At 60.5% G+C, this 56653-nt stretch carries 53 protein-coding genes, 1 other RNA gene and 1 pseudogene (2 of these 55 cut by a window edge); 36 read left to right on the top strand and 19 right to left on the bottom strand.

The features are described 5' to 3' along the window. The 3 genes from ACSBQS_RS22465 to ACSBQS_RS22455 all read left to right on the top strand — a co-directional run. A protein-coding gene (locus tag ACSBQS_RS22465) for an ABC transporter substrate-binding protein (protein WP_197752522.1) crosses the window boundary here: on the top strand, positions 1-497 show its end. 592 nt of this gene lie to the left of the window's left edge; 497 of the gene's 1089 nt are visible here — the last part of the coding sequence; its start codon lies beyond the left edge, outside the window; its stop codon occupies positions 495-497. Between the two features lie 78 nt (positions 498-575). Next, positions 576-2345, top strand: coding sequence for an ABC transporter permease (locus ACSBQS_RS22460; RefSeq protein ID WP_033644727.1), 1770 nt, complete (start codon positions 576-578; stop codon positions 2343-2345). After that, on the top strand, positions 2338-3408 hold the full coding sequence (locus ACSBQS_RS22455; protein ID WP_434991352.1) for an ABC transporter ATP-binding protein: 1071 nt from the start codon (positions 2338-2340) through the stop codon (positions 3406-3408). Before ACSBQS_RS22460 ends, ACSBQS_RS22455 begins: the two co-directional genes overlap by 8 nt. 30 nt (positions 3409-3438) lie before the next feature. Here ACSBQS_RS22455 and ACSBQS_RS22450 read toward each other — a convergent pair whose 3' ends face one another. The 5 genes from ACSBQS_RS22450 to ACSBQS_RS22430 all read right to left on the bottom strand — a co-directional run bounded on the left by ACSBQS_RS22450 (position 3439) and on the right by ACSBQS_RS22430 (position 10152). After that, positions 3439-4404, bottom strand: coding sequence for a PDR/VanB family oxidoreductase (locus ACSBQS_RS22450; protein WP_103101290.1), 966 nt, complete (start codon positions 4402-4404; stop codon positions 3439-3441). A gap of 41 nt (positions 4405-4445) precedes the next feature. Beyond that, positions 4446-5894 (bottom strand): NAD-dependent succinate-semialdehyde dehydrogenase, encoded by a 1449-nt coding sequence (locus ACSBQS_RS22445; protein WP_353440594.1) that lies wholly within the window; start codon positions 5892-5894, stop codon positions 4446-4448. A 46-nt stretch (positions 5895-5940) separates the two neighbouring features. Further along, positions 5941-7065, bottom strand: coding sequence for an aromatic ring-hydroxylating oxygenase subunit alpha (locus tag ACSBQS_RS22440; protein ID WP_197750050.1), 1125 nt, complete (start codon positions 7063-7065; stop codon positions 5941-5943). Positions 7066-7091: 26 nt separating this feature from the next. Then, positions 7092-8702, bottom strand: a complete 1611-nt coding sequence (locus ACSBQS_RS22435) for a BCCT family transporter (protein ID WP_033644733.1) — start codon at positions 8700-8702, stop codon at positions 7092-7094. A 364-nt stretch (positions 8703-9066) separates the two neighbouring features. Further along, positions 9067-10152, bottom strand: a complete 1086-nt coding sequence (locus ACSBQS_RS22430) for a tartrate dehydrogenase (protein WP_089192229.1) — start codon at positions 10150-10152, stop codon at positions 9067-9069. 82 nt (positions 10153-10234) lie between these two features. Between ACSBQS_RS22430 and ACSBQS_RS22425 the strand changes: the two genes are divergently transcribed. The 4 genes from ACSBQS_RS22425 to fbaA all read left to right on the top strand — a co-directional run bounded on the left by ACSBQS_RS22425 (position 10235) and on the right by fbaA (position 14953). After that, a complete protein-coding gene (locus tag ACSBQS_RS22425; RefSeq protein ID WP_172698345.1) occupies positions 10235-11194 on the top strand; it encodes a LysR substrate-binding domain-containing protein in 960 nt (319 codons plus the stop codon). A gap of 312 nt (positions 11195-11506) precedes the next feature. Then, positions 11507-12523 carry an erythrose-4-phosphate dehydrogenase gene (gene epd / locus ACSBQS_RS22420; protein ID WP_004931582.1) on the top strand — a complete coding sequence of 339 codons (1017 nt, stop codon included), beginning with the start codon at positions 11507-11509 and terminating at the stop codon, positions 12521-12523. Between the two features lie 70 nt (positions 12524-12593). Continuing rightward, the gene (gene pgk / locus ACSBQS_RS22415) at positions 12594-13757 is read left to right on the top strand and encodes a phosphoglycerate kinase (protein ID WP_025160206.1); all 1164 of its coding nucleotides are present in this window, start codon (positions 12594-12596) and stop codon (positions 13755-13757) included. A gap of 116 nt (positions 13758-13873) precedes the next feature. Further along, positions 13874-14953: a class II fructose-bisphosphate aldolase gene (gene fbaA / locus ACSBQS_RS22410; protein ID WP_025304179.1), complete on the top strand. Its 1080-nt coding sequence runs from the start codon at positions 13874-13876 to the stop codon at positions 14951-14953. Positions 14954-15171: 218 nt separating this feature from the next. On the opposite strand, the gene ACSBQS_RS22405 is transcribed toward fbaA, so the two are convergent. After that, on the bottom strand, positions 15172-15840 hold the full coding sequence (locus tag ACSBQS_RS22405; protein ID WP_149542286.1) for a DUF1345 domain-containing protein: 669 nt from the start codon (positions 15838-15840) through the stop codon (positions 15172-15174). A 204-nt stretch (positions 15841-16044) separates the two neighbouring features. Here ACSBQS_RS22405 and mscS point away from each other — a divergent pair, with 204 nt between their 5' ends. Continuing rightward, the gene (gene mscS / locus ACSBQS_RS22400; RefSeq protein ID WP_015378992.1) at positions 16045-16911 is read left to right on the top strand and encodes a small-conductance mechanosensitive channel MscS; all 867 of its coding nucleotides are present in this window, start codon (positions 16045-16047) and stop codon (positions 16909-16911) included. A gap of 256 nt (positions 16912-17167) precedes the next feature. Beyond that, a complete protein-coding gene (locus ACSBQS_RS22395; RefSeq protein ID WP_197666759.1) occupies positions 17168-18295 on the top strand; it encodes a hypothetical protein in 1128 nt (375 codons plus the stop codon). Between the two features lie 97 nt (positions 18296-18392). Here ACSBQS_RS22395 and ACSBQS_RS22390 read toward each other — a convergent pair whose 3' ends face one another. From ACSBQS_RS22390 to ACSBQS_RS22380, 3 genes are all read right to left on the bottom strand, one after another. Further along, positions 18393-19742 carry an MFS transporter gene (locus ACSBQS_RS22390; RefSeq protein WP_197666760.1) on the bottom strand — a complete coding sequence of 450 codons (1350 nt, stop codon included), beginning with the start codon at positions 19740-19742 and terminating at the stop codon, positions 18393-18395. A 187-nt stretch (positions 19743-19929) separates the two neighbouring features. Continuing rightward, complete coding sequence (locus tag ACSBQS_RS22385; RefSeq protein WP_033644741.1) at positions 19930-20961, bottom strand: methionine synthase; 1032 nt, start codon at positions 20959-20961, stop codon at positions 19930-19932. Between the two features lie 25 nt (positions 20962-20986). Next, positions 20987-21964, bottom strand: coding sequence for a DUF1852 domain-containing protein (locus tag ACSBQS_RS22380; protein ID WP_033652185.1), 978 nt, complete (start codon positions 21962-21964; stop codon positions 20987-20989). Positions 21965-22280: 316 nt separating this feature from the next. Between ACSBQS_RS22380 and ACSBQS_RS22375 the strand changes: the two are divergent. After that, positions 22281-22820: pseudogene (locus ACSBQS_RS22375) on the top strand (DUF2058 domain-containing protein). Positions 22821-22827: 7 nt separating this feature from the next. On the opposite strand, the gene ACSBQS_RS22370 reads toward ACSBQS_RS22375, so the two are convergent. Next, entirely contained in the window at positions 22828-23526 is a 699-nt protein-coding gene (locus tag ACSBQS_RS22370; RefSeq protein ID WP_434991351.1) for an RluA family pseudouridine synthase, read from the bottom strand. A 214-nt stretch (positions 23527-23740) separates the two neighbouring features. Between ACSBQS_RS22370 and argO the strand changes: the two genes are divergently transcribed. Beyond that, on the top strand, positions 23741-24358 hold the full coding sequence (gene argO, locus ACSBQS_RS22365) for an arginine exporter ArgO (RefSeq protein WP_004931603.1): 618 nt from the start codon (positions 23741-23743) through the stop codon (positions 24356-24358). Positions 24359-24479: 121 nt separating this feature from the next. Continuing rightward, positions 24480-25211 (top strand): oxidative stress defense protein, encoded by a 732-nt coding sequence (locus tag ACSBQS_RS22360; protein ID WP_031300626.1) that lies wholly within the window; start codon positions 24480-24482, stop codon positions 25209-25211. Between the two features lie 48 nt (positions 25212-25259). Here ACSBQS_RS22360 and ACSBQS_RS22355 read toward each other — a convergent pair whose 3' ends face one another. Further along, positions 25260-26153, bottom strand: coding sequence for a LysR family transcriptional regulator ArgP (locus ACSBQS_RS22355; protein WP_004931613.1), 894 nt, complete (start codon positions 26151-26153; stop codon positions 25260-25262). A 204-nt stretch (positions 26154-26357) separates the two neighbouring features. Here ACSBQS_RS22355 and rpiA point away from each other — a divergent pair, with 204 nt between their 5' ends. Both rpiA and serA read left to right on the top strand, forming a co-directional pair. Further along, positions 26358-27014: a ribose-5-phosphate isomerase RpiA gene (rpiA, locus tag ACSBQS_RS22350; protein WP_033644746.1), complete on the top strand. Its 657-nt coding sequence runs from the start codon at positions 26358-26360 to the stop codon at positions 27012-27014. Positions 27015-27306: 292 nt separating this feature from the next. Continuing rightward, entirely contained in the window at positions 27307-28545 is a 1239-nt protein-coding gene (gene serA, locus ACSBQS_RS22345) for a phosphoglycerate dehydrogenase (protein WP_025304156.1), read from the top strand. A 48-nt stretch (positions 28546-28593) separates the two neighbouring features. Here the strand turns inward: serA and ACSBQS_RS22340 are convergent, their stop codons facing one another. From ACSBQS_RS22340 to zapA, 3 genes are all read right to left on the bottom strand, one after another. Then, positions 28594-29202: a 5-formyltetrahydrofolate cyclo-ligase gene (locus tag ACSBQS_RS22340; protein ID WP_047026646.1), complete on the bottom strand. Its 609-nt coding sequence runs from the start codon at positions 29200-29202 to the stop codon at positions 28594-28596. Positions 29203-29253: 51 nt separating this feature from the next. Then, positions 29254-29436, bottom strand: a non-coding RNA gene (gene ssrS / locus ACSBQS_RS22335) — 6S RNA. Positions 29437-29477: 41 nt separating this feature from the next. Beyond that, positions 29478-29807 (bottom strand): cell division protein ZapA, encoded by a 330-nt coding sequence (gene zapA, locus ACSBQS_RS22330; RefSeq protein WP_004931621.1) that lies wholly within the window; start codon positions 29805-29807, stop codon positions 29478-29480. A gap of 319 nt (positions 29808-30126) precedes the next feature. Here zapA and ACSBQS_RS22325 point away from each other — a divergent pair, with 319 nt between their 5' ends. The 8 genes from ACSBQS_RS22325 to ACSBQS_RS22290 all read left to right on the top strand — a co-directional run bounded on the left by ACSBQS_RS22325 (position 30127) and on the right by ACSBQS_RS22290 (position 40621). Continuing rightward, entirely contained in the window at positions 30127-30705 is a 579-nt protein-coding gene (locus tag ACSBQS_RS22325) for a YecA family protein (RefSeq protein WP_004931622.1), read from the top strand. A 55-nt stretch (positions 30706-30760) separates the two neighbouring features. After that, positions 30761-32077 (top strand): Xaa-Pro aminopeptidase, encoded by a 1317-nt coding sequence (gene pepP, locus ACSBQS_RS22320; RefSeq protein WP_434991350.1) that lies wholly within the window; start codon positions 30761-30763, stop codon positions 32075-32077. Between the two features lies 1 nt (position 32078). Further along, positions 32079-33257 carry a 2-octaprenyl-6-methoxyphenyl hydroxylase gene (gene ubiH / locus ACSBQS_RS22315; protein WP_042785326.1) on the top strand — a complete coding sequence of 393 codons (1179 nt, stop codon included), beginning with the start codon at positions 32079-32081 and terminating at the stop codon, positions 33255-33257. Positions 33258-33335: 78 nt separating this feature from the next. After that, entirely contained in the window at positions 33336-34538 is a 1203-nt protein-coding gene (gene ubiI / locus ACSBQS_RS22310) for an FAD-dependent 2-octaprenylphenol hydroxylase (protein ID WP_353440591.1), read from the top strand. A gap of 506 nt (positions 34539-35044) precedes the next feature. Continuing rightward, on the top strand, positions 35045-36142 hold the full coding sequence (gene gcvT / locus ACSBQS_RS22305) for a glycine cleavage system aminomethyltransferase GcvT (RefSeq protein ID WP_004931631.1): 1098 nt from the start codon (positions 35045-35047) through the stop codon (positions 36140-36142). A gap of 46 nt (positions 36143-36188) precedes the next feature. Further along, entirely contained in the window at positions 36189-36575 is a 387-nt protein-coding gene (gene gcvH / locus ACSBQS_RS22300; RefSeq protein ID WP_025304150.1) for a glycine cleavage system protein GcvH, read from the top strand. A gap of 92 nt (positions 36576-36667) precedes the next feature. Next, entirely contained in the window at positions 36668-39547 is a 2880-nt protein-coding gene (gcvP, locus tag ACSBQS_RS22295; protein WP_015378983.1) for an aminomethyl-transferring glycine dehydrogenase, read from the top strand. 108 nt (positions 39548-39655) lie between these two features. Further along, positions 39656-40621 (top strand): quinone oxidoreductase family protein, encoded by a 966-nt coding sequence (locus tag ACSBQS_RS22290; protein WP_033652179.1) that lies wholly within the window; start codon positions 39656-39658, stop codon positions 40619-40621. Between the two features lie 9 nt (positions 40622-40630). Here the strand turns inward: ACSBQS_RS22290 and ACSBQS_RS22285 are convergent, their stop codons facing one another. Genes ACSBQS_RS22285 through ACSBQS_RS22275 form a run of 3 tightly spaced genes read right to left on the bottom strand, consistent with a single transcriptional unit; the run spans position 40631 to position 43240 of the window. Then, positions 40631-41158: a GNAT family N-acetyltransferase gene (locus tag ACSBQS_RS22285; protein WP_052752719.1), complete on the bottom strand. Its 528-nt coding sequence runs from the start codon at positions 41156-41158 to the stop codon at positions 40631-40633. Then, on the bottom strand, positions 41158-42576 hold the full coding sequence (locus ACSBQS_RS22280; RefSeq protein WP_042785321.1) for an ATP-binding protein: 1419 nt from the start codon (positions 42574-42576) through the stop codon (positions 41158-41160). The genes ACSBQS_RS22285 and ACSBQS_RS22280 overlap by 1 nt, the downstream gene beginning before the upstream one ends. A 4-nt stretch (positions 42577-42580) precedes the next feature. Then, positions 42581-43240, bottom strand: coding sequence for a response regulator (locus tag ACSBQS_RS22275; protein WP_033652176.1), 660 nt, complete (start codon positions 43238-43240; stop codon positions 42581-42583). Between the two features lie 189 nt (positions 43241-43429). Between ACSBQS_RS22275 and ACSBQS_RS22270 the strand changes: the two genes are divergently transcribed. From ACSBQS_RS22270 to rbsK, 12 genes are all read left to right on the top strand, one after another. Next, positions 43430-43663 carry a hypothetical protein gene (locus tag ACSBQS_RS22270; protein WP_033644758.1) on the top strand — a complete coding sequence of 78 codons (234 nt, stop codon included), beginning with the start codon at positions 43430-43432 and terminating at the stop codon, positions 43661-43663. A gap of 97 nt (positions 43664-43760) precedes the next feature. Further along, entirely contained in the window at positions 43761-44504 is a 744-nt protein-coding gene (locus ACSBQS_RS22265) for an SDR family oxidoreductase (RefSeq protein WP_047026660.1), read from the top strand. Between the two features lie 77 nt (positions 44505-44581). After that, positions 44582-44905, top strand: coding sequence for a BrnT family toxin (locus tag ACSBQS_RS22260; RefSeq protein WP_071845113.1), 324 nt, complete (start codon positions 44582-44584; stop codon positions 44903-44905). Next, positions 44868-45185, top strand: coding sequence for a BrnA antitoxin family protein (locus ACSBQS_RS22255; protein ID WP_016929995.1), 318 nt, complete (start codon positions 44868-44870; stop codon positions 45183-45185). Before ACSBQS_RS22260 ends, ACSBQS_RS22255 begins: the two co-directional genes overlap by 38 nt. A 381-nt stretch (positions 45186-45566) precedes the next feature. Continuing rightward, positions 45567-46385, top strand: a complete 819-nt coding sequence (locus ACSBQS_RS22250; protein ID WP_033644759.1) for a DeoR/GlpR family DNA-binding transcription regulator — start codon at positions 45567-45569, stop codon at positions 46383-46385. Between the two features lie 47 nt (positions 46386-46432). Next, positions 46433-47416: a substrate-binding domain-containing protein gene (locus ACSBQS_RS22245; protein ID WP_072627042.1), complete on the top strand. Its 984-nt coding sequence runs from the start codon at positions 46433-46435 to the stop codon at positions 47414-47416. Positions 47417-47418: 2 nt separating this feature from the next. Next, positions 47419-48936 carry a sugar ABC transporter ATP-binding protein gene (locus tag ACSBQS_RS22240; protein WP_197666765.1) on the top strand — a complete coding sequence of 506 codons (1518 nt, stop codon included), beginning with the start codon at positions 47419-47421 and terminating at the stop codon, positions 48934-48936. Further along, the gene (locus ACSBQS_RS22235; RefSeq protein WP_047026644.1) at positions 48929-49915 is read left to right on the top strand and encodes an ABC transporter permease; all 987 of its coding nucleotides are present in this window, start codon (positions 48929-48931) and stop codon (positions 49913-49915) included. The genes ACSBQS_RS22240 and ACSBQS_RS22235 overlap by 8 nt, the downstream gene beginning before the upstream one ends. Positions 49916-49925: 10 nt before the next feature. Further along, complete coding sequence (locus tag ACSBQS_RS22230; RefSeq protein ID WP_047026643.1) at positions 49926-50960, top strand: ABC transporter permease; 1035 nt, start codon at positions 49926-49928, stop codon at positions 50958-50960. 30 nt (positions 50961-50990) lie between these two features. Continuing rightward, complete coding sequence (alsE, locus tag ACSBQS_RS22225; RefSeq protein WP_047026642.1) at positions 50991-51662, top strand: D-allulose 6-phosphate 3-epimerase; 672 nt, start codon at positions 50991-50993, stop codon at positions 51660-51662. 10 nt (positions 51663-51672) lie between these two features. Next, complete coding sequence (alsK, locus tag ACSBQS_RS22220) at positions 51673-52581, top strand: allose kinase (RefSeq protein WP_047026641.1); 909 nt, start codon at positions 51673-51675, stop codon at positions 52579-52581. Next, a complete protein-coding gene (rbsK, locus tag ACSBQS_RS22215; RefSeq protein ID WP_033644768.1) occupies positions 52578-53504 on the top strand; it encodes a ribokinase in 927 nt (308 codons plus the stop codon). Before alsK ends, rbsK begins: the two co-directional genes overlap by 4 nt. Positions 53505-53544: 40 nt before the next feature. Here the strand turns inward: rbsK and ACSBQS_RS22210 are convergent, their stop codons facing one another. Beyond that, positions 53545-54153, bottom strand: coding sequence for an HD domain-containing protein (locus ACSBQS_RS22210; RefSeq protein WP_047573791.1), 609 nt, complete (start codon positions 54151-54153; stop codon positions 53545-53547). A 183-nt stretch (positions 54154-54336) separates the two neighbouring features. Here ACSBQS_RS22210 and trhA point away from each other — a divergent pair, with 183 nt between their 5' ends. Beyond that, positions 54337-55011, top strand: a complete 675-nt coding sequence (gene trhA, locus ACSBQS_RS22205) for a PAQR family membrane homeostasis protein TrhA (protein WP_033644772.1) — start codon at positions 54337-54339, stop codon at positions 55009-55011. Between the two features lie 150 nt (positions 55012-55161). Next, positions 55162-55659: a DUF2165 family protein gene (locus ACSBQS_RS22200; RefSeq protein WP_033644774.1), complete on the top strand. Its 498-nt coding sequence runs from the start codon at positions 55162-55164 to the stop codon at positions 55657-55659. A gap of 38 nt (positions 55660-55697) precedes the next feature. Here ACSBQS_RS22200 and ygfZ read toward each other — a convergent pair whose 3' ends face one another. Further along, a protein-coding gene (gene ygfZ, locus ACSBQS_RS22195) for a tRNA-modifying protein YgfZ (RefSeq protein WP_047573794.1) crosses the window boundary here: on the bottom strand, positions 55698-56653 show its 3' portion. 37 nt of this gene lie beyond the right edge of the window; the window shows 956 of its 993 coding nt (coding positions 38-993); its start codon lies off the right edge, out of view; it ends in the stop codon at positions 55698-55700.

Below are 56653 nucleotides of genomic sequence, written 5' to 3'. Positions count from 1 at the left end.
AGGACTTCAAGGCCGATCCCAACTACTTCAAAACGCTGGCCGACGTGGCCAAGGGCGGGCTGGCGGTGCAATCCTCAACCGGCACCATGATGGAACGCGTTTCCTCCGGTGAAAACCTGATCGGTTTCAATATTCTCGGCTCATACGCCGAGGCCCGCGCCAAGAGCGATCCGTCGCTCGGCATCGTCTATCCGAAAGACTATACCCTGGTGCTGTCGCGCGTGAGCTTCATCAGCAAAGAGGCCGGCAACCCTAACGCCGCCAAGCTGTGGTTCGACTACGTGCTGTCGGAGAAAGGGCAAAATATTCTCGCCAATCAGGCTGATATCCCTTCGATCCGCAACGATGTCGAAGGCAAGAACGACATCGACGGCATGACCAAGCTGCTGGGCAACGCGCTCAAGCCGATCCCGGTCGACGACAGCCTGCTGGAGTATTTGCAGCCGGCCAAGCGTCTCGACTACATCAAACAATGGCGCGCCGCCGCGGCGAAATAACAGGGACTGCATTCGGACGCGCGCCTGACGTACAGGCGCGCGCCCTTTGGTCGTCGTTTACAACCATAGGGAGCATTTATGCAAGCATGGCGCAGAAAGTGGCAGAGCCTGCCGCGCGGCCTGGTGGTGTTGATAACCGCGCTGGTTATCTATGTCCCCCTGTCGTTTATCATCATTCAAAGCTTCCTCTCGGCTCCGTTTTTCTCTCCCTCCAAGGTCTTCAGCCTGGAGGCCTTCGAGTTCATCTTTACCGACCCGGATTTCTACAAGGCGCTGAGAAGCGGCTTTATTCTGGCATTCGGCCTGGTGATCATCGCTATCCCGCTCGGCGGCATTTTGGCCTTCCTGATGGTGCGCACCGATCTGCCGGGGCGGCGGATCATCGAACCGCTGATTTTGGTGCCGATCTTCGTGTCGCCGATGGTGCTGGGCTTCGGTTACGTGGTGGCGGCGGGGCCGGTGGGCTTCTTCTCGCTGTGGGCGGAGGCGCTGCTGGGCTTCGTGCCGTGGAACATCTATTCGATGGCCAGCATCGTGGTTATCGCCGGGTTGACGCACGTGCCCCATGCCTACCTGTACATCTCCTCGGCGCTGCGCAGCGTGGGCTCCGACGTTGAAGAAGCGGCGCGCACCGCCGGCGCTACGCCGCTGCAGGTGATGACCGCCGTCAGCCTGCCGATGGTGCGGCCGTCTATCTTGTACGCCGGGGTGCTGCTGTTCTTCCTCGGGCTGGAGGTGTTCGGCCTGATGCTGGTGTTGGGCGATCCGGAGGGCAACCTGGTGCTGGCGACCTACCTGTATCAGTTGACCAACAAGCTGGGCACGCCGTCTTACCACCTGATGGCGGCGGTAGCAGTGGTGCTGATTTGCATCACCATTCCGTTGGTGATGCTGCAGCGCAGGCTGATGCGTACCGCCAACCGTTTCGTCACCGTCAAGGGCAAAGCCTCGCAGGCCCGCGCGTTGCCGCTGGGCAAATGGCGCTGGGTGGCCGGCGCGGTGGTGATGTTCTGGCTGACCGTGACCATCGGCGTGCCGCTGATCGGCGTGGTGCTGCGCGCCTTTATCTCCAACTGGGGCGTGGGCGTGTCTGTCTGGGACGAACTGTCGATCAACACCTTCCGCACCATCTGGGCGCAGCCCAACCTGCTGCGCGCCATCGTCAACTCGATGGCGATCGGGGTGATCGGCGGGGCGCTGGCGGTCGCGTGCTATCTGTTTATCGGCATCGCGATGCACCGCAAGCCGGACGGCGCCACGCGCTTCCTCGACTACAGCGTGCTGGTGCCGCGCGCGGTGCCGGGGCTGCTGGCCGGTTTGGCGTTCCTGTGGGTGTTCCTGTTCCTGCCGATGTGGCTGGATAAATCGCTCAAGGAAGGCTGGCTGTCCGTGCTGCCGATGGCCGAATGGCTGCGCGAGAACGTGATCGTCTGGCTGCGTTCGCTGCGCAGCACCATCTTCAGCGTCTGGCTGGCCTACACAGTGGTGTGGATGGCCTATGGCCTGCGGCTGATCTCTTCCACGCTGCTGCAGGTGGGGCCAGAACTGGAGGAAGCCGCGCGCAGCGCCGGCGCCAGCCGCGGCCAGATCACCCGACACGTTACCATTCCGCTGTCGCGCTACGGCCTGATCGGCTCCTGGCTGCTGATGTTCCTGATCTTTGAACGCGAATATTCCACCGGGGTTTATCTGCTGTCTCCGGGCACGGAAACCATCGGCTCGATGCTGGTTTCCCTGTGGGCCGCGGGCGCCATCGATATCGTCGCCGCGCTGTCGTTCATCAATATCCTGCTGGTGGTGCTGGGGCTGGGGATCGCCTTGCGCTTTGGAGTGAAATTACATGATTGAACTTTCGGTAGAGAACCTGCATTTGACCTATGGCGACAACCCGGTGCTGAAAGGGGTGTCGATGGATCTGAAACGGGGCGAAGTGGTCTCGCTGCTGGGCCCGTCGGGCAGCGGCAAAACCACGTTGCTGCGGGCGGTGGCCGGGCTGGAGAAGCCGAGCCAGGGGCGAATCGTCATCGGCGACAGCGCGGTTTACAACGGCAGCGCGCGCAGCGAAATTCCCGCCGAAGAGCGCAACCTGGGGCTGGTGTTTCAGTCCTACGCCCTGTGGCCGCACAAAACGGTGTTTGAGAACGTCGCTTATCCGCTGAAGCTGCGTAAGACCGGCTCGGCGGAAATCGCCCAGCGAGTGCAGGCGGTGCTGGATCAGCTCGGGCTGGGGCATTTGGCCAAGCGTCATCCGCACCAGCTCTCCGGCGGCCAGCAGCAGCGGGTGGCGATCGGCCGTGCGCTGGTCTACAACCCGCCGGTGATCCTGCTGGATGAGCCGCTGTCCAACCTCGACGCCAAGCTGCGCGAAGAAGCGCGGGTATTTCTGCGCGAGCTGATCATCAAGCTCGGTCTGTCGGCGCTGATGGTGACTCACGATCAGAACGAGGCGATGGCCATTTCCGATCGCATCCTGCTGCTCAATAACGGCAAAATCGAACAGCAGGGCACGCCGCAGGAGATGTACGGTTCGCCCGCCACGCTGTTCACCGCCGAGTTCATGGGCAGCAACAACCGGTTGCCGGGCAAGGTCGTCGCGCTGGAAGGTGATCGGGCGCGCATCGAAGGTAAGGATTGGGCGCTGTGGGGCAAAGCGGGCGAAGGCGTGCAGGTCGGGCAGGAGGGCACGGCGGTGATCCGCGTGGAGCGCGTGCGGTTGGGTGAAGATCCGCAGGGTAATCAGCTTGAGCTGCCGTTGCTGACCAGCATGTATCTCGGCGATCGCTGGGAATACCTGTTCCGCACCGTGGCCGAAGATTTCGTGGTGCGCGCCTATGGCCACGAGGCGCGCGATCGGGCGCTGTGCCGGCTCTCCCTGCCGGCCGAGCATCTGTGGATATTCCCGAAAGCTTAACCAGGACGCCCGCCGTTGCGGGCGCTCCCTTTACAAATCCAGCACCAGCCGGCTGCCTTTGGCGCGCGAGCAGCAGATCAACAGGGTCTGCTGCGCCGCGCGTTCTTCCTCGCTGAGATATTGATCGCGGTGATCGGCTTCCCCTTCGACGATGCGGGTTTCGCAGGTGCCGCAAATGCCTTCGCGGCACAGGCACTCGACCTTGGCCGCCTTGCTGTTTTCCAGCGCCTGCAGGATGGTCATGTCTTGCGCCACTTCAAGCTCAATACCCGATCGAGCCAGCACCAGTGTAAAGGCGCCGCCCGCCGTGTCTTCGGCGGCAAAGGCTTCGCTGTGCAAGCGACCGGCATCGATACCCCGTTCGGCGGCGATCCGGTAGACCGCTTCGTTCAGCGCCGCCGGGCCGCAGACGTAGATATGGGCGCCGGGTTCCACATCGGCCAGCGTGCGCGCCAGATCCAACCGGCCGCCAAGGCTGGAGACATGGCAACTGACGTTGTCTGCGAACGGCGCTTGCATCAGCTGCTGCTGGAAGGCGTTGTGCTCTTCACTGTGGAAGCAGTAGTGCAGATGGTAGCGTTGGCCGCTGCGTTGCAGCTCATGCAGATGGGCCATAAACGGCGTGATGCCGATGCCGCCGGCGATCAGCACGTGATGTTGCGCTTCCGGCGCCAGCGCGAACAGGTTATTCGGGGTGCTGATGGTCAGCGTATCGCCGACCGCCAGCCGGTCATGCATGAAGTCGGAACCGCCTTTGGAAGGAGACTCGCGCCGAACGGCGATCTGGTAATGCTCGAGTTCGAACGGTGAGCTGAGCAGCGAATAGGCGTTGCTGTAGCGCTGCTCGCCGTCCTGCATTTGCACGATGATGTGGCTGCCGCCGCTGAAGGCGGGCAGCGGCCGGCCTTGCGGATCCGCCAGGGTAAAGCGCTTGACCCGTGCGGTGACGGTTTCGATGTCGACGACGCGGACATCAAGCATCTGATAGCTGGTCATTCATTGGCTCCAAAGCGCGGGCGTCCCCGCGCATGAAAAAGTTATACCGCCTGGCACAGGTATTTGAGCTCCAGATAGTCTTCGATGCCGTATTCGGAGCCTTCACGCCCCAGCCCCGACTGTTTCACCCCGCCGAACGGCGCCACCTCGTTGGAGATAAGCCCGGTATTGATGCCGACCATGCCGTACTCCAGCCGTTCCGAAACACGCCAGATGCGCGCCGCATCGCGGGTGTAGAAGTAAGCGGCCAAGCCGTAAATGGTGTCGTTGGCCTGGCGGATCGCCTCGGCTTCGTCATCGAATATCACCAGCGGCGCGACCGGGCCGAAGATCTCTTCTTCCAGCAGCAGCGAGCCGGGCTGCACGTTGCCCAGCACCGTCGGGGTGAAGAAATTGCCGCCCAGCGCGTGCGGCGTGGCGCCGGTCAGCACCTGAGCGCCTTTGCTCAGCGCGTCATCGAGCAGCTCCAACACCTTATCGCGCGCCTTGCGATTGATCAGCGGGCCAATCTGTACGCCGGCTTCGAAGCCGTTGCCGACCTGCAGTGCCGCCACGCGGGCGACAAACTTCTCGGCGAACTGCGGGTAAACGCCGCGCTGCACGTAGAACCGGTTGACGCAGACGCAGGTCTGCCCGGCGTTGCGATACTTGGCGATCAGCGCGCCTTCCACTGCGGCATCGATGTCCGCATCGTCAAATACGATGAACGGCGCATTGCCGCCCAGCTCCAGCGACACTTTCTTGATGGTGTCCGCGCTCTGGCGCATCAGCAGCCTGCCCACCGGTGTGGAGCCGGTAAAGCTGAGTTTGCGCACCTGCGGGTGGCGAGTCAGCTCGGCGCCGATCGCCTGCGAATTGCCGGTCACCACGTTGAATACCCCGGCGGGAATGCCGGCGCGTTCGGCCAGCTCGGCCATCGCCAGCGCCGAATAAGGGGTTTCGTTGGCGGGTTTGACCACCAGCGTACAGCCGGCCGCCAGCGCCGGCGCGGCCTTGCGGGTGATCATCGCCGCCGGGAAGTTCCAGGGCGTGATCGCCGCGCACACGCCGATGCCCTGTTTCAGCACCATCAGGCGTTTATCGCTGCTCGGCGAAGGAATGATGTCGCCGTTGGCGCGCTTGGCCTGTTCGGCGAACCATTCGATAAAGGAGGCGGCGTAGCGGATCTCACCCAGCGATTCCGCCAGCGGTTTGCCTTGCTCCAGCGTCATCAAGCTGGCCAGATCCTGCTGGTGTTCCAGCATCAGTTCGAACCAGCGCCGCAGCAGCTGCGCGCGCTGTTGCGCCGGCAGCGCGCGCCAGCCTTCCAGCGCCTGCTGGGCGGCGTCGATCGCCCGTTGGGTTTCGGCCGTCGCCATGTTGGGCACGCTGCCGATTGGCCGGCCGGTGGCGGGATCGCTCACCGGCAGGGTTTCCTGGTTATCGGCGTCGCGCCATTGGCCGTTGATATATGCCTGTTGGCGGAATAGCGCCCGATCGGAAATATTCACGAGAACCTCACAAGTCAGGGGAAAGGGGCACGCGGGCCCCGTCGCATCAAGGTTGATAAACCTGCGCCAGCAGGTTGTGGAAGTGGGCGATGCCGTGTTCGCTGACGCCGCTGCCGGCGCCGTCGGCCATGATGCGCCCCTGGCCGCGATAGCCGCGCGACTTCAGGCCTTTTTGCACGCTTTCCACCAGCCGCAAATCTTCCGGGCGGAACACGTCGCGGTACCAGTCGATCAGTTTGAGCTGTTCGTCGCTCAAATCGGTGTTGGTGAAGTAGATGTCGTAGTGCTGCAGGGTGGTTTCCGCATCGACCGGGAACTCATAGATCACCGTCATCATGCCTTCCAGCGGCGGCATGTTGAACATGGTGCACGGCCACAGCCAGATGCCGTGGAAGCTGGATTCTTTGCCCTCTTCAAACTTGAACGACTGCTCGGAGGGACGGGCGTAGCCGAACTGCAGCGTCCAGTTGCCGTGCAGGGTGTGCCAGTAGCGATCGACCTGCACCGAGTCGGCGAAACCGGGATGCGCCGGGCCGCAGTGGTAGCACTCGAGGTAGTTGTCGACGATGTTCTTCCAGTTGGCCGGGGTGCGGGTGACGAAACGCGCCGCCAGCTTGAGATCGTCGACCTGCGGGCAGGCTTCGCGCACTTTGGCGTCGAGGCCCGGCAGTTGGTCTTCCACCGTGCCGGCCTGCGAGTCCAGATTGACGTAAATAAACCCGGCGTACTCTTCGACCCGCACCGGCACCAGATGCGAGTTTTCCTTATCGAAGTTCTGCACGTTTTCGCAGTTGCGCGCGTGCGCCAGTTCGCCGTCCAGCTTGAACGCCCAGGCGTGATAAGGGCAGGTGATGACGTTTTTCGCCCGGCCGTCGCCCACCAGCAGCTGGTGGCCGCGGTGCGGGCAGACGTTGTAAAAGGCGCGCAGCACGTTGTCGCGGCCGCGCACCACCAGAATGTTTTCACCGATGATCTCGCGGGTGATGTAGTCGTTCGGTTGGGCAAGCTCGCTGCGGTGCGCCACGCAGATCCAACTGGTGGCGAACACCTGCTCTTTTTCGTGCTCGAACGCCGCCTGGTGGGTGTAGAACCGGGCCGGTATGGTGTAGGCCTCACGGGCGTCGGCGCAGAAATCTTTCGGTAAGGTAAATTCAGGGATCAGAGTGCTCATAAGTTAACCTTCCTCTTTTCTTATTGTCATTTCGCCATAGGGCGCGGTTGATACGACGATGGAGCGGAGAGTTCGCCGGCCGGCGGCGCTTCGGGCAGCGTTGGCGGGCTGCTTTCGATCAGGTGCGCCGGGATGGCCGCGTAGTCCTGCTTCAGCCAGCGGGCGAAACCGTAGGTTTTCACCAGCAGCACCAGCAGGAACGGCAGTGCGGTCAGGATCACCGTGGTTTTCATGGTGTCCAGCGAGGCGCCGGTAAACAGGATCGACAGCGGGATCAGGGTGATCACCACGCACCAGAACAGCCGCAGCATCGGGCTGGGATCTTGCCCCTCCTGCAGGTTGCGGGTGCTGGTGGCGGCCATGGTGTAGGCCACGGCGTCCATGTGCGAGGCCAGGAAAATGATCATGATGAACAGATAGGCGGCGAGGAACAGCTTGCCGAGCGGCAGCGCCGTCAGCAGCATCTGCACGGCGGTTTCGCCGCCCTGGGTGCTGAGGATCTCCGGCACGTTGAGCTGCCCGCTGATGAACTGGTGCATGGCGTAGCTTTCCAGCGAGCCGAAGAAGAACCAGCAGCCGAGGGTGCTGCCGAGCAGCAACGCCCAGATCACTTCTTTAATCTTGCGTCCGCGCGAGACGCGGGTGACGAACATCGCCACGCCCGGGGTATAGGAGATCCACCACAGCCAGTAGAACACCGTCCAGCTGCGGCTGAAGCTGCCGTCGCCCATCGGATCGGTGAACAGGCTCATCTGCAGAAAGTTTTGCGCCGTCAGGCCGATGGCGTTGATGGTGTTGTTGATGGTGAATTCGGTCGGGCCGACCAGCAGCACCAGCCCGGCGAAAGCGAATGCGCCCCAGCCGACCATTTTACTTAGGCGCTGCATGCCGCCGTCGATGCCGATGTAAGAGCTGAGACAGAAGATCACCGCCGCCAGCAGGATCACCGTCGCCTGCACCGCGAAGTTGTCCGGGATGCCGGTCAGCGCCGTCAGCCCGCGGGTAAAGGTGGAGGCGGTCAGCACCAGTGAAATGGTGAGGGCGCCGACGGTGGCGACCAGGAAGATCAGATCCACCGCCCGCCCGACCGGGCCGTTGGCGCGCACGCCGGTGATGGCGGAAATGATCCCCGACAGGCTGAGCCCTTTGTTCTTACGCACGTGGAAGTGATAGGCCATGATCAGCGAGGCGAGGGCGTAGGTCGCCCAGGCGCTCAGGCCCCAGTGGAAGAAGGAGTAGCTGATGCTGTATTCCAGCGCCTTCGGGGTGCGCGGCGCGATGTTCAGCCCCGGCGTCTGGTAGTAATACGCCCATTCCATCACCCCCCAGTACAGGGTGGACGAGCCCAGGCCGGCGCAGATGAACATGAACAGCCAGGCCAGCGTGGAGTATTGCGGTTTGCCTTCGCCGAGGCGGATATTGCCGTATTTGCTCAACGCCAGATACAGCACCACCAGCAGGGCGATCAGCACCAGGATTTGAATGGTTGAACCGAACAGCCGGGTGACGCCGTTGAAAATGGTGTTGGCGATAAGCGCGGATTGAGCCGGAAAGAGCATCAGGCAAAGGGCGATCAGCGCAATGCTGCACAGGCTGATGGCGATGAGCGTGACATCCTTTTTGGGATTGCTCTGCATGGGAGTGAACTCCTGTTATCGGTGGTGGGCCGGTGCGCAAAGCGTAGGGTGCGCCCGGGCCTTATTGGCTTGAACCATTTGTTTTGTTACACCGCGAGGAGCAAACCGCCCGGTGGGTCGCTACCGGGAATATTCACTCTTCATTAACATTTTCGAGTGTGCACAAATTACAGGAGGGCCACAATTGGGGCATCTGTAAAAGGATAAAACACAGTATGTAAACAATTTGTTGTGATCTTGACCGGGGTATTGGCGTGCCTTCTGCGGTGGTTTTCAACGGATTTGCGGCAGCGATCGAAGCGGAAAAACGGACGTGGCAAAGCAGGGCGCGGAAGGGCGCCCTGCGCGGGAAAATCTGCGGCGTTCAGCGTTGCAGCAGGGCGGCGATCGCCTGGCCGACTTGCTGGGTGGAGGCGTCGCCGCGCATGTCCGGCGTGCGCGGCCCGTCGGCGATAATGCGCTCAATCGCCTGCAGGATGCCGTCGTGCGCCTGGCGGTAGCGGGCATCGCCGTCGCCGAGGAAGTCCAGCATCATCGCGCCGCTCCAGATCATGGCGATCGGGTTGGCGATGTTTTTGCCGAAAATGTCCGGCGCCGAGCCGTGCACCGGCTCGAACAGCGACGGGAAGTTGCGCTCCGGGTTCAGGTTGGCCGAGGGGGCGATGCCGATGGTGCCGGTGCAGGCCGGGCCGAGATCCGACAAAATATCGCCGAACAGGTTGGAGGCGACCACCACATCGAAGCGTTCGGGGTTCAGCACGAAACGCGCGCACAGAATATCGATGTGCTGTTTGTCCCAGGCGATATCAGGGTATTGGTGCGCCATCTCCGCCACGCGCTCATCCCAGTACGGCATGCTGATGGCCATGCCGTTGGACTTGGTGGCGGCGGTCAGGCGTTTGCGCGGGCGCTGTTGCGCCAGCTCAAAGGCGTACTTGAGGATGCGGTCCACGCCCTGACGGGTGAAGACCGATTCCTGGATCACCATCTCGCGTTCGGTGCCTTCGAACATCCGTCCGCCGAGCGAGGAGTATTCCCCTTCGGTATTTTCGCGCACCACGTAGAAATCGATATCGCCCGGCTGCTTGTTCGCCAGCGGGCAGGGCACGCCGGGAAACAGCCGCACCGGACGCAGGTTGACGTACTGTTCGAAGTCGCGCCGGAATTTCAGCAGCGAACCCCACAGCGAGATATGGTCGGGCACTGTGTCCGGCCAACCGACGGCGCCGAAATAGATGGCGTCGAAGCCTTTCAGTTGCTCGAACCAGTCGTCCGGCATCATCTGGCCGTGGTGCTGGTAGTAGTCGCAGCTGGCCCACTCGAAGGTGGCGAATTCCAGCGACAGATCCCAGCGCGCCGCCGCCGCCTGCAATACTCGTATGCCTTCCGGCAACACTTCCCGTCCGATACCGTCCCCGGGGATGGCGGCAATCTTGTAAGTTTTGCTCATACAGAGGTCTCATTTGTAGGTAGGGGAGATTGACAACACTGTTATCCTATAATTGACTAACTGTTAATCAATCCTGAAAACGGTGAAACATAAAACACGAATCATGAACAATATGCCGATCCTGAGTGACCTGCGGGTGTTCGTGCTGGTGGCGCGCCGGGCCGGGTTTGCCGCCGCCGCCGAAGAGTTGGGCGTTTCGCCGGCCTTTATCAGCAAGCGCATCGCGCTGTTGGAGAAGGCTCTGGACGTGTCGTTGCTGCACCGCACCACGCGGCGGGTGGCGATCACCGAAGACGGCGAGCGCATCTACGAATGGGCGCAGCGCATTCTCAACGATGTCGATCAGATGATGGACGAGCTGTCCGAAGTGCGCCAGGCGCCGCAGGGCATGCTGCGAGTGGTCAGCAGCTTCGGCTTTGGCCGGCGTTTCGTCGCGCCGGCGCTGTCGGCGCTGGCGCGGCAGTATCCGCAGCTGGAACTGCGGCTCGACGTTTCCGATCGGCTGGTGGATCTGGTCAGCGAAGGTTTCGATCTGGATATCCGCATCGGCGACGATATCGCCCCCAATCTTATTGCGCGCAAGCTGGCGGACAACCAGCGCATCCTGTGCGCTTCGCCGACGTACCTGCAGCGCCATGGGGCGCCGAAAAACCCGGCGGAGCTGGCGGGCCGTTCCTGTCTGGTGATCAAAGAACGCGATCATCCGTTCGGGCTGTGGCGGCTGCAGGGGCCGAGCGGTGAAGAAACGGTAAAGGTGACGGGCGCGCTGGCGTCGAACCACGGCGAGATCGTGCACCAGTGGTGCCTGGACGGGCAGGGCGTCGCGCTGCGTTCCGCCTGGGACGTGAAAGAGAACATCGACAGCGGCCGACTGGTGCACATCCTGCCGGAGTATTATCAGCCGGCCAATATCTGGGCGGTGTACGTTTCCCGGCTGGCAACGTCGGCGAAAGTACGGGTGACCGTCGAATTTCTGCGCGACTATTTTCGTGAGCACTACGGCGAAACGGTGCCGGCGAGTGAAAATCCGTCGCGGTCTTAAGGCCAAAAATGTGCGCCAGATCATCTTATGCTCGTAAAATTCCCGCCCGTTACCTGAGGAACTGTCGCACGTGTTCCTTTTGCCAAAACTTTGGTTTATGCTCAGCTGAAGCGTTTCAGTTGAAGCACTCTTCGACAGAAATGCCGATGTGACGGCGGTGAAAAACCGCTGAAGCGCGGGAATAATGCAAACTCGGCGATTCACAGCGGGCGGTACGATCCACTACTCTATGCGGGTTAGTGAGACAACCAGTCAGCGCCGGGCGGCGCCGGTGAGTCAACCCGGCGTGGACGGCCCTTTTTCAGGAGCAGCATGACCATCCGCATAGCGATAAACGGCTTTGGCCGCATCGGCCGCAGCGTATTGCGCGCACTGTACGAATCGGGCCGACGGGCGGAAATCTCCGTGGTGGCGATCAACGAGCTGGCGAACGCCGAAGGCATGGCCCATCTGCTGAAGTACGACTCCAGCCATGGCCGCTTCGCCTGGGATGTGCGGCAGGAGTGCGACACGCTGAGCGTCGGAGACGACGCGATTCGCCTGTTGCATCAGCCGGCGGTGGAGCAGTTGCCCTGGGGCGAACTGGGCGTCGACGTGGTGCTGGACTGCAGCGGCGTGTACGGCAGCCGGGCGGATGGCGAGGCCCACCTGGCGGCGGGGGCGAAGAAAGTGTTGTTCGCCCATCCGGGCGGCAACGATCTGGACGCCACCATCGTGTTCGGCGTCAACCATCAGACGCTGCTGGCGGAACATCGCATCGTGTCCAACGCCTCGTGCACCACCAACTGCATTATTCCGGTGATCAAGCTGCTGGACGACGCCTACAGCATCGAGTCCGGCACCGTGACCACCATTCACTCGGCGATGAACGATCAGCCGGTGATCGACGCGTATCACGCGGATTTGCGGCGCACCCGCGCGGCGAGCCAGTCGATCATTCCGGTCGATACCAAACTGGCCGCGGGCATCACCCGCATCTTCCCGCAGTTTTGCGATCGCTTCGAGGCTATCTCGGTGCGCGTGCCGACCATCAACGTGACGGCTATCGATCTTAGCGTCAGCGTGAGCGCCGCGGTGAAGGTGGCGGAGGTCAACCAGCTGTTGCAAAAGGCCGCACGGGAATCATTTCGTGGTATAGTTGACTACACGGAATTACCATTGGTCTCGATCGATTTTAACCATGACCCGCACAGCGCTATCGTCGACGGTACGCAGACCCGGGTCAGCGGGCAGCACCTGATAAAGACCTTGGTCTGGTGCGACAATGAATGGGGCTTTGCCAATCGGATGTTGGATACAACACGGGCAATGGCCGCCAGCGGTTTCTAGTACGGCGGCGCCGGCGTGATTGGCGCGCTGCTCAGGCAATTTTATAGAGATTCAATAAAGAGGGTTCACCATGTCTGTAATTAAGATGACCGATCTGGATCTGGCGGGTAAACGCGTACTGATCCGCTCCGATCTGAACGTGCCGGTAAAAGACGGTAAAGTGACTTCCGACGCGCGTATCCGCGCTTCCCTGCCGACTATCGAAGCTGCGCTGAAGCAAGGCGCCCGCGTGATGGTAACCTCCCACCTGGGTCGTCCTACCGAAGGCGAGTACAACGAAGAATTCTCCCTGCTGCCTGTGGTCAACTACCTGAAAGATCACCTGAAATCCCCAGTGCGTCTGGCGAAGGATTATCTGGATGGCGTCGACGTCGCCGAAGGTGAACTGGTGGTGCTGGAAAACGTCCGTTTCAACAAGGGCGAGAAGAAAGATGACGAAACCCTGTCCAAGAAATACGCGGCGCTGTGCGACGTGTACGTGATGGACGCGTTCGGCACCGCGCACCGCGCGCAGGCTTCCACCCACGGCGTGGGCAAGTTCGCGCCTGTCGCCTGTGCCGGCCCGCTGCTGTCCGCCGAGCTGGAAGCGCTGGGCAAAGCCCTGGGTAACCCGGCCCGTCCGATGGTCGCCATCGTGGGCGGTTCTAAAGTCTCCACCAAACTGACCGTGCTGGATTCCCTGTCCAAAATCGCCGATCAGCTGATCGTCGGCGGCGGCATTGCCAACACCTTCGTGGCGGCGCAGGGCAACAACGTGGGCCAGTCCCTGTACGAACCGGATCTGATCCCGAACGCGCAGAAACTGCTGGAAACCTGCGACATTCCGGTGCCGACCGACGTGCGCGTGGCGACCGAGTTCTCTGAGACCGCGACCGCGACCGTGAAGCAGGCCAACGAGATCCAGGACAACGAGCAAATTCTGGATATGGGCGACGTCTCTGCCGAGCGTCTGGCCGTTATCCTGAAGAACGCCAAAACCATTCTGTGGAATGGCCCGGTTGGCGTATTCGAGTTCCCTAACTTCCGTAAGGGCACCGAAATTGTCGCCCGCGCGATCGCCGATAGCGACGCTTTCTCTATCGCTGGCGGCGGCGACACTCTGGCAGCCATCGATCTGTTCGGTATCGCTGACAAAATCTCCTACATCTCCACCGGCGGTGGCGCATTCCTGGAATTCGTTGAAGGGAAACCGCTGCCTGCAGTCGTGATGCTGGAAGAGCGCGCTAAGCAGTAATTCAGACAACGGGAGGCGAAAGCCGCCCGTTTGTTTTATACCGCGCGGCAAATGCTGCGCGGCGTGAAAACATCGATTTACATCCATCTACGGCCGACGAAACAGGACAAAGTAACATGTCTAAAATTTTTGATTTCGTAAAACCGGGTGTCATCACGGGTGATGACGTTCAGAAAGTCTTCGCAGTTGCTAAAGAGAACAACTTTGCGCTGCCAGCGGTAAACTGCGTGGGTACCGACTCCATCAACGCAGTGCTGGAAGCCGCGGCTAAAGTGCGCGCGCCGGTCATCGTTCAGTTCTCCAACGGCGGCGCCGCATTCATCGCCGGCAAAGGCGTGAAGACCGATGTGCCTCAGGGCGCAGCGATTCTGGGCGCTATCTCCGGCGCACACCACGTTCACCAGATGGCTGAACACTACGGCGTGCCGGTGATCCTGCACACCGACCACTGCGCGAAGAAACTGCTGCCATGGCTGGACGGCCTGCTGGACGCCGGCGAGAAACACTTCGCCGCTACCGGCAAACCGCTGTTCTCTTCCCACATGATCGATCTGTCTGAAGAGTCTCTGGAAGAAAACATCGAGATCTGCAGCGCCTACCTGAAGCGCATGGCCAAAATCGGCATGACGCTGGAAATCGAACTGGGCTGCACCGGCGGTGAAGAAGATGGCGTGGACAACAGCCATATGGACGCTTCCGCTCTGTACACCCAGCCGGAAGACGTGGCTTACGCGTACGAAAAACTGAACGCCATCAGCCCGCGCTTCACCATCGCTGCATCGTTCGGTAACGTGCACGGCGTGTACAAGCCAGGCAACGTTAAGCTGACTCCAACCATTCTGCGCGATTCTCAGGATTACGTGTCCAAGAAATTCAACCTGCCGCACAACAGCCTGAACTTCGTGTTCCACGGCGGTTCCGGTTCTACCGACGCAGAGATCAAAGAGTCTGTGGGTTACGGCGTGATCAAGATGAACATCGACACCGACACCCAATGGGCGACCTGGGACGGCATCCTGCAGTACTACAAAGCGAACGAAGCTTACCTGCAGGGCCAGCTGGGCAACCCGAAAGGCGCCGATCAGCCTAACAAGAAATACTACGATCCACGCGTATGGCTGCGCGCAGCGCAAACCAGCATGGTGACGCGTCTGGAGCAGGCCTTCAAAGATCTGAACGCGGTAGACGTTCTGTAATCTTCGGCACCTGTTGCATGAAGTACAAGGCTCCCTGCGGGGAGCCTTTTTGTTTATGGCAAGCCTGATGCGTGGCTTGGCTTGCCGTAGGCAAAATATGAAAAATAAGGAAAATCAATTTATTGATTTTCGACTGATGATCACAAAGGAGGAAAAACCACGTTTTTTCCTCCTTTGTTTGCAATTTAAAGGCTCCCTGCGGGGAGCCTTTTTCGTTTTCAGCCCAGCAGGCTGGCGCCGACGTTGATGGACAGGCCCAGGATCAGCATGTTGAACGCGAAGGAGATCACCGACTGCAACAGGGTGATCTTGCGCACCTCTGCCGCGCCGACCGCCACATCGGCGGTTTGCGACGCGACCGCGATGGTGAAGGAGAAGTAGGCGAAATCCAGATAGGTGGGATCGGCGAGATTGCCGGGGAACAGCAGCGGCAAAGGATCCTGCTGTGCGCCCTGGCGATAAAACTGATGAGCATAGTGCATGGTGAAGGCGGTCGGCAGAAGCAGCCAGGAGACCGCCAGCGTGGCGCCGGTCAGGAGCAAATGCAGCGTTTTCAGAGAGCCGGCCACCTGTTTGGCGCTGCTCAATTCAAACAGGATCGCCAGTAAGCTGACCAGGCAGCCGAGGCTGACTAACGCCAGCACCATGCTGGCGCTTTCGTCCTGCCGCCGGGCGATTTGGCGAATGTGCTGCGGCGTGCTGACCAGCATCAGCCGCCAGAGAAACAGCAGGTAGAGCCAGGCCAGCGTATTCCAGCCGATCATCAAGCGTTGCAGCAGCGAGAGCTGGGCGGGCAGCAGCAGAAAGCATAGCAGCCCGGCGCCGACGGAAAACAGCAGCCTGGGCCGCACTTGCCAATAGTGTTTGAGCGAAGAGCGAATGTGCATGAAGAACGGATCCCTTGTCGTGAAATGGCCAACGCGCTGTTCTCAGCATAGAAGAAGCGGCGGGCGGTTTCGGCTATTTTTAATGCTGATGGTTGGCATGAGCCTTTAATGTTGGTTACCCTTAGGCGTGGTTTCCTACTGGCCGCCGAGGCCAGTGTATTTTTGCGAGTTTCTCCCGTTAGGGACTGAGTTAGGACGACACGAATGAAAGATTTGAATGTAGTAGACGGCATCAACGGTGCCGGCGACTGGTTGGTGAAGAATCAGGATCTGTTGATCCAGTACGCGGTGAATATCGTCGCCGCCATCGTTATCCTGATCATCGGTTCGATTGTGGCCCGCGTGGTCGGCAATGCGCTGAACCGCGTGATGAAGCTGCGCGGCATCGACGCCACGGTGGCCGACTTCCTGTCAGCGATCGTGCGTTACGGCGTGCTGGCGTTCACCTTCATCGCCGTGCTGGGGCGCGTCGGCGTGCAGACCACCTCGGTGATCGCGGTGCTGGGTGCCGCCGGTTTGGCCGTCGGCCTGGCGCTGCAAGGCTCGCTGTCCAACTTCGCCGCCGGCGTTCTGCTGGTGATCTTCCGTCCGCTGCGCGTGGGTGAATATGTCGATCTGGGTGGCGTGGCCGGTACCGTCGATCAGGTGCAGATTTTCTCCACCACCCTGCGCACCGCCGACAACAAAACCATCGTGGTGCCGAACGGTAAAATCATCGCCGGCAACATCATCAACTACTCCCGCGAACCGAACCGCCGCGTGGATATCGTGGTGGGCGTGGCCTACAACGCCGATATCGACGTGGTGAAGAAGGTGCTGGGCGACGTGATCGCCGCCGACAAACGCATCATGCACGCCAAAGGCGTGACCGTGCGTCTGAACGAGATGGCGCCGTCCTCGCTGAACTTCGTGACCCGTTCCTGGACCACCAATGCGGAATACTGGAACGTGTACTTCGATCTGATGGAAAACTTCAAGCGCGCGCTGGATGCCCACAACATCGGCATTCCGTTCCCGCAGATGGATGTGCACCTGTATCGTACCGAAGACGCTTCCGCCAAGGCGGAATAACACAGAAGGGGGCCTTGGCCCCCTTTTTTTTTGCCATTTTCCCCGTATTAGCCAGGCAGCCATTCAATCTGTCTCCGCTGTATCGATATTGGCGCCAAGCCGATATGCGCCTTCGGAAATTGCGGCCTATGACAAATAGATGCGGGCGTAATAACGAGAAGCTCAATAAGTCGCGATAAAAACGACTTTTCGTTGTTACTGTTTCCTACTCTGATACCATAGCTTTCTTGTGGATTGTCGATAGGAAAGGGATGAAATGAAAAGGGCTGTTATTGCCGCATTATTGAGCGTCTTGATCTCTGGATGCGGGCCAAAAGCATTGTCGCCTGAACAAATACAGCAAGTAGCCGATTTAAAGTCAGAGCTGGTGAGTACGGATGCCGAAATTGAAAACGCAGCTAAACAGCAGGACACGTTAAACGGCGGCTTGATTAAATCTCTGGTGATGGCGCGACTGGAAATTCTGAAAACGAACAAGGCGCTTATTCAGCAACGAATCAATGCGATCGAGTCTGGATCAAAGGTTGAGATTGTCACGAACCAGACCCCGCCAGATCTGAAGCTGGCGGAAAAACTCACCGCTGAATTGGCAATGTTGACTCGGGAAATATCGACCGCTAAACAAGAGGCCGCACAATACGATGGTGGTCTGATGGGGTCGATAAAAAAGGCAACGATAGCCACTCAAGAGCAAAGTCTGGCGATGTTGCAGCAAAAATTGCTGTCGGCGAAATATGGCCTGGCCGTCCCGACGATAGCCCATCATGCAACATCAACCGCTTCAAAATCCAATCAGCAGGAAGATCCGGTGGCGAAAGACGCGTTGCTTCCGCCCGGCATTGGGCCGTTTGGACTGCAAATGGGGTTAACGAAAAAGAACGTCGAGGACATGACAGGCGTTACCTTAACGGCAATACCGAATAGTCTTAATATTTATACTACGGAGGTCGTCCCCAAAACGTATAACGCCTTTGAAACCTACATTTTGCTCATCTCTCCCAAGGTTGGTTTATGCCGAATTCGCGCGCTTAGCGGTGATATCAATACGGACAGTTATGGGTTGGCGTTAAAGTCCAAGGTGAAGGACATTGCTGAATCATTGACCGCTAATTATGGCAAAGGGAAAGCCACTGATGTGCTGCTGCCGGGGTCGTTATGGAAAGAACCTGGTGATTGGATGATAGGGTTGCTTAAAAAAGAACGCTATTTCGGTTTTGACTGGGAAGAGAAAAAAGATAAACCGTTCAAGAACGATTTGCAGGGGATTATGCTTGAAGCGACCGCCGTCAATAGTGGGATTGGGAGCGTTTATCTGCAATATGATTTCAAAAATGTCGATGAGTGCATAAAGGAAGCCAATGACAAGGAAAACAGTGCACTATAGCGGCAAGCGCTTTTGAAAAATAACCGATAGGTTAAGGGTTTCTCATGAGAGGTCGAGACGCTGCCGATGGCGTCTCGGCCTTTTATTTTCCGCGAGGTCAGATGCCCGCAGCCGGTTCCGTGAGCGGCGCGCGGCGCCGCAGGCTGAGGCGATAGAGCAGGAAGATGGCGGCGGCGCCCAGCAGCGCCGGCAGCGCCAGCCAGAGGAAGAACACTTCCGTCGAGCCGGCGGCGGCCATCATCCAGCCGCCGAGCATCGAGCCGACAATTGAGCCGAAGCGGCCATTGGCCATGGCCCAGCTGACGCCGGTGACGCGGGCTGCGGTCGGATAAAGGGTGGCTGAAACCAGGTTCAGGCCGTTTTGCGCGCCGGCCACGCCGAAGCCGATCAGGAACACGACGGCGGCCAGCGTGTAGACGTCGCCCATCAGATACCCGGCCGCACCAATTACCAGCGCGGCGCCCAGGTAGGAGACGGCCAGTACGCGGTAAGGCCCGACCCGGTCCATCAGCAGCGCCATCAGGATGGCGCCCAGGGTGCCGCCGAGCGGCACCATCGCGCCGATGCGCGAGGCGTGGGCGATGTCGTAACCGGCGTCTTTGAGCAGGGTCGGCAGCCAGCTGGTGAGCAGGTAGAACACGAACAGCGAACAGAAGAACGCCGCCCACAGCAGCAGGGTGCGCACGGCGCGGCCTTCGATAAACAGGTGTGATATCGGCGACCTGGCCTGCGGTGGGCGCTCGTCATCGACGATGGTTATCCCCGTCCAACGCTGGCCGGTGATGCGTTCGACCACCCGGCGCAGCCGCTCGGCATGCTTGGCGCTGGCGGCCATAAAGCGTACTGATTCGGGCATCTGCCAGGCCAACAACGGCAGCAGCGCCAACGGCGCGATGCCACCGACCAGCAGCAGGCCGCGCCAGCCGAACGCCGGGATGATCTGCCCGGCCAGCAGGCCGCCCAGGGCTAACCCAGCGGTAAAGCCGCTCCAGCTCAAGGTGACCATCAGCATGCGGCGGCGCGCCGGTGAGTACTCCGAGCTGAGGGTGATGCAGGTCGGTATCGCGCCTCCGAGGCCAATGCCGGTGATGAAGCGCAGCAGGGTCAGGGATTCGATCGAATGCGTATAGGCCGAAGCCAGAGTACAGCCGCCAAACACCAGTACCGCGACGAGCAGCACGCGTTTGCGGCCGAGGGCGTCGGCGATCGGCCCGAACAGCAGGCTGCCGATCAGCAGGCCGAACAGCCCCGCGCCGAAGGCGGGAGAGAGCTGAGCGGGCTGCAGGCCCCACTCTTCGCGCAGCGCCGGCGCGATATAGCCGATGATGGCGGTATCGAAGCCATCCAGCAGGGCAATGAGGAAACACAGGGTCAGGATCAGGATTTGGTAGGGGGAGATCCTGGCGCGATCGATGATTTCGCTGATGCGAGCGGTATTTGGGCTCATGGTTATTCCACTGTTATTCGGCTGGTGTGGGCTGGCTGAGGGCTGTTCAGGCCAGGCCTGAACCAAAACCGCTGTGGCTGGCATCGCGTAGAAATCCGAGTATACACCAGAGCGGGGGCGTTGCGGGGAGGGGGAATTGCTGATAATCGCCCGCCGCAGGAGGTGTCTGTGGCGGGCGCAGGCAAGGTTATTTGGCTAACAGCTCTCGGCGCACGATCTCGGCGCCTGCGCTTAACGCATTCAGCTTGCCGCGGGCGACCTGACGGGGCAGGGGGGCCATGCCGCAGTTGGTCGACGGATAGAGCTTGTCGGCATCGACAAACTGCAGCGCTTTGCGCAGCGTGTCGGCCACTTCCTCCGGCGTCTCAACGGCATGATTCGCTACGTCGATGGCGCCGACCATCACCTTTTTGCCGCGGATCAGTTCAAGCAGATCCATGGGCACGTGCGAGTTATGGCACTCCAGCGAGATGATATCGATGTTAGACGTTTGCAGTTTCGGAAACGCCTCTTCATATTGTCGCCATTCCGAGCCCAGCGTCTTTTTCCAGTCGGTATTGGCTTTAATCCCATATCCATAGCAGATATGTACGGCGGTTTCACACTTAAGCCCTTCAATGGCTCTTTCCAGGGCGGCGATGCCCCAGTCATTCACCTCGTCAAAGAACACGTTAAATGCGGGCTCATCAAACTGAATAATGTCGACGCCTGCGGCCTCGAGCTCTTTGGCTTCCTGATTGAGGATCTTCGCGAACTCCCAGGCTAATTTCTCGCGGCTTTTATAGTGGTTGTCATAGAGTGTGTCGATCATGGTCATCGGCCCCGGCAGGGCCCATTTAATCGGCTGTGTGGTCAGCTGGCGTAAAAATTTGGCGTCTTCAACGAAAACGGGTTTTTGACGCGAGACTGCCCCCACGACCGTCGGCACGCTCGCCTCATAGCGATTGCGGATTTTAACCACTTCGCGTTTTTCGAAATCGACGCCGCTGAGATGCTCGATAAACGTCGTGACGAAGTGCTGACGGGTTTGTTCGCCATCGCTGACGATATCGATGCCGGCCTGTTGTTGCTCTGCCAGTGACAAACGCAGAGCGTCCTGTTTCCCTTCGATGAGTTCTTCATTCTGCAATTTCCAGGGCGACCACAGGGTTTCCGGTTGGGCCAGCCAGACCGGTTTGGGCAAGCTGCCGGCGGTCGATGTGGGGAGCAATATTTTCATGATAGGTGACCTGTATTTAAGTGAATCAAAGCGCGTAGTGAGCAGACCATTGCTCAAGAATAGGCTTGTAGGGTTTGATAAATTGCTCTTCCGTAAATTTCCCCTGCTCAATCGCTAACTGGCTACGCTCTTCGCGATCGTAAACAATCTTGGTTAATGAATGATCCTGGTTATTCAAGCTTGGCTGATAGCATTGCCCCGCCGCCGAATTGGCATTGTAAATTTCAGGCCGATAGATTTTCTGGAAGGTCTCCATCGTGCTGATGGTGCCGATCAGTTCCAGATCGGTGTAATCGCTCAGCAAATCCCCGGGGAAATAAAAGGCCAGGGGCGCAACGCTATTTTTCGGCATGAAATAGCGCACCTGCAGGCCCATTTTTTTAAAATACCGGTCGGTCAATGAAGCGCCGTCTTGCCGATACTCGTCGCCCAAGACCGGGTGTTGATTGCCCGTCCGATGGTAGGTGTCTTTGCTGGATACGCTGAGGCAGATCACCGGTGGTTTGCTGAAATTTTCATGGTATTCGTTTGAATTGACGAAGTGCTTAAAGATATTGCCGTGCAAATCGCCAAAATCATCCGGAATGGTAAATTCCGCCGCGTTTTTATTGTGCGCCGGCAGCAAGACGCTAAAGTCGTAATCGCGCACGTAAGACGAGAAATTGTTCCCGACGATGCCCTCGATACGCTTTTGCGTTTTTTTATCGATGATGTTGGTTTTCAGGATTTCGATAACCGGAAAGCTGGCGCCCTGATCTTCAATGCGCATCTCAACCGAGATGATTTCCAGCTCGACAGAGTAGCGATCGGCCTTGGGGTTATCCCAATAGGCTAATGCATTAAAGCGATTGTCGATCATCACCAACGTGTTGCGCAGGTTCTCCCGGCGGTTTTTCCCTCTGGCCAAATTGGCAAAGTTGGTGGTGATACGCGTATTTTCAGAAGGGTTATAATCTTCGTCGAAAGAACTGCTCTTAATCGTAAAGGTAAAGTCTGTATTCATCGTCTTATAGCATCCTGTTATATGATATGAAGGCTGGATTTATCCATTTCTTTCAATGGTTTGTTTTTCTATTTTTTTATTCAGCCGATTTCATATTGTCTGTCGTTAATGAGGTCTATTTTTGCCAGAGTCCCGGAGGGAGTGAAAGAGACTTAATTTCATTACCACATGAGCGGTATTCATGATCGGGCGTTCGGGCCGTTTTACCGCCGTTGCTCTGCGGCGCAAACCGCCGGTGGGTTTGGCCGGCAACCTGGTGCAGCCTGAAAAATTACGGGTATAATCCCTCCATGATCCCACGGCTTCAGACACGAACATGACAAAACTCACCTTACAAGAGCAGATGCTCAAAGCGGGCTTGGTAACCAGCAAGAAAATGGCCAAAGTCCAAAGAACGGCTAAAAAATCACGCGTTCAGGCCCGCGAGGCCAGAGAGGCGGTGGAAGAGAATAAAAAGGCGCAGCTTGAGCGCGATAAGCAGCTGAACGAGCAGCAAAAGCAAGCCGCGCTGTCCAAAGAATACAAGGCGTAGGTGAAGCAACTGATCGAGATGAATCGCATCGTGCTGGCGAAAGGCGATATCGGTTTTAACTTCACCGACGGCAACCTGATCAAAAAAATCCTGGTGGATAAGGCGACGCAGACCCAACTGATCAATGGCCGCCTCGCCATTGCCCGCTTGGTGGTCGAGAACCGGGAAGAGTGTGAATACGCGATTATCCCCGCGAGCGTCGCCGATAAAATCGCGCAGCGCGATGCGGGCAGCATTGTGTTGCACAGCGCGCTGAGTCAGGAAGAGCAGGATGAAGACGATCCGTACGCCGACTTTAAAGTGCCTGACGATTTGATGTGGTAAGCCGCGTTCAGAACGGCGCGGCGTGACGAGCGGTTATCCGCTCTCCGCGGATGGGGTGCACAAAGTCCAGTTCGCTGGCGTGCAGCATCAGCCGCGGCGTCTGCTCGGTACCCGGCAGCAGGCGCCCGCCATACAGATCGCAGCCTAAAATGGGATGGCCCAATTGCCGGCTGTGAATACGCAGCTGGTGGGTGCGCCCAGTCTCTGGGGTAAGCTGCACCCGCGTCAGCGGCAGCGAGATCCCGCCTTCCGTTTCACGATAAAAACGCTCGACGACCCGATAGCGGGAGCGGGCGGGCTTGCCGTGAAGGGCGCAAATCGACATCAGCGGGAACAGCGCCGGATCTTTGGCGATCGCCGCGTCTATCACCCCTTCGTCATCCGCCACATGGCCGCAGAGCAGCGCGCTGTAGACTTTACCGACGGTGCGCTCGCTGAACTGCTGGCAGAGCGCGGCATTGACGGCCTTATTGCGGGCTACCACCATCAACCCGGACGTGCCGAAATCCAGGCGGTGCGCCAGTGTGCATCCGGGGAAGATCTGCACCAGCCGATAGTGCACCGAGTCGAGATTTTGCGGATTTTTGCCCGAAAGGCTGAGCAACCCGGCGGGTTTATTGATCAGTGCCAGATGATCGTCCTGATAGAGGATCTCTATCTGGTCATGACAGGGCGGGGCGATGAAGGTATCGGTAATCGTAGACATCGGTCGGCCGGCTGGAGGGGAGAGGGGCGGATGATAGCGAATTTTTCGCCGATGGGCGAATCTGGCGGCGCTGGCCTGGCGCCCACAGGGTATTAGCATCTCTGATACTTGATTAGAAACATCAATTTCACCTAATGATCGCTTCCTCGTATGATGCGCGTGTTGACCGATACGCGCCCACGTCCGGCGCCTTTTATCATTCGAGGAATTTCCCATGCTAGCCGTCTTCCTGCAGGGCTTTGCCCTGAGCGCCGCCATGATCCTGCCGCTGGGCCCGCAGAACGTATTCGTGATGAATCAGGGCATTCGCCGTCAGTATCATCTGATGATCGCCTCATTGTGCGCGCTGAGCGATATCGTGCTGATCTGCGCCGGTATTTTCGGCGGCAGCGCGTTGCTGACCCGCTCGCCGCTGCTGCTGGCGTTGGTGACCTGGGGCGGGGTGGCGTTTCTGCTGTGGTACGGCTGGGGCGCGTTCCGTTCCGCCTTCAGCCCGCAACCGGCGCAGGCCGCGGCGCAGGAGCTGGCGCAGAGCCGCTGGCGCATCGTGGTCACCATGCTGGCGGTCACCTGGCTGAATCCGCACGTCTATCTGGACACCTTCGTGGTGCTCGGCAGCCTGGGCGGACAGCTGACGGCGGACGTGCGTTCCTGGTTCGCGCTTGGCGCGGTCAGCGCGTCGGCGGTGTGGTTCTTTGGCCTGGCGCTGCTGGCCTCCTGGCTGGCGCCGTGGCTGAACACCCAGCGGGCGCAGCGCATCATCAACGCGCTGGTCGGTCTGGTGATGTGGGGCATCGCGCTGCAGCTGGCCTGGCAGGGGGCAAATTTATAAGAATTTGTCACTAATCCGAATTCAAAACGCCGTGCGATATGCTACGTTTGATGCCAGGAAACCGGCGGTTCTCGCAGGGAAAAGCCGGCGATCAGAGACAGCCTGTCATTAAGGAGACACTGTGAAGCTAAAAGCATTGGCTATGGCCGCAATGGTCGGATTAGGGACGCTACCGATGGCGCTGCAGGCGGCTGAATTGCCTGAAGGGCCGCACGTCGTCACCTCCGGCACCGCCAGCGTGGACGCTACGCCGGATATCGCCACTCTGGCGATCGAAGTGAGCGTTTCCTCCAAAGACGCCGCCCAGGCGAAGAAGCAGGTGGACGAGCGCGTGGCGCAGTACTTTGATTTCCTGCAGAAAAACAACATCGAGAAGAAAGACATCAGCGCCGCCAACCTGCGCACCCAGCCGGAATACGATTACCTGAAAACCGGCGAGTCGGTGCTGAAGGGCTACCGGGCGGTGCGCCAGGTGCAGGTGACCCTGCGCCAGTTGGACAAGCTGAACGAGCTGCTGGACGGCGCGCTGAAATCCGGCCTGAACGAGATCCGCGCGGTGGAGCTGGGCGTCGCCAAGCCGGACGTGTATCGCGAGCAGGCGCGGCAAAAAGCGATCGAGAACGCGACTCAGCAGGCTGAATCCCTGGCCAAGGGCTTCCACGCCAAGCTGGGGCCGGTGTACAGCATTCGCTACCGGGTCGCCAACTACCAGCCGATGCCGGTGGCGCGGATGTATAAGGCGGCCGGCGCGGCGGCGGAAAACGACGCGGCGCAAACCTATGAACAGCAAAGCATTCACTTCGACGATCAGGTGGATGTGGTGTTCGAGCTGCAGCGCAACGCCGCGCAGTAAGGGTGTTGTCATGAAGAAAAGGTTCGCTGCGGCGAACCTTTTTTCGTTTTAATCCTGGCGCAGCACCTGGTGACCGTGCTCCAGCAACGCGTCGGTCACTTTACGCATCATGCGGCTCTCCGGCGCGAAGCGGTGCCAGTACAGCATACGGCGCTGGTACAGCCCCGGCGTCAGATCGATCAGTTCGCCGGATGCCAGCTCTTTTTCGATCTGCAGATGCGGGATCATACAGCAGGTGGTGCCCTGACGGGCCAGCTGCACGAAGGCTTCCGATGAGTTCACGATGTGGCAGGGCACGCTGCCTGGCGACAGATCGAAGTTCTGCTGTAGGAATGCCTGGTGCATGTCGTCGAGATGATCGAAGGCCACCGCCGGCGCTTTCAACAGCGCGGAGCGGGTGACGCCGTTCGGGAAATAGCGCTCGGCGAAGCCGCTGGAGGCCACGAACAGGTAGTCCAGCGCCCCCAGCCGATCCACCAGGCAGCTCGGCAGCGGCTGCGGCTGAATACTCACCGCGCCCACCACCTCGCCGCGGCGCAGCCGCTCCTGGGTGCGGGTTTCATCTTCCACCTGCAGGTTCAGACGAATGGGGGAGTCCGCCAGCACCGGCTTCAGCGCCGGCAGCAGCCAGGTCGCCAGACTGTCGGCGTTGACCGCCAGCGACAGCAGCAGCGGCGTATCGACGCCGGTGTCGTTGCCCAGCCACTCTTCTTCCAGCAGCTCCACCTGATGCAGCAGCGCCAGCAGCTTTTGCCCCTGTTCGGTTGGGCGCGGCGGCACGGTGCGGACCAGCAGCGGTTGGCCGAACAGGTTTTCCAGCTGTTTGATGCGTTGGGATACCGCCGATTGCGTGATGCAGAGTTTTTGCGCGGCGCGCTCGAAGCCGCGCTCACGGATCACCGCGTCCAGCGCTTGCAGCGTACGATAGTCTGGGCGTTTCATCGGAAAGATATCCCTTAAATTAGAATGATACCGGCACTATGCCACATTTTGCGTGCGGCGCAGGTGGAAAAATCACGCCCCCAGCTCGCCGCCAAGCGGGTAAAAATGCGGGCTGCGGTAAATAAGTGTGATCCTGCCGGCGTGAAAAACAGCGTTTTACCCTATAATACGCACACGTTTTCGTACAGAGGCAAGGGACATATTATGACGCAGGATGAACTGAAAAAAGCGGTGGGCTGGGCGGCGCTGGAATACGTGACGCCGGGCACCATCGTCGGGGTGGGCACCGGCTCTACCGCCGCCCACTTTATTGACGCGCTGGGCTCCATCAAGCACCAGATTGAAGGCGCGGTGTCCAGCTCAGACGCCTCAACCGCCAAGCTGAAAAGCCTCGGCATCCACGTGTTCGACAGCAACGAAGTGGACTCGCTCGATATCTACGTGGACGGCGCGGACGAAATCAACGGCCACATGCAGATGATCAAAGGTGGCGGCGCGGCGCTGACGCGCGAGAAGATCATCGCCGCCATCGCCAAGAAATTCATCTGCATCGTCGACGCCAGCAAGCAGGTGGACGTGCTGGGCAAATTCCCGCTGCCGGTGGAAGTGATCCCGATGGCCCGCTCCTATGTGGCGCGTGAGCTGGTGAAACTGGGCGGCCTGCCGGAGTATCGCCAGAACGTAGTGACCGACAACGGCAACGTGATCCTCGATGTGCATAACCTGAACATCACCGACGCCATCGCGCTGGAGAACAAGATCAACGGCATCGCCGGCGTGGTGACCGTGGGGCTGTTCGCCAACCGCGGCGCGGACGTGGCGCTGGTCGGCACCCCGGAAGGCGTGAAAGTGGTCAAATAAGCCTCTGCGGCCTGTGGCCCGGTAGTGCCGGGCCGCATATTTCTTCGGTTAAAATATCTTTTCTGAAAAGCGGCAAATTTGGTGACTTATGTCACATTGTGAAAACTGACTCCCCAAAGCTTCTGCCGAAAACTTTCCCTATGGCATTTTCTGCCGTAAACCGCCATCAACGCTGCGCCTTGTCCTGCCGGGCAGGCAATCGTTTGTATTGCCGCCCGCGTTATTTTTGTTATGTTGGATGGGAGCTGTGTCGTCACAGCCGCTTCTGAAGTCTGAACATAGGGTCGGGTAAATGGCAAAAGTATCATTGGAGAAAGACAGGATTAAATTCCTGTTGGTGGAAGGGGTTCATCAGAGCACGGTCGATAATTTGCGTGCCGCCGGTTATACCAATATCGAATACCACAAGGGTGCGTTAGACACCGAATCGCTGAAGGCCTCCATCCGCGATGCGCACTTCGTCGGCATCCGATCGCGCACGCATCTGACCGAAGAGGTGTTCGCCGCCGCAGAAAAACTGGTGGCGGTGGGCTGCTTCTGCATCGGCACCAACCAGGTTGACCTGAAAGCGGCGACCAAACGCGGCATTCCGGTCTTCAACGCCCCGTTCTCCAATACCCGATCCGTGGCCGAAATGGTGCTGGGCGAGCTGCTGTTGATGCTGCGCGGCATTCCGGCCGCCAACGCCAAGGCGCACCGCGGCGTGTGGCACAAACTGGCCGTGGGCTCCTATGAGGCGCGCGGCAAAAAGCTGGGCATCATCGGCTACGGCCATATCGGCACCCAATTGGGCATTCTGGCCGAAGGGCTGGGCATGAAGGTGTTCTTCTACGACATCGAGAACAAGCTGCCGCTGGGCAATGCGCAGCAGGTGCGCCATCTGTCCGATTTGCTCAATATGAGCGACGTGGTGACGCTGCACGTGCCGGAAACGCTGGCGACCAAGAATATGATGGGGGCGGAAGAGCTGGCGCTGATGAAACCGGGCGCTATTCTGATCAACGCCTCGCGCGGCACCGTGGTGGATATCCCCGCGCTGTGCGACGCGCTGGCCAGCAATCACCTGGCGGGGGCGGCGATCGACGTCTTCCCGGAAGAGCCGGCGACCAACAGCGATCCGTTCAACTCGCCGCTGTGTGAGTTCGATAACGTGCTGTTGACGCCGCACATCGGCGGTTCCACTCAGGAAGCGCAGGAAAACATCGGCGACGAAGTGGCCGGCAAGCTGGCGAAATATTCCGATAACGGTTCGACCCTGTCGGCGGTCAACTTCCCGGAAGTGTCGTTGCCGGCGCATGGCCCGAACGCCAGCCGTCTGCTGCACATCCATGAAAACCGTCCGGGCGTGCTGACGCAGATTAACCAGATCTTCGCCGAAGAGGGGGTTAACATCGCCGCGCAGTATCTGCAAACCGGGCCGGAAATCGGCTATGTGGTGATCGACATCGAAGCGGAAACCGCGCGCGCCGACGCCGCGCTGCAGCGCATGAAGGCCATCGACGGCACCATTCGCGCCCGTCTGCTGTTCTGATTCGGCGGCTCGCCGCAACGAAAAAGGCCGGAGCGATCCGGCCTTTTGCTATTTGGGCTCCCGCCACGCCCAGCTGCAGAGCGGGGTGAGGATTTCCGGCAGCGGGATATCCCAGTGTTCGGTCGGCAGGTGCTCCACCTGCTGGCAATCATGGGCCAGGCCGATGGGATAGGGGCCGCCGCTGCGCCAGTTTTGCAGGGTGCGATCGTAAAAGCCGCCGCCCATGCCCAGACGCTGTCCGGTATGATCGAATGCCACCAGCGGCGTCAGCACCACCTCCAGTTCACCCAGCGGCAACACATGGCGCACATCGAGACGCGGCTCGAGAATATTGAAGCGATTGCGCACCAGCGGCGTTTCCGGCGCATAGCGCAGGAACAACAGGTGTCCCGGGCTGAACGGATGCAGTACCGGCAGGTAAACCCGTTTGCCGAGCGTCCACAGACGCTCGATCAGCGGCCCGGTATCGAGTTCGCCGTCAAACGACAGGAAGACCGCGATGTTGTGCGCCGCTTGAATGCGCGCGTGTGCGGTGAGGCGTTCGGTTATCTTTTCTGCGGCAAAGCGTTGCTGCTCGGGCGTAAGCTCGCGCCGACGTTGGCGAATGAGTTGACGAATGGCTTGGCGCTGCTGCGCGAATTGGGGTTGAAAAGACATCGTATCAGGCTTGCTCAGTGTGGCGTTCAGCACACAAAACCGCTGAGAAGGGGAATCTCCGAGATGCCGTCGCAGGCTGTAACCCTTGAACCCATGGTTCAAGGTGAACGTGCCGTCGCAATCTTAAGGCTTCTCGGCGCACCGAGCGTGCTCACCGATCGCGGAGCAACACATTCTGTTTGTACTAAATATCGGCTCAGGGGACTGGCCCGCTGGCGAACATCTCAGAGAAATTTTGTACTCGTTGCCGAAAACTTGGCTTTCAACAACTTAAGTTATTCGAATTGTGCATCCTGACGTTCAGAGATGCGACCTTGTTCAAGCAGCGCTTGTTCAATGGTCTGCTGCAGCATCCGTATGCGTTGTTCCATATTGGACGCATAGTCACGGGTTTTCAACCGTTCTTGAGCAAGTTCGTGACAGACGTTCAATGCCGCGATGAAAACCAGTTGCTCAGTATTGGAGACTCTAGTGCGAACTTTAAGATCTTGCAACCGTTGGTTAAGATCGTCCGCCGCCATATTCAACGCATCTTGTTGTTCTGGCGGGCAATTGACTCTTAACGAGCGGCCAAAAATTTGAATATCTACCGGTTGTGCAGACATGCCACCTTCCTGCCTAAATTTCGCGCCAGCCTTGTCCGCCCGGGCCGGGCCGTCAAAGCGGGCGCCACTATATATACCTCGGTACCAAGATACAACCCCTTTTTCAGTACCTGGTTGTAATCTACTGTGGCGGACATTGCCAGTCAAAAAAGGGTTTCAAAATGCGTATTTACCGCACTTTCGTCACCCGCCGGCGCAGTGTGAAACCTGCCACATCGCGATTATAACTAGCCACTGAGGTGTCGCGCTTATCTGGTATAGCGACGGACCTTGGTGGTAGCATAACACGAACTTATCCTGCCAACGATGACGAATGCGCATGTCTATACAGAATACATTTCCAAGTTACCAATCTTTGACCGTGGCCCTCAACCAGCAGTCGGTGGCGCTGACCGCGGCAGAAATGCACGGCCTGATCAGCGGCCTGCTGTGCGGCGGCAGCCGTGACGCCGGCTGGCAGGCGCTGGTGCACGATCTGACCAACGAAGGCGTCGCCTTCCCGCAGGCGCTCAGCCAACCGTTGCAGCAGCTGTATGAAGCGACGCGTGACACGCTGGAAGATGACGAATTCCTGTTCCAACTGATGCTGCCTGAAGGGGAGATCGTCAGCGTGTTCGATCGCGCCGACGCGCTGGCCGGTTGGGTCAACCACTTCCTGCTCGGTCTGGGCATGATGCAGCCGAAGCTGGCTCAGGTGAAAGACGAAGTCGGTGAAGCGATCGACGATCTGCGCAATATCGCGCAGCTGGGCTACGACGAAGACGAAGATCAGGAAGAATTGGAACAGTCGTTGGAAGAAGTGGCGGAGTATGTGCGGGTCGCCGCCATCATGTGCCACGGCGAATTCACCCGTCACAAACCGACGGCGCCGGAAAATATCAAACCGACGCTGCACTAAACGTTCTATCGCCTCTCCGCCGGCGGTGCGGATGGCATGATTTCAGGAGAAGGTAATGACTCAGCAGGAATTCAACAACCGCCGCCAGGCGCTGTTGGCGAAAATGGCGCCGGCCAGCGCGGCGGTTATTTTCTCTGCGCCGGAAACGACGCGCAGTGCAGATTCAGACTATCCCTACCGGCAGAACAGCGATTTTTGGTACCTGACCGGCTTCAATGAGCCGGAAGCGGTGCTGGTGCTGATTAAAAGCGATGAAACGCACAACCACAGCGTGTTGTTCAACCAGGTGCGCGATTTGACGGCGGAAATCTGGTTTGGCCGCCGCCTGGGGCAAGACGCCGCACCGGCAAAGCTGGGCGTGGATCGCGCGCTGCCGTTCGATGAAATCAATGACCAACTGCACCTGCTGCTCAACGGCCTGGACGTGGTCTACCACGCGCAGGGCGAATATGCCTATGCCGATCAGATCCTGTTCAGCGCGCTGGACAAGCTGCGCAAGGGGTTCCGCCAGAACCTGCAGGCGCCGGCCACCGTTACCGACTGGCGGCCGTGGCTGCACGACATGCGGCTGTTCAAGTCGCCGGAAGAGCTGGCGGTGATGCGCCGCGCCGGTGAGATCAGCGCGTTGGCGCACACCCGCGCGATGGAAAAATGCCGTCCGGGCATGTTCGAATACCAGCTGGAAGCGGAAATTCATCATGAGTTCACCCGCCTCGGCGCCCGTTACCCGTCTTACAACACCATCGTCGGCAGCGGCGAAAACGGCTGTATCCTGCACTACACCGAGAACGAGAGCCAGATGCGCGATGGCGATCTGGTGTTGATCGACGCGGGCTGCGAGTACCAGGGGTACGCCGGCGACATCACCCGCACCTTCCCGGTCAACGGCAAGTTCAGCCGGCCGCAGCGCGCGGTGTACGACATTGTGCTGGCGTCGCTGCAGCGCGCTTTGGAACTGTTCAAACCCGGCACCAGCATTCGCGAAGTCAATGACGAAGTGGTGCGCATCATGGTGGTCGGGCTGGTGGAGCTGGGCGTATTGAAAGGTGAAGTCGACCTGCTGATCGCCGAGCAGGCGCACCGTCAGTTCTTCATGCACGGGCTGAGCCACTGGCTGGGTCTCGACGTGCACGACGTTGGCCACTACGGCACGCCGAGCCGCGATCGGCTGCTGGAGCCGGGCATGGTGCTGACCGTGGAGCCGGGGCTGTACATCGCGCCGGATGCGGACGTGCCGGCGGAGTACCGCGGCATCGGCATCCGCATCGAGGACGATATCGTGATCACCGCCGACGGCAATGAAAACCTGACCGCCACCGTGGTGAAAGACGCCGATGCCATCGAGGCTTTGATGGCGGCGGCAAGGTCGTAGCATGAGCGTTATTATCGTTGGCGGCGGTATGGCGGGCGCGACGTTGGCGCTGGCCATTTCGTCGCTCACTCAGGGAAGAATGGCGGTGGATCTGGTCGAGGCGACCCGGCCGGACGACCGCAGCCATCCGGGCTTTGACGCCCGCGCCATCGCACTGGCGCAGGGCACCTGCCAACAGCTGGTGCGCATCGGCGTTTGGCCGGCGCTGCGCGATTGCGCTACGCCGATCACTCAGGTGCACGTCAGCGATCGCGGGCACGCCGGGTTTGTGAATCTGCAGGCGCAAGATTATCAGGTCGATGCGCTCGGCCAGGTGATCGAACTGCACGACGCCGGGCAGCGGTTGTTCGCGCTGCTGGCCAAGGCCCCCGGCGTTACGCTGCACTGCCCGGCGCGGGTGGTGGACGTGATTCGCACCGCAGAGCGGGCGGAAGTGCTGCTGGACAACGGCCAGCGTCTGCGCGGGCAATTGCTGGTGGCGGCCGATGGCTCGCGCTCTGCGCTGGCGCAAGCCTGCAATATGCAGTGGCGGCAGGAGGACTATCCGCAGTTCGCCACCATTGCCAACGTCACCACGGCGGAAGATCCGCAGGGGCGCGCCTTTGAGCGCTTTACTCGCTATGGGCCGCTGGCGCTGTTGCCGATGTCGCAGGGGCGCAGTTCACTGGTATGGTGCCATGCGCGCGAAGATCGCGCCCAGGTGGATGCCTGGGACGACGAGCGGTTTATCGCCGAGCTGCAACAGGCCTTCGGCTGGCGGCTGGGGCGCATCCTCAAAGCCGGTAAACGGCACAGTTACCCACTCGGTCTGCTGACCGCCGATCGCCATGTCAGCCACCGGCTGGCGCTGGTGGGCAATGCGGCGCAAACGCTGCATCCTATCGCCGGGCAGGGGTTCAACCTTGGCCTGCGCGACGTGATGTCGCTGGCGGAAACGCTGGCGGAAGCGGCAGACAGCGGCGAAGACGCCGGCGGTTACGCACTGCTGAGCCGTTATCAGCAGCGGCGGCAAAACGATCAGCGGGCGACGATCGGCGTGACCGATGGGTTGATTCATCTGTTCGCCAACCGTTATGGCCCGCTGGTGATCGGCCGCAATCTGGGGCTGATGGCGATGGAACGTTTGCCGGCGATACGCGATGCCTTCGCCAAGCGTACGCTGGGCTGGGTGGAACGTTAGAGACATGGTCGGGCGCTTTAACGCGCCCAAAGCGCGGCGCGGCAAGGCGTCGCGCGTTATTTAAGGAAATCGAGCAGCATGCAATCATTTGACGTGATTATCGCCGGTGGCGGTATGGTGGGGTTGGCGTTGGCCTGCGGCCTGCAGGGCAGCGGGCTGCGCGTGGCGGTGCTGGAGCAGCGCCAGCCGGAGATGGCGCCGCCGTCGGAACAGCCGGCCCTGCGCGTCTCCGCCATCAATGCCGCCAGCGAGCGGTTGCTGCAGCACATCGGCGTGTGGGGCGACATTCTCCAGCTGCGCGCCAGCGCCTATAACGCGATGGAAGTGTGGGATCGCGACAGCTTCGGCAAAATCGCCTTCCGCGGCGACGAGTGCGGCTTCAGCCATCTCGGCCACATCATCGAAAATTCGGTGATCCAGCAGGCGCTGTGGAAACGCGCCGAAAGCCTGTCGGACATCACGCTGATTACCCCGGCCGCGCTCAAGCAGGTGGCGTGGGGCGAGAACGACGCCTTCGTCACGCTGGAGGACGGCCGCATGCTGACCGCCCGGTTGGTGATTGGCGCCGACGGCGCCCAGTCGTGGCTGCGCCAGCATGCCGATATCCCGCTCACCTTCTGGGATTACCGCCACCACGCGCTGGTGGCCACCGTTCGCACCGAAGAATCGCATCAGGCGACGGCGCGGCAAATTTTCCACGGCGACGGCATTCTGGCGTTCCTGCCATTCAGCGATCCGCATTTGAGCTCTATCGTCTGGTCGGTGACGCCGGAAGAAGCCGAAAGGCTCAAACGGCTGGAACCGGCGCAGTTCAACCGCGAACTGGCGATGACCTTCGACATGCGCCTGGGGGCTTGCAGCCTGGAAAGCGAACGGCTGGCCTTCCCGTTGACCGGCCGCTATGCGCGCAGCTTCGCAGCGCACCGCCTGGCGCTGGTGGGTGATGCGGCGCATACCGTGCATCCGTTGGCCGGCCAGGGCGTTAACCTGGGCTTCATGGACGCCGCCGAGCTGATTTCCGAACTGCGCCGCCTGCAGCGGCAGGGCAAGGATATCGGCCAGCACCTCTATCTGCGCCGTTATGAGCGCCGCCGCAAACATGGCGCGGCGGTAATGCTGGCCAGCATGCAGGGTTTCCGCGAACTGTTCGACGGCAATCACCCGGCCAAAAAGCTGCTGCGCGACGTGGGCCTGCGGCTGGCGGACAGCCTGCCGGGCGTCAAACCGAAGCTGGTGCGTCAGGCGATGGGCCTGAACGATCTGCCCGAGTGGCTTGCCTGATCCCTTCCTTCTGCGGGCCCGCGCCGGGCTCGCGCTTCTCGCCTTATTCCATCGCTTTTCCTTATATAACCCTTCATTTGAAATAATCTAATTTCAGCCGCTTTTTATCATTACTTTTTCTAATTCCATGTTCGGTTATCAAAAGTCCGGATCCCATGTGAGGCCATAGGTTTGTTATATAAGTTCGGTGTTTTGCCGCTTTAATTGTTAATTTTGTGCCTTAAGGCGCATTTTTCCAGTGAAAAACTCTGCACACTAGCCCGGCGTTTTACCGCCCCGGAACGGCGATGAGCCTATTTTAACTTATGGTTAATGTGGTCGTTCGGTGATAAGTTCGAGGGAAAGGTATCGTTTGCGTCACGGCGGTTGCACGCAGTTTTCGCCCGTCCCGGCGCAGCATTTGTGTTGAGCAGTCAGTGCGCCATGGCGATCGGGCCGCGAGCCAGGCTCCGCCGCATTGCGTGGCAGCACCCTAACTTCTAGCGACGAGTGGAAAGAGGGAAAAGATGGCAAAGCAAACCCCACTGTACGACCAGCACGTGGCGTGCGGTGCGCGCATGGTAGACTTTCACGGCTGGATGATGCCGCTGCACTACGGCTCGCAGCTCGATGAGCACCACGCGGTGCGTCAGGATGCCGGCATGTTCGACGTGTCTCACATGACCATTGTGGATCTGCACGGCGCCCGCACCCGCGAGTTCCTGCGCTACCTGCTGGCGAACGACGTCGCCAAACTGACCCAACCCGGCAAAGCGCTGTACACCGGCATGCTGAATGCCTCCGGCGGCGTGATCGACGACCTGATCGTTTATTTCCTCACTGAAGACTATTTCCGCCTGGTGGTGAACTCCGCCACCCGCGACAAAGACCTGGCCTGGATCGAAGAGCACGCCGCGCCGTATGGCGTCGCGCTGACGGTGCGCGACGATCTGGCGCTGATCGCGGTGCAGGGCCCGCAGGCCAAAGAGCGCGCCGGCACCCTGTTCACCCCGGAGCAAAAAAGCGCGGTCGAAGGCATGAAGCCATTCTTCGGCGTGCAGGCCGGCGAGCTGTTCATCGCCACCACCGGTTACACCGGCGAGGCCGGCTATGAGATCGCGCTGCCGAAAGAGCAGGCGGCGGATTTCTGGCAAAAATTGCTGGCTGCGGGCGTCAAGCCGGCCGGTCTGGGCGCGCGCGACACCCTGCGCCTGGAAGCGGGCATGAACCTCTACGGGCAAGAGATGGATGAAGGCGTTTCGCCGCTGGCCGCCAACATGGGCTGGACCATCGCCTGGCAGCCGGAAGATCGCCGTTTCATCGGCCGCGAAGCGCTGGAACAACAGCGCGAGCAGGGCACCGAGCAACTGGTCGGCTTGATCATGACGGAAAAAGGCGTATTACGTAATGAGCTGCCGGTGCGTTTCACCGACGCGGCGGGGCAAACCCACGAAGGCGTGATCACCAGCGGCTCGTTCTCTCCGACGCTGGGCTTCAGCATCGCGCTGGCGCGCGTGCCGGCAGGCATCGGCGAGCAGGCTATCGTGCAGATCCGCAACCGTGAAATGCCGGTCAAAGTGACCAAGCCCGGTTTCGTTCGCGCCGGCAAGCCGCTGACAAATTGATTTTTTATTGATTGATTCTTTTATTTCTTCGAAGGAGTAACCGGCGATGAGCAATGTGCCAACAGAATTGAAATACGCATCCTCCCACGAGTGGGTTCGTGCAGAAGGTAACGGCGTTTACACCGTAGGCATCACCGAACATGCGCAGGAGCTGCTGGGTGATATGGTGTTTGTCGATCTGCCGGAAGTGGGCCGCAGCGTCGCCGCCGGTGAAGATTGCGCCGTGGCGGAATCCGTCAAGGCGGCATCGGACATTTACGCGCCAATCAGCGGCGAAATCGTGGCGGTGAACGGCGAGCTGGAAAGCTCTCCGGAACTGGTGAACAGCGAACCTTACGGTGACGGTTTCCTGTTCCAGATTAAAGCCTCCGACGAAGGCGAGCTGGCGAACCTGCTGGACGCCGCAGCTTATCAGGCCTCGATCGACGAGTAATCGTGACCACGCCCCAGGCCTTTCGGCCGGGGCGTTTTAGTTACCGTTCAAGCTATATCCCGTATCACGCAAGCATTCAGGAATTTGTAGCAATGACTCAGACACTCAGCCAACTCGAACACAGCGAAGCGTTCATTGAACGCCACATCGGCTCTTCTGCGGAACAACGCCAGGAGTTGCTGGCAGCGGTGGGCGCTCGCTCGCTCAGCGCGCTGATCCAACAGATTGTGCCGGCGGACATTCAGCTGCCGGGGCCGCCGCCGGTCGGCGACGCGGCGACCGAACATCAGGCGTTGGCTGAGCTGAAGGCGATCGCCTCGCAGAATCAGCGCTACAAATCCTATATCGGCATGGGCTACAGCGCCGTGCTGACGCCGCCGGTGATCCTGCGCAACATGCTGGAAAACCCGGGCTGGTACACCGCTTATACCCCCTATCAGCCGGAAGTGTCGCAGGGCCGTCTGGAAGCGCTGCTGAACTTCCAGACCGTGACCCTCGATCTGACCGGTCTGGATCTGGCCTCCGCTTCGCTGCTGGATGAAGCGACCGCCGCCGCCGAGGCGATGGCGTTGGCCAAACGCGCCAGCAAGCTGAAAGACGCCAACCGTTTCTTCGTGGCTGACGACGTGCATCCGCAAACGCTGGACGTGGTGCGCACCCGCGCCGAAACCTTCGGCTTCGACGTCATCGTCGATAAAGCGGAAAAAGTGCTGGAGCTGGACGGCGTGTTCGGCGTGCTGCTGCAGCAGGTGGGCACCACCGGTGAACTGCACGACTACAGCGCGCTGCTGGCCGAACTGAAATCGCGCAAAATCATCACCAGCGTGGCCGCCGACATCATGGCCCTGGTGCTGCTGACCGCGCCGGGCAAGCAGGGCGCCGACGTGGTGTTCGGCTCCGCGCAGCGCTTCGGCGTGCCGATGGGCTACGGCGGCCCGCACGCCGCCTTCTTCGCCTGCCGCGACGAGTTCAAGCGTTCGATGCCGGGCCGCATTATCGGCGTTTCCCGCGATGCCGCCGGCAACACCGCGCTGCGCATGGCGATGCAGACTCGCGAGCAACATATCCGCCGCGAGAAAGCCAACTCGAATATCTGTACCTCGCAGGTGCTGCTGGCCAACATCGCCAGCCTGTACGCGGTGTATCACGGCCCGCAAGGCCTGCAGCGCATCGCCGGGCGCATCCATCGCCTGACCGACATTCTGGCCGCCGGGCTGCAGAAGGCCGGCCTGACGCTGCGTCACCACACCTGGTTCGACACCCTGACCGTCGAAGTGAAGGACAAGGCCGCCGTGCTGGAGCGCGCGCTGAGCTTCGGCATCAACCTGCGTACCGACATTCACGGCGCCGTCGGCATCACGCTGGATGAAGCCACCTCGCGTGAAGACGTGCAAACGCTGTTCGCACTGCTGGCCGGCGACAATCACGGTCTGGACATCGACGCGTTGGACGCGGCGGTGAGCAAAAACAGCCAATCGATCCCGGCCGCCATGCTGCGCCAGGATCCGATCCTGACCCACCCGGTATTCAACCGCTATCACAGCGAAACCGAGATGATGCGTTACATGCATCGCTTGGAGCGCAAGGATCTGGCGCTGAACCAGGCGATGATCCCGCTGGGTTCCTGCACCATGAAATTGAACGCCGCGGCGGAAATGATCCCGATCACCTGGCCTGAATTCTCAGAGTTGCATCCGTTCTGCCCGCCGGAGCAGGCGGCCGGTTACCAGCAGATGATCGGCCAACTGTCCCAGTGGCTGGTGCAGCTGACCGGCTATGACGCGGTGTGCATGCAGCCGAACTCCGGCGCGCAGGGCGAATACGCCGGCCTGCTGGCGATCCGCCGCTACCACGAAAGCCGCAACGAAGCGGGCCGCCACGTCTGTCTGATCCCGAGCTCGGCACACGGCACCAACCCGGCCTCCGCCCAGATGGCGGGCATGAGCGTGGTGGTGGTGGCCTGCGACAAGAACGGCAACATCGATCTGCACGATCTGCGCGTCAAGGCGGAGCAGGCAGGCGAAGAACTCTCTTGCATCATGGTGACCTACCCGTCGACCCACGGCGTGTATGAAGAAACCATCCGTGAAGTGTGCCAGATCGTGCATCAGTTCGGCGGTCAGGTGTATCTGGATGGCGCCAACATGAACGCCCAGGTGGGCATCACCACGCCAGGCTACATCGGCGCGGATGTGTCGCATCTCAACCTGCATAAGACCTTCTGTATCCCGCACGGCGGCGGCGGCCCGGGCATGGGGCCGATCGGCGTGAAAGCACACCTGGCGCCGTTCGTGCCGGGCCACAGCGTGGTGCAGATCGACGGCGTGACCACCCAGCAGGGCGCGGTCTCCGCGGCGCCGTTCGGCAGCGCCTCCATCTTGCCTATCAGCTGGATGTACATCCGCATGATGGGCGCGGAGGGCCTGAAGCAGGCCAGCCAGATGGCGATCCTGAACGCCAACTACATCGCCACCCGTTTGAAAGACGCGTACCCGATTCTGTATACCGGCCGCGATCACCGCGTGGCGCACGAATGTATCCTCGATATTCGTCCACTGAAGGAAGAGACCGGCATCAGCGAAATGGACATCGCCAAGCGCCTGATCGACTTCGGTTTCCACGCCCCGACCATGTCGTTCCCGGTGGCGGGCACGCTGATGGTCGAGCCGACCGAGTCGGAAAGCAAGGTGGAGCTGGATCGCTTTATCGATGCGATGCTGGCGATCCGCAGCGAAATCGACCGCGTCGCCAAGGGCGAATGGCCGCTGGAAGACAACCCGCTGGTGAATGCGCCGCACGTGCAGGCGGAGCTGGTCAACGACTGGCAGCATCCGTACAGCCGCGAACTGGCGGTGTTCCCGGTGGCCGGCGTACGCGAGAACAAGTACTGGCCGAGCGTTAAGCGTCTGGACGACGTGTACGGCGACCGTAACCTGTTCTGCTCTTGCGTGCCGATGAGCGATTACGAATAACACGTTCGGCAAAGTTTGTGTTCGGGGGACACCGCATCATGCGGTGTCCCTTTTTATTTTATAGCGGCCTATTCTTTCCTTTACGTTCCCACGATTTGAGGAGTCACCATGCAAGCGGCAATCGTAACAGCGCTGGGGCAACCCCCGGTTTTCGGCACCTTTGAGGAGCCTCAGGCGCAGGCGAATGAAGTGCCGATCGACGTTCTGGCGGCCGGCATCAAACAGCTGGATCGCGCCACCGTCGCCGGAACCCACTATTCCAGCCCGAAGCAATTGCCGATCGTGCCCGGCACCGACGGCGTGGGCCGTACGGCGGACGGGCAACGGGTGTACTTCGCCTCTTTCCGTCGCCCTTACGGCGCGATGGCAGAGCGCAGCGTCGCGTCCTGGACGGTGCCGGTGCCGGCGACGGTGGACGACGCCACGGCGGCCGCGCTGATCAATCCGGCCTTCGCCGCCTGGTTGCCGCTGCGCTGGCGGGCGGATCTGCAGCCCGGTGAAACGGTGCTGATCATCGGCGCCACCGGCACCTCGGGCAAGCTGGCGGTCGCGGCGGCGCGTCAGGCGGGGGCCGGACGCATTGTTGCCGCCGGCCGTCGACTGAGCGTGCTGGAGGCATTGGGTGTAGACGCCACGGTGGATCTGAGCCTGCAGGGCGAGGCGCTGACGCAGGCCTTCGCGGCGGCGGCGGGGCCGGGCGGTTATCAGGTAATCGTCGATTACATCTGGGGCCCGGCGACTGAAGCGCTGCTGGCGACGCTCAATAATCACGATCTCTCGTCTTACGCCGGCGGACGCGGCATTCGCTTGGTCAACGTCGGTTCGATGGCCGCGCCGGACATCCGGCTGCCGGCGGCGGTGTTGCGCAGCAATCAGCTGCAGATCCTCGGCAGCGGCACCGGCAACTTTCCGCCGATCCCGGAGATGCAGCGCTACGCGACCGAGATTTTGGCGCTGGCGGCGACCGGAGCGCTCACTATCGAGACGCAGGAGCACGCGTTGGCGGAGATCGCCGAGGTGTGGGATCTGAACAAGAAAAGCGACGTGCGTTCGGTGATGCGCATCGCCCGTTAACCCCGGCCGCTAGCGGCAAGGGCAGACCAGATGAATGTCTTCCGGCTCACGGGCGAACAATTCGGTATCCGGCTGTTCGATGAGCCGGCAGCCCTGCGCCAGATAGAAGTCTACGGTGCTTTTATTGGGGATGGAGGAGACATACAGCCCGGCGGCGCCGTCTTGCGCCGCCTGACGCAGGCAGAGCTGGAACAGCTGCCTGCCTAACCCCTGGCCGCGTTTGTGCGCGCTGACGTAAAAGAACAGCAGCTGGCGCAGATCCCGCTGTGGGCCGCGCGGCTCGGTGTCCAGCGCCGCCGCCGCCACGATCTCCTCGCCTTCGAACAGCGCGAAGAACGCGCCGCCGCGATCGAAGCACGCTGCGTGGATTGGCGTATAGGTTTCCCGATCGTGCGGATCCCAGCCGCGCACGTCGTAGTACTCCGCATAGGATTGCAACTTGCCGTCCTGCAGGCGATACAGAGTGTCGATAATTTCGCTGCGGTCGATATCCCATAGCCGGTCGAGTTGCTGCCGTTGCAGCAGAACAGGGGCAATCATGGTCGTGGTTCACTCTCAGTCTGTGGCCGATAACTTTCCGGCAAATCGATGATGAAGCCGATGCCGCGATCGTCAAGGCCTTCGGTGACGCGCAGCTGCGCGCCGATTTTGTCGGCCAGGTTTCGGGCGATGGCCAATCCGAGCCCGCTGCCGGTTTGCTGCGTGCCGGGCACGCGGTAAAAGCGTTCAAACAGGCGGGAATGGTGTTCTTCGCTCACCCCCGGGCCGTTATCGCGCAACGTAATATAGCAGCCGAGCGGCGCCAGCGAGCGGATATTAGCCTCGATGCGGCTGCCGGGCGGCGCGTACTTGAGCGCGTTATCCAGCAGGTTGGTGAAGATGGCGATCAGCGCATGGCGGTCGGTACTCACCACCACATCCTCGCTGCCGTCGAGCGACAGTTCGACATCTTTCTCCAGCGCATAGGGGACGTGCTGTGCGATGCATTTGCCGATCTCCGCATAGATGTCCACCGCCTCAATCTTCAGCGGAAAATCTTCTGCCTCCAGCTTGGCCAGGTTGATCAGCTGGCGTGACAGCGACGCCGCGCGATCCAGCCCTTGCTGCATGTCGCCGATGATTTCTCGGCGCTCCTGTTGCTCGCTGACCTGGGTCAGCAGATGCAGCTGCGCCAGCACGGCGGCGATCGGCGTGCGCAGCTCGTGCGCGGCGTCGGCCATAAAGCGTTTCTCGCGCTGATTGGCCGCGTCGATGCGCGCCATCAGTTTGTTGACCTCCATCACCACCGGCCGGATTTCCTGATACTGCTCGCTGACGTTGAGCGGCGACAGGTTGCCCGGCTGACGATCGGAAATGGTGCGGGCGATCTGGCGCAGTGGCCGCAGGCTGAAGTAGGCGGTAAACAGCAAGGTAATGATGATCGCCGCCAGAATGCCAAGCAGCGGTACGGCGGTGCTTTCCGCCGGGTTGCCGAATATCGTGGTGCGATCGTTGAAAGACTCGCCGACGATCACCCGGTACTGGCGCTTTTCGCTCCAGCTACCGGCAAGGTGCCAGTTGGCGCCGGCGTAATTGACGGAGCCGGACAGCACCGAAGGCGGCAGGCGCAGCGGTTCTTCCTGCGTTTGTGAGCAGTAAAGCACCCGGTTATCCCGATCGTAAACCACGAACAGCGGATGATAGTCGAATTGATCCTGCATGCCGTTATTGATGGAATCAATGTACATGCTTTCGATGGTTTTGATGATGCCGCGGTAATCGATATTATCGGTGCCGGTTTCATCGAGAATATTGGCGATGCCTGCGGCGACGATGCGTTGCTGGTTATCGAAATATTTCTCCATATCGGGGTAATACCAGTACTTCACCCAGGCGACGAGGATCCCCCACAATAATAAAATGGCCAGGACCTGGAAAATAATGGTGCGCATAAAGAAGGATTTGAAACCGATCATCCCGCTACTCTTTCTTCAGCAAATAGCCAATGCCGCGTACGGTAATGATTCTTTCTTTACCAATCTTGCGGCGTAAATTATGCATGTGTACTTCCAGCGAGTTACTTTCCACGCTGTCGCCGTGGCCGAACAGCCGCTGTTCCAACACCGCTTTGCGCACCACGGTGCCGGCGCAGCGCATCAGTTCGTGCAGCAGGTGATACTCTTTTTTCGACAGCATCAGCAGTTCGTTATCCAGCATGACCTGATGGTTGACCGGATCGAGATACAGCGCGCCGAGGCTCCAGGTTTGAGACGCGAAGCCCGCCATGCGCCGGTTGACCGCCTTGACGCGCGAGATGAGTTCGGGCAGCGCGAAAGGTTTGGCCAGAAAGTCGTCCGCGCCGGAGTCGAGGCTGTTCACCAGGCTCTCGATGCGATCGCGGGCGGTCAGGATGATGATCGGGATATTCTGTCCGGCGGCGCGCCAGGCGATCAGCTTCTGCAAACCGTCGCCGTCCGGCAGCGTGAGATCCAACAGCATCAAATCGAACCCGCCGGGTGAAAGTTTATTTTCCGCGTCGGTGAGCAGGCGCACCCAGCACAAATTAAAGCCGGCCAGCTCCAATGCTCGGCACAGCGCCTTGCCTAATTGCAGGTCGTCTTCCACCAACAGTATGTTCACGTTATTTCCGCTGAGAGCCTTGAGTCGCGATTATCTAACTATAACGCTGGCGGGAAGACAACGAGGAAAACCGCTCTGCCTGCGCGTTCTTAAGCAAACCTTAATCTGGCTTTAATCTCGCGTTAAGGGAGCGGGGGGGAATTTCAGTTATTTTGCTGCCATTCGAAATCATGGCTGAGGGGGCGAAACATGCAGACTGAAGGTTTCCCGAACGCGGGCGCCTCGCGGCGGCTGATGTATTCAGGCGTGGCGATACTGCTCGTTCTGTTGATGCTGTCTTTTCGCGGTGATGCGCAGAGCCATAGCCACGGCGGCCATCATGCTTCCGCTTTGCAGCGGGTGCATCAGGCGGCGGCGACGGACGCTTACGGCTGCGCCAAGTCGCGCATTAAAAAGCAGCTGCGCCGCCTGGCTCAGCTTTGAAGCGTTTTTTAGGGCGCCGCTCTATACTCTGACGGGCAAACGGAAGGCCTGTGCGCAGGCCGTTGTCGACATCGCCAACCAGAGAAAAAATACGATGATGAAAGTGGCATTGGTGACCGGCGCAAGCCGGGGAATTGGCCGCGCGACTGCTTTGCTGCTGGCCCGGCAGGGCTATGCGGTGGGCGTGAATTACCTGCGCGACGAAAGTGCGGCGCGGCAGGTGGTGGCGGAGATTGAGGCGCAGGGCGGCAAGGCGCTGGCGCTGCAGGCCGACGTGGCCGATGAAGCGCAGGTGATGGCGATGTTCAGGGCGCTGGATGCCGGGCTGGGCACGCTTAGCGCGCTGGTCAACAACGCCGGCATTCTGTTCCGGCAGGCGAACATTGAACAGTTGACCGCCGAGCGCATCAATAAGGTGCTCGGCACCAACGTCACCGGGTATTTCTTGTGTTGCCGCGAGGCGGTGAAGCGCATGGCGCAGCGCCATGGCGGGCAGGGCGGCGCTATCGTCAATGTGTCCTCCGCCGCTTCCCGTTTAGGCGCGCCGGGGGAATATGTGGATTATGCCGCCTCGAAAGGCGCCGTCGATTCGTTGACCATCGGGCTATCGCTGGAGGTGGCGGCGCAGGGCATCCGCGTCAACGGCGTGCGGCCTGGGCTTATCTATACCGAGATACACGCCAGCGGCGGCGAACCCGGCCGGGTGGATCGCGTGAAGTGCAGTTTGCCGATGCAGCGCGGCGGCCAGCCGCAGGAAGTGGCGGAGGCGATCGCCTGGCTGCTGTCTGACGCCGCGTCTTACGTGACCGGCACCTTTATCGAGGCCGCAGGCGGGCGTTGAACGTATCCGGAGAATTTTGACATCCCTTCGGAGGTGATGTATTTTGATTAAATAACAACCAAAATGTAGTTACAAAAATGTATGTTTATTTTGAATGGAATCAGGATAAAAATCACAGTAACCAGCGCAAACACCGTGTCAGTTTTGAGATAGCGCAACGGGTTTTTCTGGATCCCAACCATTTGGCTGTGCTGGAAAGGATCGAGGATGGAGAAGAACGTTGGCAAACGATCGGTATGGTCGGATCCTGTTTGCTGTTGCTGGTGGCACATACGACGATCGAAACGGATGTCGAAGGCGATACAGTAGAGATCGTGCGTATCATTTCAGCACGCAAGGCCGATGCCAAAGAGAGGGGAAGATATGAAGCGCAAAAATTCCGCCAAAAATCTGGCCCATAGCGTACTCCCGCCGTTGACGGAGGAGCAGAAAGCGCAAATTGCTTCACTGAGTGCGTTGCCGGACGAGGGAATCGATTATGCCGATGCGCCGGCGCTGGGGGAAGAAACGTGGCAGACTGCGGTTCAGGGGCGTTTTTATAAGCCGATGAAAGTATCAAAAACCATCCGAATCGATGCGGATGTGTTGGCTTGGCTTCAGCGACCAGGCAAAGGCTATCAGAAACGCCTGAACGCCGTGTTGCGTGAGGCGATGTTGAAAGAGCATGAGCACGAGGAATAATTTGTGTCAGGCGGCTAACGATCCGGTGAGATTCTCACCGGATTTTTTTTGCTGTTTTTTCAGGTAATGCGTTATCAACGCCGGCTGTCTCCTTGCGGCGCTCGGTCAAAACCACACAAACGGTCATTAACGGTCATGCCGCGGAACGTGGAATTGTGACCGTTTACCGTTTCTCTCCTGCCTGTCTCAGGCGTACGCGCATTATAACTGTCTGTTACTCCACACTTTCGTAATTATTCATTTCATTTCCTTCCCGATTTTTTTGACAACTATCACAGCGCGATCGTTGCCCGATCGCGGGGCGATGCGCTTTGCGTCTGCGCGCAAAACGCGGCGCGGCAAATCGATATCGTAATCATCGTCGTGGAGGAGAAAAGAAACATGCTGCCTGTAGAACGTCATCGCTTTATTACCGAAGTCTTGAGCCAGCGCGGCCGCGTGATGGTGCAGGAGGTGGCGCAGCTGTGCCACATCTCTATCGAGACGGCGCGGCGTGATCTGGCCCTGCTGGAACGGCGCGGCCTGCTGCTGCGCAGCCACGGCGGCGCGGTCTTCGTCGAGCCGCCGGCGGTGGAAAAAACCTATGTGCCCGCCGAGATAGATCAGGGGGAGTCCTTCCGCCAGCGCAGCAATGAGTCGCCGGAGCAGAAGACGCGCATCGCCAAACGCGCGCTGGAGTTTATCGCGCCGGGGGATTGCCTGCTGCTGGACAGCAGCTCCACCAGCTGGTTTTTGGCGCGCCAGCTGCCGGATATCTCGCTGGTGGTGCTGACCAACTCGCTGCACATCATCCAGACGCTGGCCTGCAAGGCCAACGTGCGCACCATCGGGCTGGGGGGCGAGTATTCCGCCAAGTACGAGGATTTTATCGGCGTGCTGGCGGAGCAGATGCTGAAAGAGTTCGTGATCAACAAGCTGTTTTTCTCCTGCCACGGCATTTGCCAGGACGGCGGCATCCGCGAGAGCAATGAGCACCATGCGCGGCTGAAGCAACAGATGCTGCTGGCCTCGGAGCGCAAGTTCCTGCTGGTGGACAGCAACAAGTTCGGCCGCCGCTCGTTCGCCCGCATTTGCCATTACCGGGAAATAGATACGCTGATCACCGACAGGCTTGGCGATGACGAGTTTCGTCAGGAATTGGCCTGGAACAACGTCGATGTGATTGAAGTTTCACCCGCCGCGAAAAGGGCGGCGCGATAACAACAACGAAACCTTTTATTACAGCCAACACTTGTGGAGAGAGAACAATGAAAAAATCCGTACTGGTCGGTCTGTTTGCCTCGCTGCTGCTGTCGGTCTCCGCGCAGGCGGCGGACAAGCTAAAGATGGGCGTAGTGGTGAAGATCGGCGGCATTCCCTGGTTCAACGCCATGGAGGCCGGCATCAAAAGCGAGAGCGCCAAACGCGGCATCGACGCCTGGATGGTCGGGCCGACGGCGGCGGATCCGGCGCTGCAGGTGCGCGCCATCGAGGATCTGATCGCGCAGAAGGTGGACATCATCGGCGTGGTGCCGAACGACGCCCGGGTGCTGGAGCCGGTGCTCAAGCGCGCGCAGGAGGCGGGCATCAAGGTGATCGTGCACGAATCCCCCGGCCAGAAGTACGCCGACTGGGATTTTGAGCTGGTGGACGCCTCGCAGCACGGGGTCAACCACATGAAAGCGCTGGCCGCCTGCATGAAAGAGCAGGGCAAGTACGCGGTATACGTCGGCAGCCTGACGGTGCCGCTGCACATCACCTGGTCGGACTCGGCCATCAATTACCAGAAGCAGCACTACCCGAACATGCAGCTGGTGGGCGACAAGTTCGGCGTGGGGGAATCGCTGGATGACAGCGTGCGCACCACCAACGATCTGATGGCCAAATATCCCGATCTGAAAGGCGTGTTGGCGTTCGGTTCGCAGGGGCCGATCGGCGCCGGGCGCGCGGTGCTCAACCGCGGCAAAAGCAACGATATCTGCGTCATCGGGCCGTTCAGCCCGGGCCAGGGCGCTTCGCTGGTCAATCGCGGCGCCATCAAGGGCGGTTATATCTGGAACCCGATGGTGGCGGGCGAAGTGTTCGTGCGCATCGCCGACATGATGCACAAGGGCGAAAAAATCACCGAAGGCATGACCATCGAAGGCATGGGCAAGGTGCAGGTGGATGCGCAGCAACACACCATTCTCGGCAACGCCACCGAAAGCCTGGATAAGCAAAACCTGCCGAAGCTGGTGAAGATGGGGCTGTAATCATGGCGATTTCCGGCAATACGGCAACGCGGGGCGCGCCGCTTATCGAACTGCAACAGCTGTCGATGACCTTCGGCGGGCAGCGCGCGCTGAACGATATTTCATTGGCGCTGATGCCGGGGGAGGTGCACTGCCTGGCCGGCACCAATGGCTGCGGCAAGAGCACGTTGATTAAGGCGATCGCCGGCGTGTATCAACCGGATGACGGCAGCCGCATTACCCTCGATGGGCAAACCTTCGGCCGGCTATCGCCGGATCAGGCGCGCGCCTTCGGCATTCAGGTGATCTATCAGGATCTGTCGCTGTTTCCCAACCTGACGGTGGCGGAAAACATCGCCTTTGAGCACAACCTGCGCGGGCTATTGGGATGGCACCGCCCGGCGAGGCTGCGGCGCACCGCCGAGCGCCTGCTGCAGGAGCTGAATTTCAATCTCGATCTCGACAAACCGGTGGCGGAACTGCCGATCGCCCAGCGCCAGCAGGTGGCGATCTGCCGCGCGCTGGTGGCGCAGGCACGGCTGGTGATCATGGATGAACCGACCGCCTCGCTGACCCGCACCGAGGTCAATCAGCTGCTGCGCACGGTGGATTATTTGAAAGCGCAGGGCATCTGCGTGGTGTTCGTCAGCCACCGGCTGGACGAGGTGCTGGAGATCTCGGATCGCGTCACGGTGATCCGCGACGGCAACAAGATCGGCACCTGGCCGGCGGCGGAGATCACCGGCGATCGCCTGACCGAATTGATGACCGGCCTGACGCTGGACTATCGCCTGAAGTCACCGAGCATGAATAAGGATCGGGTGATGCTGGAGGCGGATCGTCTCAGCCGCGCCGGGCAGTATCACGATGTCAGCTTCCGCCTGCATCAGGGCGAGGTGCTCGGGCTGTGCGGACTGCTCGGCTCCGGGCGCACCGAGCTGGCGCTGAGCCTGTTCGGCATGACCCGGCCGGACAGCGGCAAGCTTTACCTCGACAGTAAACCGGTGCGCTTTCGCGGCCATGAGGACGCGATCAAGGCCGGCATCGGTTATGTCTCGGAGGATCGCCTGACGCTGGGGCTGGTGCAGCAACAGTCGGTGGCGGACAACGCGGTGCTGACCATTCTCGATAAGCTGCGCGGGCGTTTTCGCCTGATCGACGATTACCGCAAGAATCGCATCGTCGCGGAGTGGATCGCCAAACTCGGCGTGCGGGTGGCGGATCCGGATCAGGCGGTTTCGACGCTGTCCGGCGGCAATCAGCAAAAGATCGTGCTGGCCAAGTGGGTGCTGACCCAACCGCGGATCCTGATCCTCGACTCGCCGACCGTCGGTGTCGACGTCGGCGCCAAGGCCAGCATCTACCAACTGATTCATCTGCTGGCGCAGGAGGGGATAGCGATTCTGCTGATCTCCGACGAGGTGCCCGAGGTGTATTACAACTGCGATCGGGTGCTGCACTTTAGCGGCGGCAGCGTGATCGGCGAGTACCTGCCGGAGCAGGTGAGCCAGCAGCAGCTGGCGGAGGCGGTTAATGCGTAGATTCAGTCTGAAACCGCGCGGCAACGAAGGCTACCTGGCCTGGGTGCTGCTGCTGACGGTCATCGTCTTTTCGCTGCTCAGCGATCAGTTTTTGACGGTGCAAAACCTGCTCGATCTCAGCGAAAGCTACGCGGTGAGCGGCATATTCGCCCTCGGCCTGTTCGTGGTGCTGGTGACCGGCGGCATCGACATTTCCTTCGCCGCAGTCGCCTCGGTGGTGCAGTACCTGATCGCCACGCTGGCGACGCATTACGGCCTGGTCAGCCCGGCGGGCAGTATTTTGCTGGCGTTGGCGATCGGCGCCGCGCTCGGCATGGTCAACGCGCTGTTGATCTACTGCCTGCGCATCGTCTCGATCATCGTCACCATCAGCATGCAGGCGTTGTTGTTCGGCATGCTGATGTGGCTGACCAACGGCCGCAGCCTGTACGCATTGCCGGACTGGTGGACGCTGCCGCGCAGCGTGCTGCCGTTCCAACTGGGTGAGCAGAGCTATCAGCTCGGTTTGCCGACGCTGGTGATGCTGGCGGTGGCGCTGCTGACCTGGCTGCTGCTGAACAAAACGCACCTCGGGCGCCAGCTGTTTGCCGTGGGCGGGGATGCGGAATCGGCGCGGCGCATCGGCATTCGCGTCGGCCTGCTGCATCTGTTCGCCTATGGCTATCTGGGCGCGATGGCGGCGATTGGCGGTCTGGTGCAGGTGTATCGCATGGGGGAAGTGGTGCCCAACGCGCTGGTGGGCGGCGAGCTCGACGTGCTGGCGGCGGCGGTGCTGGGTGGCGCCAGCCTGAACGGCGGCAAGGGCAGCGTTGTCGGCACGCTGATGGGCGTGTTCCTGATCGGCGTGCTGAAAAACGGCCTCAACCTGATCGGCGTGTCCAGCTACTTCATGAACGTGGTGATCGGTCTGGTGATCGTCGCGGCGATCACCGTCACTCACTACAAGAAACGCAAAGAAACCGACGTTGGTTTCGCCTGAGGAGCGCCTGATGGGCAACAACCTGAAATTTCGTCCGGACGGGGCCGCCGTCGGTTTACTGGCGTTGCTGCTGGCGGTGGTGCTCGCCTTCAGCCTGCTGATGCCGGGGCGCTTCTTCAGCGGCGCCACCTTCACCAGCGTGGCCTTCCAGCTGCCAGAGCTGGGCCTGCTGACGCTGGCGATGTTCATTCCGATCCTCAGCGGCGGCCTGAACCTGTGCATTATCGCCAGCGCCAACCTGACCAGCCTGCTGATGGCCTGGCTGTTCATCAGCTACCTGCCGGCGGACGCCGGGCTGGGTTTGCAGGCGCTGTGGCTGGCCTTGGCGCTGGCGGCGGCGATGCTGCTGGCCGGGTTTATCGGCGCGGCGACCGGCGCACTGGTGGCCTACGTCGGCGCGCACCCGATTTTGGTGACGCTGGCCACCATGACCACGGTCAACGGCATCGGCATCTACCTGACGCGCGGCGCAGCCCTGAGCGGCATGCCGGAGATCGTGCGGTTTATCGGCGCCGAGAGCGTGCTGGGCGTGCCGGTGCCACTGTGGATCTTCCTGGCGGTCGCCGCCTTGCTGGCGCTGTTCCTGCAGAAAACCCGGCTCGGCAAATGCATCTACATGAGCGGCAGCAACATCAACGCCACCCACTTCAGCGGCGTGAATACCCATCGGGTGCTGATCGCCATTTACACCCTCTCCAGCCTGCTGTGCGTCATTGCCGGGCTGGTGATGATGGCGCGCTTCAACTCGGCGCGCATGGGCTACGGCGACTCTTACCTGCTGCTGACGGTGCTGGCGATCATTCTGGGCGGCACCGATCCGTTCGGCGGTTTTGGCCGGGTCAGCGGCGTGGTGCTGGCGCTGATCGTGCTGCAGGTGATCGCGACCGGTTTAAACCTGATGAACGTCAGCCCGCATTTCAGTCTGGCGATGTGGGGCGCCGTGCTGATCGCGGTGCTGGCGCTGAAGTTTTTCCGGCATCGCTATCGGCAGCGGCGGGCGATGCGCCGCAGCGCGGCCCAGGCCAGAACCGCGGCGGGCCACTGATCCTTTTCCCTTTTGCGCAGGATAACGCTAATGAAATACCAGATTTCGCCTTCACTGATGTGCATGAACCTGATGGATATCCGCCAACAGTTGGCGGTGCTGAACCGCCGCGCCGATATGCTGCATATCGACATCATGGACGGGCACTACGTTAAAAACATCACGCTGTCGCCGTTCTTTATCGAACAGATCCGCCCGCACACCCCGTTGTTGCTGGATGTGCATCTGATGGTGGAGAACCCGACCGACTTTATCGAGCCAATCGCCCGCGCCGGCGCGGACTTTATCTGCCCGCACGCTGAAACCATCAACCGCGACGCGTTTCGGGTGATCAATCAAATCCGCGCGCTGGGCAAAAAAGTGGGGGTGGTGCTGAACCCGGCCACGCCGGTGGAGTTTATTCGCCACTACCTTCACCTGCTGGACAAGGTCACCGTCATGACTGTCGATCCGGGCTATGCCGGGCAGCCGTTCATTCCCGAAATGCTGGAAAAGATCCGCCAATTGCGCGATCTGAAAAGCCAACAAAATCTGCGCTATCTGATCGAGATCGACGGATCCTGCAACCAGCGCACTTACCGCGATCTGATGGGCGCCGGTGCAGAAGTGTTGATCGTCGGCAGCTCCGGGCTGTTCAATCTCGATCCGGATCTGGAGACGGCATGGGAAAAAATGCTGGATCAGATGCGGCAGGCGGCCTGAGGCGGGGGACATGATGCGGTATTTTCTTGGCGTTGACGTCGGCGGCACCAATACCCGCCTGCTGTTGATGGATGATGAAGGTGAATTCAGCGGTTACCGCAAGATAGCGACCGCCGACTGGGCGCGGCAGGCCGATCCGCTGGCGGCGTTGGGCCGGCTGATCGCCGGACATTGCCAAGATCGTCAGGTGGCGCAGGTGATGCTGGGGCTACCGGGGATCCTCAGCCGCGATCGCTCGCGGGTGCTGTCGCTGCCGTTTATCCCGGCGCTGGACGCTCAGCCGGTGGCGGCGCTGTTGGCCGATTTGCTGGCGCTGCCGGTGCGAATGGACAAGGACGTCAATCATCTGCTGTGGTGGGATCTGCAGCAGCTGCCGGCGTTGCCGCAGGTGGCGGTCGGGCTGTATCTGGGCACCGGCATGGGCAACAGCCTGTGGCTGAACGGCGATTTTTACCACGGCGCGCACGGCGCCGCCGGCGAGCTGGGGCACATTCCCTGGCCGGGCCATCAGGGCGAATGCCCGTGCGGTAAACGGGGCTGCGTCGAGAGTCTGACGTCCGGTCACTGGCTAACCGGCTGGGCGCGCGCCAACGCGGCGCAAACGCCGTTCGACCGGTTGTTCGAACGCCACGGCGATCATCCGGAGCTGCAGCGCTTCGTCGAGCGATTGGCGCAGACCATCGCCGTCGAAATGAACGTGATCGACCCCCAGCGCCTGATCCTGGGCGGCGGCGTGATCGCCATGCGCGGTTTTCCGCTGGCGCGGCTGGAGCAGGAGATCCGCCGTCATCTGCGCGCGCCGCAGCCGGCGCAGGGGCTGACGATCTCCGTCAGCCGCCTCAGCGATGAAACCGGCAGCAAAGGCGCCTGTCTGGCCGCCCGGCGCCACCTCCAATTGAGCAGGGAGTACCCGCAATGAAAGGCAAAGTCTGCGTGTTTGGTTCGTTCAACCTGGATATCGTCGCCGGCATGGCGCGCTTTCCGCAGCCCGGCGAATCGCTGATCGCCCGTAACAGCATGATGGGCGCGGGCGGCAAGGGCGCCAACCAGGCGACCGCCGCGCTGCGCGCCGGGGCGCGGGTGCATTATATCGGCAAGGTGGGGCGCGACGACTTCGGCACGTTCGCCCGGCGCCACCTCGCCGCCGCCGGTTTCGATGCGGTGACGCTGTTCTCTACCGGCGATTGCCCCACCGGCAATGCGCTTATCTACGTTGCCGGCGAGGATGCGGAAAACATGATCGCCGTCGATCCCGGCGCCAACCTGACGGTCAGCGAAGACGAGGTGCGTCAGTGCCGGCCGGCGATCGCCGCGGCGGATATTCTGCTGACTCAATTGGAGAACAACCTGCCGGCGATCGAGCAGGTGATCGCCATTGCCCGCGAAGCGCAAACGTTCATCATACTCAACCCGGCGCCGTTTCAGCCGGTGCCGGACAGCCTGTTGGCGCAGGTCGATCTGCTGACGCCCAACGCCACCGAGTGCACGTTGCTGACCGGCGTGCCGGTGCGCGATGTGGCTTCGGCGCGCCAGGCGGCGCAGGTGTTGCACGCCAAGGGCATTCGTTTGCTGATCGTGACGTTGGGCACGCAGGGGGCGTTGTTCTCGGACGGGGAAAACAGCGAGCTGATCCCGGCGTTTCCGGCACAGCCGAAAGACACCACCGGCGCGGGCGATGCGTTTAACGGCGCCCTGGCGGCGCAGCTGGCGAATCAGGTGCCGTTAGCCGAGGCGGTGCGCTTTGCCGCCGCCTATGCGGCGGTCTGCGTGGAGCGCGCCGGTGCGGCGGGGTCGATGCCGAGCTATGAGGAGGCCTTGGAACGCCAACGGACGTTCGCGTGACGATAACGGGCTGCGGCGCGGAGGCGGCAGCCCGGTTCCCTTATTTCAACCAGCCTTTGCGCTGCGCGTCCCGCAGATGTTGCTCCAGGTGGCGCCACAGCTCGGGATGCACGTCGGCGATCGCCGCATTGCGCGACAGTACCTGCTCCAGGCTGATGCCGTTTTCCACCCAGCTCTGGCCTTCGTTGTGCAGGTTCATCAGCATCGGCATGGTGCGATCCAGCAGCAAGGCGAAGCGGGCATCGGCGCTTTCGCCATCTTCATACTCCTGCCATAAAGCGGTGAAATACTCGCGCTGTGTCTGCGGCAGCATGCCGAACAGACGGCGCGCCGCCGCCACTTCCTGATCGTGGATCGCCGCGCGGGCGGCCAGATCGTAGACCAGTACGTCACCGGCGTCGATTTCCACGATGTCATGCAGCAGCGCCATCTGGATCACGCGCTGAATGTCTACGTCATCACCGGCGTACGGGGCCAGGCTCATGGCGGCGATGGCGAAGTGCCAACTGTGTTCGGCGGAGTTTTCCTGGCGCTGGGTGCCCAGCACTTTGGTGCGGCGTTGCACGCCTTTCAACTTATCGATTTCCATCAGGAACTGGATGGCCTGGGTCATTGAACCGAAATCTAACGCGGGTACAGCGGATGACATGGTGTAAACCTCAAGGTGGGTGGGTTGAAGCCTGACGATTGTAGACCACCGGGCAGGGGATTTCGATGGTTACACGCGTTCACATTTTTATTTTAGCGTACACGTGTACACTGGAATTATTCTCAGTTAAGCTGCTTTGCGTTAATTTCGAACAGAGCAGGGCATTTTGAGGGGTTGCGCGTTATGGGGAAAACGGACGTAGTGAAAGCCGGGACCAATAAGATTGTCGCCGCGGCTTATCCGTGGGCGGAAGAGATCGCCAACAGCATCAGCCACGGCATCGGGCTGGTGTTCGGCATCGTCGGCCTGGTGTTGCTGTTGGTGCAGGCGGTGAATACCGGCGCCGATGCGACGGCCATCACCAGTTACAGCCTGTACGGCGGCAGCATGATCCTGCTGTTTCTCGCTTCCACGCTGTACCATGCGATTCCGCATCAGAAGGCCAAGCATTGGCTGAAAAAGTTCGATCACTGCGCCATTTATCTCCTGATTGCCGGCACTTACACACCGTTTTTGCTGGTGGGGCTGGATTCGCCGCTGGCGAAGGGATTGATGGCGGTAATCTGGGGGTTGGCGCTGCTCGGCGTGCTGTTCAAACTGGCCTTCGCCCACCGTTTTGAAGCCCTGTCGTTGGTGACCTACCTGACGATGGGCTGGCTGTCGCTGATCGTGATTTATCAGTTGGTCACGCGGCTGGAGGCCGGCGGCGTCACGCTGCTGGCGATCGGCGGGGTGGTCTATACCCTGGGCGTGATTTTCTACGCTTCCAAGCGCATTCGCTTTGGCCACGCCATCTGGCACGGCTTTGTGCTCGGCGGCAGCGCCTGCCATTTCATGGCGATCTACCTGTACGTCTAAGCGTTGCCGCTACGTCTGAATGCGTATTGAACTGGCGCCTCTTTTGTTTTAAAAAATAGGCGCTTGCTTCTTTCGGGTATCCAGCAAGCCCGTTCCTTCATTTCTGAGCCCGCATACCGTTTCTTTAACCTCTGTTCAGGACTCACCAAGATGATCGTTCGCTTATCCAAAGCGCTGCTGGTCTGCGCTATCGCCTTGTTCGCTTCGCTGGTCGCCTTCGGCAACATCACCGACTACGGCTCCAACTTCGCCTTTGTGCGCCATGTCTTTATGATGGACACGATTTTCCCCGACGCCACCATCGGCTATCGCTCGATACAGACGCCGTGGCTGCATCACGCCGGTTATATTTTCATCATTGCGCTGGAAAGCCTGACCGCGCTGCTGTGCTGGATCGGCGGCCTGCGACTGTTGGGCGGCCTGAAACTGCCCGCCAGGGCCTTTAACGGCCGCAAAAAGCTGGCGGTGGTCGGCCTGACGCTGGGCTTCCTCACCTGGCAGGTCGGTTTCATGTCGATAGGCGGCGAGTGGTTCGGCATGTGGATGTCAAAGCAGTGGAACGGCGTCCCCGATGCCTTTCGTTTCTTCATCACCATCATTTTGGTGCTGATTTATCTGGTGCAGCGCGACGGGGAGTTGGACGAGTAACGAAGATGGCCGCAGGCAGGGCGCCTGCGGCCGACGGATTATTTCTCTTCGGCCAGCGAGTAGGGCAAGGGTTTGATCGCCAACTGGCTGGCGGCATCGTCGCGCACCCGCAGCTTGCTGTCGGCGTCCAAATCGTTGTTCATCACCACCTGCACCCACAGCGTGCCGTCGGCCAATTGGCTCGACGCCAGTACAGTGCCGGTGCGGCGCCAGTTTTCCCCCAGCTGCAGCTCCAGATCTTCCGCCGCCTGCGGGGCGCGAGCGGCTTTACCTTCCAGCCAGTAGAGCGCGCGTTTGTTTGCGCCGCGGAATTTGGCGCGCGCCACCATCTCCTGGCCGGTATAGCAGCCCTTGCTGAAGCTGATGCCTTCCAGCGCCTGCAGGTTGGTGGCCTGCGGGATCAGCTGCGCGCTGTTGGCGGCGTCGATAATCGGATAACCGGCTTCGATCTCCAGCGCCAGCCACTGGCTGCTGTCATTCAGTTCCGCCTGATCATGCAGTTTGCCGATCAGCTGTTCGGCCACGGCGGGGCGGGTCACCAGCAGAAAACGTTCCGCCGGCGCAGCGAAGTGCAGCAGCGTGGTTTCGCCTTCCTGCACCACCGGGTGCTCGGCACTCGGCAGCGTGGCGAACAGACCCGCCAGCGCGGCGCGCGCCTGGAAACCGGCGACCCCCAGCAATACCGCGTCATTATCGGCGGCGATGGTGACTTTGGAAAACACCGCATATTTTTTGATTTCAGCCAGTTGGCTGTCCAGCACGCTGCGGCGCTCCAGATAGGCGAAGCCTTCGCCACGGTGGAACAGACGCAGGTTGCTCCACATTTTGCCCTTGGCGTCGCAGTGGGCGCACAGCACGTGTTGATCGGCCGCCAGCGCGTCGATGTCCGCCGTCACCTGGCCCTGGAGATATTTCACCGCGTCCGGCCCGTTCAGCGTCACCAGCGCCCAATCTTCCAGCGAGATCAGCGTCAGGGGCAGATGGGTGGAAGCGG

It is taken from the genome of Serratia sp. H402Y, assembly GCF_051172415.1.
GTDB lineage: Bacteria > Pseudomonadota > Gammaproteobacteria > Enterobacterales > Enterobacteriaceae > Serratia > Serratia ureilytica.
Note: the sequence above shows the minus strand (reverse complement) of the source record. Positions and strands in the feature narration are given on the sequence as shown.

Excerpts from the sequence above, each read along its gene's own strand:
- ACSBQS_RS22460 (WP_033644727.1), top strand. The coding sequence starts at position 576 with ATGCAAGCATGGCGCAGAAAGTGGCAGAGCCTGCCGCGCGGCCTGGTG.
- ACSBQS_RS22455 (WP_434991352.1), top strand. The coding sequence starts at position 2,338 with ATGATTGAACTTTCGGTAGAGAACCTGCATTTGACCTATGGCGACAAC.
- ACSBQS_RS22450 (WP_103101290.1), bottom strand. The coding sequence starts at position 4,404 with ATGACCAGCTATCAGATGCTTGATGTCCGCGTCGTCGACATCGAAACC.
- ACSBQS_RS22440 (WP_197750050.1), bottom strand. The coding sequence starts at position 7,065 with ATGAGCACTCTGATCCCTGAATTTACCTTACCGAAAGATTTCTGCGCC.
- ACSBQS_RS22435 (WP_033644733.1), bottom strand. The coding sequence starts at position 8,702 with ATGCAGAGCAATCCCAAAAAGGATGTCACGCTCATCGCCATCAGCCTG.
- ACSBQS_RS22430 (WP_089192229.1), bottom strand. The coding sequence starts at position 10,152 with ATGAGCAAAACTTACAAGATTGCCGCCATCCCCGGGGACGGTATCGGA.
- epd (WP_004931582.1), top strand. The coding sequence starts at position 11,507 with ATGACCATCCGCATAGCGATAAACGGCTTTGGCCGCATCGGCCGCAGC.
- pgk (WP_025160206.1), top strand. The coding sequence starts at position 12,594 with ATGTCTGTAATTAAGATGACCGATCTGGATCTGGCGGGTAAACGCGTA.
- fbaA (WP_025304179.1), top strand. The coding sequence starts at position 13,874 with ATGTCTAAAATTTTTGATTTCGTAAAACCGGGTGTCATCACGGGTGAT.
- ACSBQS_RS22405 (WP_149542286.1), bottom strand. The coding sequence starts at position 15,840 with ATGCACATTCGCTCTTCGCTCAAACACTATTGGCAAGTGCGGCCCAGG.
- mscS (WP_015378992.1), top strand. The coding sequence starts at position 16,045 with ATGAAAGATTTGAATGTAGTAGACGGCATCAACGGTGCCGGCGACTGG.
- ACSBQS_RS22395 (WP_197666759.1), top strand. The coding sequence starts at position 17,168 with ATGAAAAGGGCTGTTATTGCCGCATTATTGAGCGTCTTGATCTCTGGA.
- ACSBQS_RS22390 (WP_197666760.1), bottom strand. The coding sequence starts at position 19,742 with ATGAGCCCAAATACCGCTCGCATCAGCGAAATCATCGATCGCGCCAGG.
- ACSBQS_RS22385 (WP_033644741.1), bottom strand. The coding sequence starts at position 20,961 with ATGAAAATATTGCTCCCCACATCGACCGCCGGCAGCTTGCCCAAACCG.
- ACSBQS_RS22380 (WP_033652185.1), bottom strand. The coding sequence starts at position 21,964 with ATGAATACAGACTTTACCTTTACGATTAAGAGCAGTTCTTTCGACGAA.
- ACSBQS_RS22370 (WP_434991351.1), bottom strand. The coding sequence starts at position 23,526 with ATGTCTACGATTACCGATACCTTCATCGCCCCGCCCTGTCATGACCAG.
- argO (WP_004931603.1), top strand. The coding sequence starts at position 23,741 with ATGCTAGCCGTCTTCCTGCAGGGCTTTGCCCTGAGCGCCGCCATGATC.
- ACSBQS_RS22355 (WP_004931613.1), bottom strand. The coding sequence starts at position 26,153 with ATGAAACGCCCAGACTATCGTACGCTGCAAGCGCTGGACGCGGTGATC.
- rpiA (WP_033644746.1), top strand. The coding sequence starts at position 26,358 with ATGACGCAGGATGAACTGAAAAAAGCGGTGGGCTGGGCGGCGCTGGAA.
- serA (WP_025304156.1), top strand. The coding sequence starts at position 27,307 with ATGGCAAAAGTATCATTGGAGAAAGACAGGATTAAATTCCTGTTGGTG.
- ACSBQS_RS22340 (WP_047026646.1), bottom strand. The coding sequence starts at position 29,202 with ATGTCTTTTCAACCCCAATTCGCGCAGCAGCGCCAAGCCATTCGTCAA.
- zapA (WP_004931621.1), bottom strand. The coding sequence starts at position 29,807 with ATGTCTGCACAACCGGTAGATATTCAAATTTTTGGCCGCTCGTTAAGA.
- ACSBQS_RS22325 (WP_004931622.1), top strand. The coding sequence starts at position 30,127 with ATGTCTATACAGAATACATTTCCAAGTTACCAATCTTTGACCGTGGCC.
- pepP (WP_434991350.1), top strand. The coding sequence starts at position 30,761 with ATGACTCAGCAGGAATTCAACAACCGCCGCCAGGCGCTGTTGGCGAAA.
- ubiH (WP_042785326.1), top strand. The coding sequence starts at position 32,079 with ATGAGCGTTATTATCGTTGGCGGCGGTATGGCGGGCGCGACGTTGGCG.
- ubiI (WP_353440591.1), top strand. The coding sequence starts at position 33,336 with ATGCAATCATTTGACGTGATTATCGCCGGTGGCGGTATGGTGGGGTTG.
- gcvT (WP_004931631.1), top strand. The coding sequence starts at position 35,045 with ATGGCAAAGCAAACCCCACTGTACGACCAGCACGTGGCGTGCGGTGCG.
- gcvH (WP_025304150.1), top strand. The coding sequence starts at position 36,189 with ATGAGCAATGTGCCAACAGAATTGAAATACGCATCCTCCCACGAGTGG.
- gcvP (WP_015378983.1), top strand. The coding sequence starts at position 36,668 with ATGACTCAGACACTCAGCCAACTCGAACACAGCGAAGCGTTCATTGAA.
- ACSBQS_RS22290 (WP_033652179.1), top strand. The coding sequence starts at position 39,656 with ATGCAAGCGGCAATCGTAACAGCGCTGGGGCAACCCCCGGTTTTCGGC.
- ACSBQS_RS22280 (WP_042785321.1), bottom strand. The coding sequence starts at position 42,576 with ATGATCGGTTTCAAATCCTTCTTTATGCGCACCATTATTTTCCAGGTC.
- ACSBQS_RS22270 (WP_033644758.1), top strand. The coding sequence starts at position 43,430 with ATGCAGACTGAAGGTTTCCCGAACGCGGGCGCCTCGCGGCGGCTGATG.
- ACSBQS_RS22265 (WP_047026660.1), top strand. The coding sequence starts at position 43,761 with ATGAAAGTGGCATTGGTGACCGGCGCAAGCCGGGGAATTGGCCGCGCG.
- ACSBQS_RS22260 (WP_071845113.1), top strand. The coding sequence starts at position 44,582 with ATGTATGTTTATTTTGAATGGAATCAGGATAAAAATCACAGTAACCAG.
- ACSBQS_RS22255 (WP_016929995.1), top strand. The coding sequence starts at position 44,868 with ATGAAGCGCAAAAATTCCGCCAAAAATCTGGCCCATAGCGTACTCCCG.
- ACSBQS_RS22250 (WP_033644759.1), top strand. The coding sequence starts at position 45,567 with ATGCTGCCTGTAGAACGTCATCGCTTTATTACCGAAGTCTTGAGCCAG.
- ACSBQS_RS22245 (WP_072627042.1), top strand. The coding sequence starts at position 46,433 with ATGAAAAAATCCGTACTGGTCGGTCTGTTTGCCTCGCTGCTGCTGTCG.
- ACSBQS_RS22240 (WP_197666765.1), top strand. The coding sequence starts at position 47,419 with ATGGCGATTTCCGGCAATACGGCAACGCGGGGCGCGCCGCTTATCGAA.
- ACSBQS_RS22235 (WP_047026644.1), top strand. The coding sequence starts at position 48,929 with ATGCGTAGATTCAGTCTGAAACCGCGCGGCAACGAAGGCTACCTGGCC.
- ACSBQS_RS22230 (WP_047026643.1), top strand. The coding sequence starts at position 49,926 with ATGGGCAACAACCTGAAATTTCGTCCGGACGGGGCCGCCGTCGGTTTA.
- alsE (WP_047026642.1), top strand. The coding sequence starts at position 50,991 with ATGAAATACCAGATTTCGCCTTCACTGATGTGCATGAACCTGATGGAT.
- alsK (WP_047026641.1), top strand. The coding sequence starts at position 51,673 with ATGATGCGGTATTTTCTTGGCGTTGACGTCGGCGGCACCAATACCCGC.
- rbsK (WP_033644768.1), top strand. The coding sequence starts at position 52,578 with ATGAAAGGCAAAGTCTGCGTGTTTGGTTCGTTCAACCTGGATATCGTC.
- ACSBQS_RS22210 (WP_047573791.1), bottom strand. The coding sequence starts at position 54,153 with ATGTCATCCGCTGTACCCGCGTTAGATTTCGGTTCAATGACCCAGGCC.
- trhA (WP_033644772.1), top strand. The coding sequence starts at position 54,337 with ATGGGGAAAACGGACGTAGTGAAAGCCGGGACCAATAAGATTGTCGCC.
- ACSBQS_RS22200 (WP_033644774.1), top strand. The coding sequence starts at position 55,162 with ATGATCGTTCGCTTATCCAAAGCGCTGCTGGTCTGCGCTATCGCCTTG.